At 32.5% G+C, this 57,671-nt stretch carries 64 protein-coding genes, 4 tRNA genes, 1 other RNA gene and 1 pseudogene (2 of these 70 running past the window's edge); 54 read left to right on the forward strand and 16 right to left on the reverse strand.

The window, feature by feature from the left end; all coding sequences use genetic code 11:
• The 9 genes from SM9_RS00765 to SM9_RS00805 form a co-directional block, all read left to right on the forward strand.
• Nucleotides 1-31, forward strand: the 3' portion of a protein-coding gene (locus SM9_RS00765) for an AIR synthase-related protein (protein ID WP_058738324.1). It extends 1,334 nt beyond the left edge of the window; the window shows 31 of its 1,365 coding nt (coding positions 1,335-1,365); its start codon lies beyond the left edge, outside the window; the stop codon is at nt 29-31.
• A 51-nt stretch (nt 32-82) separates the two neighbouring features.
• Nucleotides 83-520: a hypothetical protein gene (locus tag SM9_RS00770; RefSeq protein ID WP_058738325.1), complete on the forward strand. Its 438-nt coding sequence runs from the start codon at nt 83-85 to the stop codon at nt 518-520.
• A 603-nt stretch (nt 521-1,123) separates the two neighbouring features.
• Nucleotides 1,124-2,266 carry an RNA-guided endonuclease InsQ/TnpB family protein gene (locus SM9_RS00775; protein WP_058738326.1) on the forward strand — a complete coding sequence of 381 codons (1,143 nt, stop codon included), beginning with the start codon at nt 1,124-1,126 and terminating at the stop codon, nt 2,264-2,266.
• Between the two features lie 378 nt (nt 2,267-2,644).
• A tRNA-Arg gene (locus SM9_RS00780) sits at nt 2,645-2,718 on the forward strand.
• 19 nt (nt 2,719-2,737) lie between these two features.
• A complete protein-coding gene (gene truD / locus SM9_RS00785) occupies nt 2,738-3,994 on the forward strand; it encodes a tRNA pseudouridine(13) synthase TruD (RefSeq protein WP_058738327.1) in 1,257 nt (418 codons plus the stop codon).
• Nucleotides 3,995-4,045: 51 nt separating this feature from the next.
• Nucleotides 4,046-4,435, forward strand: coding sequence for a DUF126 domain-containing protein (locus tag SM9_RS00790; RefSeq protein WP_058738328.1), 390 nt, complete (start codon nt 4,046-4,048; stop codon nt 4,433-4,435).
• A gap of 8 nt (nt 4,436-4,443) precedes the next feature.
• Nucleotides 4,444-5,676, forward strand: a complete 1,233-nt coding sequence (locus tag SM9_RS00795) for a metal-dependent hydrolase family protein (RefSeq protein ID WP_058738329.1) — start codon at nt 4,444-4,446, stop codon at nt 5,674-5,676.
• Entirely contained in the window at nt 5,639-6,436 is a 798-nt protein-coding gene (locus SM9_RS00800) for a nitroreductase family protein (protein ID WP_058738330.1), read from the forward strand. Before SM9_RS00795 ends, SM9_RS00800 begins: the two co-directional genes overlap by 38 nt.
• Nucleotides 6,437-6,505: 69 nt before the next feature.
• Nucleotides 6,506-8,989 (forward strand): heavy metal translocating P-type ATPase, encoded by a 2,484-nt coding sequence (locus SM9_RS00805; RefSeq protein WP_058738331.1) that lies wholly within the window; start codon nt 6,506-6,508, stop codon nt 8,987-8,989.
• A 27-nt stretch (nt 8,990-9,016) separates the two neighbouring features.
• Here SM9_RS00805 and SM9_RS00810 read toward each other — a convergent pair whose 3' ends face one another.
• The 3 genes from SM9_RS00810 to purB all read right to left on the reverse strand — a co-directional run bounded on the left by SM9_RS00810 (nt 9,017) and on the right by purB (nt 12,289).
• Nucleotides 9,017-10,021, reverse strand: a complete 1,005-nt coding sequence (locus SM9_RS00810) for an oxidoreductase (RefSeq protein ID WP_058738332.1) — start codon at nt 10,019-10,021, stop codon at nt 9,017-9,019.
• A 70-nt stretch (nt 10,022-10,091) separates the two neighbouring features.
• Nucleotides 10,092-10,931, reverse strand: coding sequence for a hypothetical protein (locus SM9_RS00815; RefSeq protein ID WP_058738333.1), 840 nt, complete (start codon nt 10,929-10,931; stop codon nt 10,092-10,094).
• A gap of 8 nt (nt 10,932-10,939) precedes the next feature.
• On the reverse strand, nt 10,940-12,289 hold the full coding sequence (purB, locus tag SM9_RS00820; RefSeq protein ID WP_058738334.1) for an adenylosuccinate lyase: 1,350 nt from the start codon (nt 12,287-12,289) through the stop codon (nt 10,940-10,942).
• A gap of 195 nt (nt 12,290-12,484) precedes the next feature.
• Between purB and SM9_RS00825 the strand changes: the two genes are divergently transcribed.
• Genes SM9_RS00825 through SM9_RS00840 form a run of 4 tightly spaced genes read left to right on the forward strand, consistent with a single transcriptional unit; the run spans nt 12,485 to nt 14,632 of the window.
• Nucleotides 12,485-12,688 carry a helix-turn-helix transcriptional regulator gene (locus SM9_RS00825; protein ID WP_058738335.1) on the forward strand — a complete coding sequence of 68 codons (204 nt, stop codon included), beginning with the start codon at nt 12,485-12,487 and terminating at the stop codon, nt 12,686-12,688.
• The gene (locus SM9_RS00830; protein ID WP_058738336.1) at nt 12,689-13,390 is read left to right on the forward strand and encodes a DUF4013 domain-containing protein; all 702 of its coding nucleotides are present in this window, start codon (nt 12,689-12,691) and stop codon (nt 13,388-13,390) included.
• A gap of 54 nt (nt 13,391-13,444) precedes the next feature.
• Nucleotides 13,445-14,221, forward strand: a complete 777-nt coding sequence (locus SM9_RS00835) for a CPBP family intramembrane glutamic endopeptidase (protein WP_058738337.1) — start codon at nt 13,445-13,447, stop codon at nt 14,219-14,221.
• A 9-nt stretch (nt 14,222-14,230) separates the two neighbouring features.
• On the forward strand, nt 14,231-14,632 hold the full coding sequence (locus SM9_RS00840) for an MraY family glycosyltransferase (protein WP_058738338.1): 402 nt from the start codon (nt 14,231-14,233) through the stop codon (nt 14,630-14,632).
• Nucleotides 14,633-14,874: 242 nt separating this feature from the next.
• Here the strand turns inward: SM9_RS00840 and SM9_RS11810 are convergent, their stop codons facing one another.
• Together SM9_RS11810 and SM9_RS11815 are read right to left on the reverse strand one after the other, a co-directional pair.
• On the reverse strand, nt 14,875-15,051 hold the full coding sequence (locus tag SM9_RS11810; RefSeq protein ID WP_157064616.1) for a hypothetical protein: 177 nt from the start codon (nt 15,049-15,051) through the stop codon (nt 14,875-14,877).
• A 146-nt stretch (nt 15,052-15,197) separates the two neighbouring features.
• Entirely contained in the window at nt 15,198-16,088 is an 891-nt protein-coding gene (locus SM9_RS11815) for a hypothetical protein (RefSeq protein WP_058738339.1), read from the reverse strand.
• Between the two features lie 247 nt (nt 16,089-16,335).
• Between SM9_RS11815 and trpE the strand changes: the two genes are divergently transcribed.
• The 16 genes from trpE (at nt 16,336) to SM9_RS00925 (ending at nt 28,902) form a co-directional block, all read left to right on the forward strand.
• On the forward strand, nt 16,336-17,832 hold the full coding sequence (gene trpE / locus SM9_RS00850; protein ID WP_058738340.1) for an anthranilate synthase component I: 1,497 nt from the start codon (nt 16,336-16,338) through the stop codon (nt 17,830-17,832).
• Entirely contained in the window at nt 17,829-18,398 is a 570-nt protein-coding gene (locus tag SM9_RS00855) for an anthranilate synthase component II (protein ID WP_058738341.1), read from the forward strand. The genes trpE and SM9_RS00855 overlap by 4 nt, the downstream gene beginning before the upstream one ends.
• Complete coding sequence (trpD, locus tag SM9_RS00860) at nt 18,398-19,405, forward strand: anthranilate phosphoribosyltransferase (protein ID WP_058738342.1); 1,008 nt, start codon at nt 18,398-18,400, stop codon at nt 19,403-19,405. The genes SM9_RS00855 and trpD overlap by 1 nt, the downstream gene beginning before the upstream one ends.
• A 5-nt stretch (nt 19,406-19,410) precedes the next feature.
• Nucleotides 19,411-20,187, forward strand: coding sequence for an indole-3-glycerol phosphate synthase TrpC (trpC, locus tag SM9_RS00865; RefSeq protein WP_058738343.1), 777 nt, complete (start codon nt 19,411-19,413; stop codon nt 20,185-20,187).
• Nucleotides 20,180-20,782 carry a phosphoribosylanthranilate isomerase gene (locus tag SM9_RS12235; RefSeq protein ID WP_058738344.1) on the forward strand — a complete coding sequence of 201 codons (603 nt, stop codon included), beginning with the start codon at nt 20,180-20,182 and terminating at the stop codon, nt 20,780-20,782. Before trpC ends, SM9_RS12235 begins: the two co-directional genes overlap by 8 nt.
• Nucleotides 20,775-21,959 (forward strand): tryptophan synthase subunit beta, encoded by a 1,185-nt coding sequence (gene trpB / locus SM9_RS00875; RefSeq protein ID WP_058738345.1) that lies wholly within the window; start codon nt 20,775-20,777, stop codon nt 21,957-21,959. Before SM9_RS12235 ends, trpB begins: the two co-directional genes overlap by 8 nt.
• Nucleotides 21,952-22,725, forward strand: coding sequence for a tryptophan synthase subunit alpha (gene trpA / locus SM9_RS00880; RefSeq protein ID WP_058738346.1), 774 nt, complete (start codon nt 21,952-21,954; stop codon nt 22,723-22,725). The genes trpB and trpA overlap by 8 nt, the downstream gene beginning before the upstream one ends.
• Before the next feature lie 79 nt (nt 22,726-22,804).
• The gene (pcn, locus tag SM9_RS00885) at nt 22,805-23,539 is read left to right on the forward strand and encodes a proliferating cell nuclear antigen (pcna) (protein ID WP_058738347.1); all 735 of its coding nucleotides are present in this window, start codon (nt 22,805-22,807) and stop codon (nt 23,537-23,539) included.
• Nucleotides 23,540-23,593: 54 nt separating this feature from the next.
• Nucleotides 23,594-24,583 (forward strand): DNA replication complex subunit Gins51, encoded by a 990-nt coding sequence (locus tag SM9_RS00890; RefSeq protein WP_058738348.1) that lies wholly within the window; start codon nt 23,594-23,596, stop codon nt 24,581-24,583.
• A gap of 289 nt (nt 24,584-24,872) precedes the next feature.
• Nucleotides 24,873-25,151, forward strand: coding sequence for a 50S ribosomal protein L44e (locus tag SM9_RS00895; RefSeq protein WP_058738349.1), 279 nt, complete (start codon nt 24,873-24,875; stop codon nt 25,149-25,151).
• A 9-nt stretch (nt 25,152-25,160) separates the two neighbouring features.
• Nucleotides 25,161-25,340, forward strand: a complete 180-nt coding sequence (locus SM9_RS00900; protein ID WP_042691937.1) for a 30S ribosomal protein S27e — start codon at nt 25,161-25,163, stop codon at nt 25,338-25,340.
• A 66-nt stretch (nt 25,341-25,406) separates the two neighbouring features.
• Nucleotides 25,407-26,204: a translation initiation factor IF-2 subunit alpha gene (locus SM9_RS00905; RefSeq protein WP_058738350.1), complete on the forward strand. Its 798-nt coding sequence runs from the start codon at nt 25,407-25,409 to the stop codon at nt 26,202-26,204.
• 6 nt (nt 26,205-26,210) lie between these two features.
• Nucleotides 26,211-26,390, forward strand: coding sequence for an RNA-protein complex protein Nop10 (locus SM9_RS00910; protein ID WP_058738351.1), 180 nt, complete (start codon nt 26,211-26,213; stop codon nt 26,388-26,390).
• Entirely contained in the window at nt 26,377-27,147 is a 771-nt protein-coding gene (locus SM9_RS00915; RefSeq protein ID WP_058738352.1) for a proteasome assembly chaperone family protein, read from the forward strand. Before SM9_RS00910 ends, SM9_RS00915 begins: the two co-directional genes overlap by 14 nt.
• A 24-nt stretch (nt 27,148-27,171) precedes the next feature.
• Nucleotides 27,172-27,702, forward strand: a complete 531-nt coding sequence (locus SM9_RS00920) for a DUF2112 family protein (RefSeq protein WP_058738353.1) — start codon at nt 27,172-27,174, stop codon at nt 27,700-27,702.
• A 12-nt stretch (nt 27,703-27,714) separates the two neighbouring features.
• Nucleotides 27,715-28,902: a TIGR00375 family protein gene (locus SM9_RS00925; protein ID WP_058738354.1), complete on the forward strand. Its 1,188-nt coding sequence runs from the start codon at nt 27,715-27,717 to the stop codon at nt 28,900-28,902.
• Between the two features lie 2 nt (nt 28,903-28,904).
• Here SM9_RS00925 and SM9_RS00930 read toward each other — a convergent pair.
• The 3 genes from SM9_RS00930 to SM9_RS00940 form a co-directional block, all read right to left on the reverse strand.
• Nucleotides 28,905-28,978: transfer RNA gene (locus tag SM9_RS00930), tRNA-Arg, on the reverse strand.
• Between the two features lie 55 nt (nt 28,979-29,033).
• Nucleotides 29,034-29,107 (reverse strand) — tRNA-Arg (locus tag SM9_RS00935).
• A 91-nt stretch (nt 29,108-29,198) separates the two neighbouring features.
• Nucleotides 29,199-29,702 carry a hypothetical protein gene (locus SM9_RS00940; RefSeq protein ID WP_058738355.1) on the reverse strand — a complete coding sequence of 168 codons (504 nt, stop codon included), beginning with the start codon at nt 29,700-29,702 and terminating at the stop codon, nt 29,199-29,201.
• Nucleotides 29,703-29,857: 155 nt separating this feature from the next.
• Between SM9_RS00940 and frhD (SM9_RS00945) the strand changes: the two genes are divergently transcribed.
• From frhD (SM9_RS00945) to frhB, 5 genes are all read left to right on the forward strand, one after another.
• Nucleotides 29,858-30,421, forward strand: coding sequence for a coenzyme F420-reducing hydrogenase, FrhD protein (gene frhD, locus SM9_RS00945; RefSeq protein ID WP_058738356.1), 564 nt, complete (start codon nt 29,858-29,860; stop codon nt 30,419-30,421).
• Nucleotides 30,422-30,817: 396 nt separating this feature from the next.
• Nucleotides 30,818-32,032: a coenzyme F420 hydrogenase subunit alpha gene (frhA, locus tag SM9_RS00950; protein ID WP_058738357.1), complete on the forward strand. Its 1,215-nt coding sequence runs from the start codon at nt 30,818-30,820 to the stop codon at nt 32,030-32,032.
• 18 nt (nt 32,033-32,050) lie between these two features.
• Nucleotides 32,051-32,620 (forward strand): coenzyme F420-reducing hydrogenase, FrhD protein, encoded by a 570-nt coding sequence (gene frhD, locus SM9_RS00955; RefSeq protein WP_058738358.1) that lies wholly within the window; start codon nt 32,051-32,053, stop codon nt 32,618-32,620.
• Complete coding sequence (frhG, locus tag SM9_RS00960) at nt 32,620-33,471, forward strand: coenzyme F420 hydrogenase subunit gamma (RefSeq protein ID WP_058738359.1); 852 nt, start codon at nt 32,620-32,622, stop codon at nt 33,469-33,471. The genes frhD (SM9_RS00955) and frhG overlap by 1 nt, the downstream gene beginning before the upstream one ends.
• A gap of 11 nt (nt 33,472-33,482) precedes the next feature.
• Nucleotides 33,483-34,334, forward strand: coding sequence for a coenzyme F420 hydrogenase subunit beta (gene frhB, locus SM9_RS00965; protein ID WP_058738360.1), 852 nt, complete (start codon nt 33,483-33,485; stop codon nt 34,332-34,334).
• A 54-nt stretch (nt 34,335-34,388) separates the two neighbouring features.
• Here the strand turns inward: frhB and map are convergent, their stop codons facing one another.
• The gene (map, locus tag SM9_RS00970) at nt 34,389-35,306 is read right to left on the reverse strand and encodes a type II methionyl aminopeptidase (RefSeq protein ID WP_058738361.1); all 918 of its coding nucleotides are present in this window, start codon (nt 35,304-35,306) and stop codon (nt 34,389-34,391) included.
• Between the two features lie 78 nt (nt 35,307-35,384).
• Between map and SM9_RS00975 the strand changes: the two genes are divergently transcribed.
• From SM9_RS00975 to SM9_RS00990, 5 genes are all read left to right on the forward strand, one after another.
• Nucleotides 35,385-35,792, forward strand: coding sequence for a hypothetical protein (locus tag SM9_RS00975; protein ID WP_058738362.1), 408 nt, complete (start codon nt 35,385-35,387; stop codon nt 35,790-35,792).
• 8 nt (nt 35,793-35,800) lie between these two features.
• Nucleotides 35,801-36,310: a hypothetical protein gene (locus SM9_RS00980; RefSeq protein ID WP_058738363.1), complete on the forward strand. Its 510-nt coding sequence runs from the start codon at nt 35,801-35,803 to the stop codon at nt 36,308-36,310.
• Nucleotides 36,311-36,413: 103 nt separating this feature from the next.
• A tRNA-Met gene (locus SM9_RS00985) sits at nt 36,414-36,488 on the forward strand.
• A gap of 22 nt (nt 36,489-36,510) precedes the next feature.
• Nucleotides 36,511-36,789, forward strand: an RNA gene (gene rnpB, locus SM9_RS11500) — RNase P RNA component.
• Nucleotides 36,790-36,896: 107 nt separating this feature from the next.
• Nucleotides 36,897-37,103, forward strand: a complete 207-nt coding sequence (locus SM9_RS00990; protein WP_157064617.1) for a hypothetical protein — start codon at nt 36,897-36,899, stop codon at nt 37,101-37,103.
• Between the two features lie 581 nt (nt 37,104-37,684).
• Here SM9_RS00990 and SM9_RS00995 read toward each other — a convergent pair.
• Nucleotides 37,685-38,287, reverse strand: coding sequence for a hypothetical protein (locus SM9_RS00995; RefSeq protein ID WP_058738365.1), 603 nt, complete (start codon nt 38,285-38,287; stop codon nt 37,685-37,687).
• Nucleotides 38,288-38,572: 285 nt separating this feature from the next.
• Between SM9_RS00995 and SM9_RS01000 the strand changes: the two genes are divergently transcribed.
• The 8 genes from SM9_RS01000 (at nt 38,573) to SM9_RS01030 (ending at nt 43,700) form a co-directional block, all read left to right on the forward strand.
• On the forward strand, nt 38,573-38,878 hold the full coding sequence (locus SM9_RS01000) for a nucleotidyltransferase domain-containing protein (protein ID WP_058738366.1): 306 nt from the start codon (nt 38,573-38,575) through the stop codon (nt 38,876-38,878).
• The gene (locus SM9_RS01005; RefSeq protein WP_058738367.1) at nt 38,871-39,239 is read left to right on the forward strand and encodes a HEPN domain-containing protein; all 369 of its coding nucleotides are present in this window, start codon (nt 38,871-38,873) and stop codon (nt 39,237-39,239) included. Before SM9_RS01000 ends, SM9_RS01005 begins: the two co-directional genes overlap by 8 nt.
• 740 nt (nt 39,240-39,979) lie before the next feature.
• The gene (locus SM9_RS01015; RefSeq protein WP_058738369.1) at nt 39,980-41,293 is read left to right on the forward strand and encodes an IS4 family transposase; all 1,314 of its coding nucleotides are present in this window, start codon (nt 39,980-39,982) and stop codon (nt 41,291-41,293) included.
• Nucleotides 41,294-41,410: 117 nt separating this feature from the next.
• Nucleotides 41,411-41,737 (forward strand): hypothetical protein, encoded by a 327-nt coding sequence (locus tag SM9_RS01020; RefSeq protein ID WP_058738370.1) that lies wholly within the window; start codon nt 41,411-41,413, stop codon nt 41,735-41,737.
• Nucleotides 41,738-41,908: 171 nt separating this feature from the next.
• Nucleotides 41,909-42,037 carry a winged helix-turn-helix transcriptional regulator gene (locus tag SM9_RS12240; protein ID WP_232299192.1) on the forward strand — a complete coding sequence of 43 codons (129 nt, stop codon included), beginning with the start codon at nt 41,909-41,911 and terminating at the stop codon, nt 42,035-42,037.
• A gap of 36 nt (nt 42,038-42,073) precedes the next feature.
• A complete protein-coding gene (locus SM9_RS12440; RefSeq protein WP_269744790.1) occupies nt 42,074-42,202 on the forward strand; it encodes a hypothetical protein in 129 nt (42 codons plus the stop codon).
• Complete coding sequence (locus tag SM9_RS01025) at nt 42,203-43,201, forward strand: NADP-dependent oxidoreductase (RefSeq protein ID WP_058738371.1); 999 nt, start codon at nt 42,203-42,205, stop codon at nt 43,199-43,201.
• An 82-nt stretch (nt 43,202-43,283) separates the two neighbouring features.
• Nucleotides 43,284-43,700 (forward strand): C-GCAxxG-C-C family protein, encoded by a 417-nt coding sequence (locus SM9_RS01030; protein WP_058738372.1) that lies wholly within the window; start codon nt 43,284-43,286, stop codon nt 43,698-43,700.
• Nucleotides 43,701-43,802: 102 nt separating this feature from the next.
• On the opposite strand, the gene SM9_RS01035 is transcribed toward SM9_RS01030, so the two are convergent.
• The 4 genes from SM9_RS01035 to SM9_RS12125 form a co-directional block, all read right to left on the reverse strand.
• On the reverse strand, nt 43,803-44,393 hold the full coding sequence (locus SM9_RS01035) for a hypothetical protein (protein ID WP_058738373.1): 591 nt from the start codon (nt 44,391-44,393) through the stop codon (nt 43,803-43,805).
• Between the two features lies 1 nt (nt 44,394).
• Nucleotides 44,395-45,036, reverse strand: coding sequence for a flavodoxin (locus SM9_RS01040; protein WP_058738374.1), 642 nt, complete (start codon nt 45,034-45,036; stop codon nt 44,395-44,397).
• A 5-nt stretch (nt 45,037-45,041) separates the two neighbouring features.
• Complete coding sequence (locus SM9_RS01045) at nt 45,042-45,641, reverse strand: SDR family oxidoreductase (RefSeq protein ID WP_198144453.1); 600 nt, start codon at nt 45,639-45,641, stop codon at nt 45,042-45,044.
• A 90-nt stretch (nt 45,642-45,731) separates the two neighbouring features.
• Nucleotides 45,732-45,869 carry a hypothetical protein gene (locus SM9_RS12125; RefSeq protein WP_198144397.1) on the reverse strand — a complete coding sequence of 46 codons (138 nt, stop codon included), beginning with the start codon at nt 45,867-45,869 and terminating at the stop codon, nt 45,732-45,734.
• A gap of 112 nt (nt 45,870-45,981) precedes the next feature.
• Here SM9_RS12125 and SM9_RS01050 point away from each other — a divergent pair, with 112 nt between their 5' ends.
• From SM9_RS01050 to SM9_RS01080, 7 genes and pseudogenes are all read left to right on the forward strand, one after another.
• Nucleotides 45,982-46,491, forward strand: coding sequence for a YgjV family protein (locus SM9_RS01050; RefSeq protein ID WP_058738375.1), 510 nt, complete (start codon nt 45,982-45,984; stop codon nt 46,489-46,491).
• Between the two features lie 422 nt (nt 46,492-46,913).
• Nucleotides 46,914-47,327, forward strand: a pseudogene (locus tag SM9_RS01055) (DUF4143 domain-containing protein); the annotation flags it as partial.
• 351 nt (nt 47,328-47,678) lie between these two features.
• Nucleotides 47,679-49,124 carry an ATP-binding protein gene (locus SM9_RS01060; RefSeq protein ID WP_058738377.1) on the forward strand — a complete coding sequence of 482 codons (1,446 nt, stop codon included), beginning with the start codon at nt 47,679-47,681 and terminating at the stop codon, nt 49,122-49,124.
• Nucleotides 49,125-49,513: 389 nt separating this feature from the next.
• Complete coding sequence (locus SM9_RS01065; RefSeq protein WP_058738378.1) at nt 49,514-50,656, forward strand: RNA-guided endonuclease InsQ/TnpB family protein; 1,143 nt, start codon at nt 49,514-49,516, stop codon at nt 50,654-50,656.
• A 715-nt stretch (nt 50,657-51,371) separates the two neighbouring features.
• On the forward strand, nt 51,372-51,983 hold the full coding sequence (locus tag SM9_RS01070) for a reverse transcriptase N-terminal domain-containing protein (protein ID WP_058738379.1): 612 nt from the start codon (nt 51,372-51,374) through the stop codon (nt 51,981-51,983).
• Between the two features lie 618 nt (nt 51,984-52,601).
• Nucleotides 52,602-54,110, forward strand: coding sequence for a group II intron reverse transcriptase/maturase (gene ltrA, locus SM9_RS01075; protein ID WP_058738380.1), 1,509 nt, complete (start codon nt 52,602-52,604; stop codon nt 54,108-54,110).
• Nucleotides 54,070-55,122 (forward strand): reverse transcriptase domain-containing protein, encoded by a 1,053-nt coding sequence (locus tag SM9_RS01080; RefSeq protein ID WP_198144399.1) that lies wholly within the window; start codon nt 54,070-54,072, stop codon nt 55,120-55,122. The genes ltrA and SM9_RS01080 overlap by 41 nt, the downstream gene beginning before the upstream one ends.
• Nucleotides 55,123-55,220: 98 nt before the next feature.
• On the opposite strand, the gene dusB is transcribed toward SM9_RS01080, so the two are convergent.
• Together dusB and SM9_RS01090 are read right to left on the reverse strand one after the other, a co-directional pair.
• Entirely contained in the window at nt 55,221-56,195 is a 975-nt protein-coding gene (gene dusB / locus SM9_RS01085) for a tRNA dihydrouridine synthase DusB (protein WP_058738382.1), read from the reverse strand.
• Between the two features lie 122 nt (nt 56,196-56,317).
• Nucleotides 56,318-57,671: the 3' portion of a sodium-dependent transporter gene (locus SM9_RS01090; protein WP_058738383.1), read on the reverse strand. It continues 134 nt past the right edge of the window; 1,354 of the gene's 1,488 nt are visible here — the last part of the coding sequence; its start codon lies beyond the right edge, outside the window; its stop codon occupies nt 56,318-56,320.

Consider the following 57,671-nt stretch of genomic DNA (forward strand, 5'->3'; position numbering starts at 1 on the left):
CAAGGTTATAAACTATATAAATAAAAATTAATTTTTTCGCACTTCCATATTTTTTAAGTAATATGGGAGTTAACTATTTTTTATGAATGATGAAAGAGGTAGTTTGTATATTGCAGATGCTATAATCGCATTAAGTATTCTGTTTGTTGCAATGTTAATGTTAAATACATTAATTTCAATTCCTAATCCAACTTATTCTGATAATGCTCATGACTCTAAAAATGCTCAGGATATAATGGAAATTTTGAGTGGAAAAGTTGATTTTAATGATAAGACCTTTTTATCAGAAATCACCGCTATTTTAAAGGACAATAAAAATTCAAAAAAATCCGTATTGGAAGTGTCTGAAATTTGTGGCAATAAATTTGATGAATTGAAAATTAAGAATTATCGTTTTATAGAAACTAATCATCTGAAATCTAAAGTTTTAGCAAGTTCGGGTGATTTTTCAAAAGCAGAAAATCTTTCAGTTGCTACAAGAAACTATGGTGATTATTCATATACTCTTTATGTATGGTAATCGTTTAATTGTATGTAATAGACCAGTATTATACGTGTTTGTGGTGAATATACTAGCCTTTACATACCAAATATGCATCACCCTAGCAGAGAATTGGGTTTGTGGTGGTGATTCTCCACCAGTAATAATGCATATTTAAAATTATAATTATTCATTATTTAATAAGTTTTCTATTATTTATCCAATATAAAGTTAAATTTTTTTATCTAAATGATGCAAGAATACCACGACATCTTCAAGGTCGTGGATGAATTGCAAGTTGGGTTATACCTTTGTGAATTGTTATTTATTGGGTTTCATTTGCCATGATAATTGATTTTAATATTTTTTTGTATGGGTATTTATAATTCAGTGTACTTTCAGTTTTTTTTGGGGCATTTATTTTTGTATTTTTTTTGATATGTATCACTTTTACAATGGAAAATTTGTAGTTTCATTTGTATTTCACGGGTGTTTATTTAATGTTTCTTGTTGTTTTTTAAACGTAGTTGATTTTTGTGGGCGATATTACTTTTCAAATGCTCTCTGGGTATCTTTATATATTAATGGAGCATAAATTGTACTATTATGTGAAGATGGGTTAATAGTGTGGTGTTTTATGTTATGGTGGATGTTAAAAAGGGAATGAAGGTTAAGATTTATCCTACTCAGGAGCAGAAGGATTGTTTTCATAGGAATTTTGGTTGCTGTCGCAAGGCTCATAATGTCGTTCTTGACAAATACAATAAAATGCACAGTAACGTTTCCAACCTAAGACCCACATTTACGTTCTTAAATAAACTACTAAATGAAGCCAAGAGGGAATTTCCTTATTTGGAGGATGTAGAATCAACAAGTCTCCAACAGGAAATAAGAGACTTGCCCACATCATTCGATAATTTCTTTAAAAATCCATCACACTTCAATAAACCCCATTTTCACAAAAAGAAAACAGTTAAACTATCATTCAGACAAACAATAAGACAAGACATTAGAATCATCCAAAAAAATAAAATGATTCTGAGAAAATATGGCAAAGTAAAATTCCACACAAGCCAAGAATACTTCCAAATACTAAACGACAAAAATACAAAATTTAACAATGTAACAATCTCCTTTGATGGAATAGACTACTTTGCAACATTCAACATTGATTTCACTGAAGAAGAATGGGAACTAACAGGTAAAAATGTAGGTTGTGATATTAATTCATATGTAAACGGCTGGCTGGTCACAAGCGATGAGGAAAAGGAATACTTTGACATTGACCATGAAAACCAAATGGTCAAATTAATCAACCGGATAATGGCCAAATGCACAAATGGAAGCAAAAAATGGAAAAAACAGAAAATCAGACTATTAAAATGGTATCATCAACGATCCAATAAACTTGACGACTATATAGAGAAACTTTCAACAGAAATGGTCAAAAAATATGATGCCATAGTATTTGAGAAAAATTACTCAAAAATTAAAATATTGATTGGTGGCGAGCAAAACTTGGTGTTTCCACTCACAAAATTCATAACTAAACTACAAGACAAATTTGCTAGGCACAAACCTCAAGCAGAAGGCGTAGTATTTGTAGATGCAAAATATACCAGTAAAAAATGTCATTTTTGCGGAAACATCAACCATGAATTAGATGTGAAAACTCGAAAATGGAAATGTCCAAACTGCGGTAAAATACTAGACCGTGACATTAACGCCGCCATTAATATTTTGAACCGGTGGGACTACGGGGATAGCCTAGAAAACGCCAAATAAACAAGTGGCACAAAAAAACAAATCTAGGAATCCTCGACTTCTACAAAGTCGAGGTAGTTCAATTTGTTAGAAAGTAAACATAATTCTAATTTGGATGTTTTGAGAAAGCATGGATTTGGATAGTTAATCATGAATTAAATCCTTTCCAGGATTGGCTGGTTTGCATCCTAAACGGTTTTGAAATTTATTTTGATAATTATTTGAAATAATTTTCTAATAGTGTAATAATGTCCGGCTTATTGGGTCGGGTATGTTTTTCACAAAAGGATTACTTATCAAAATTTAAATAAAATAATTATTTTAATAATAATTGCATCATTTTAAAAAAATATTATATACTATGAAAAACTTATATTATAATGATACTTATTTTGTCCTGCCCCGGTGGTGTAGTTTGGATAACACATGGGACTGCGGATCCCATTCCCCGGGTTCAAATCCCGGCCGGGGCATTTATTTTTCTGTGATACTATGTTAAATGCTAATACTTATGTTACGAGTCAAGAAGGTATTGGTGGATCTATTAGAAACCAATATGAAGATTTTTATGTTGAAGAAATTCCTGAGTTAATTCCAACAGGTGAAGGCCCAAACGTATGGGTTTGGATTGAAAAAATTGGAAGAACAACTCTTGATGTTGTTTTAGATATCGCTCGTGATTTACATATTGACAGAAAAAGAATGGGTTTTGCAGGAATGAAGGATAAAAAGGCCCTTACTCGTCAATGGATTTGTATTGCAAACATGGATTCAGAAGAACAGTTCAGACAAGTTGAAAACCTGGATATTTACAAAACTGATTTTTTAAAGATTACTCGTGGACGTAAAAAACTTAGAATGGGTCAGCTTAAAGGAAATAAATTCAGAATTCTCATTCGTGATTTGGATGACATTGAAAAAAGTGCAGATATTGCAAATGATGTTTTAAAGGAATTGGAAGTTACTGGTGTTCCTAATTATTTCGGTTGGCAGCGTTTCGGCAGGCCAAGGACCAACACTCATCTTGTAGGTGAGGCATTAATTCATAATGATTTGGCTGAAGCGGTTAGAATATATGTTGGAAATCCTTCAGAAGATGAAAGCCTGGAAAATCAGAAGGCAAGACAGGCTTATGATGACGGTGATTTGGAAAAATCTTTGGAATTGATGGGTAAAGGAATGCGTTATGAAAAAATGATCGTCCGTCAGTTGATTAAAGATTCCAAAAAAGGAGAATTGGATGATAAGGCATATATGAATGCTATTCATGCACTTCCAAAACCATTACAAAGAATGTTTGTCCATGCTTATCAATCTTACTTGTTTAATGATGTTGTAAGCCGTCGTGTTGAAATGGGAATCAATAAATACATTGAAGGAGACATCATTATTGATAATGATGAAAATATTGTTCGTGATAAGACTTCTGATGAATATCAGGAAATGATTGATAATTTTGAAGTTAATCCGACAGTTCCATTGTTTGGTACAAAAGTTCCTTTTGCCGGTGGTGAAGTTGGTGAAATGGAAAAATCAGTTCTTGAAAGTTATGGTCTTGAAAAAAGTGATTTTGAAGTTCCGAAAATGCCTAGATTAGGAAGCCATGGTCTTAGACGTGCTCTTCGTTTTCAAGTTTGGGATGCATCTGCCAAGGCAACTGACGAAGGTGTCCTGGCTGAATTTTCAATCAATAAAGGTTCATATGCAACAGCAGTTTTACGTGAAGTAATGAAAAAGGATGTTGTTTAATTTTATTTTTTACTTATTTTTTAAATACTACTTTTAACATATTATTTCATAATGATAGAATGTAGAAATATTGCAAAAGGAAAAGGAAAAGGAGAATTGATTGTCAGTTCTGAACCAATTAGTTTTCTTGGTGGGGTAAACCCTGAAAATGGTGAAGTCATAGACCCTAATCATGAATTAAAAGGTCAAATAATTAAGGATAAGGTTTTATTCATTCCTGGAGGAAAAGGTTCTACAGTGGGTTCTTATGTAATCTTTCAAATGATGAAAAATAATACTGCTCCAAAGGCAATAATCTGTCTTAATGCAGAACCTATTATTGCTACTGGTGCAATAATGTCTGATATTCCAATGGTTGATTCACCTGCTGATACTAAAGAATTGGTTAATGGTACTTTCGTTGAAGTAGACGGGGATAATGGAACCATTGAGATTTTATAGTGATTTAAATGCAAACCCTAATTGAAAATGTAAATATTATTAATCCTGATGATGAGTTTAAAGACAATCAGAATATTTTAATTGAGGGAAAATATATCAAGGAAATTTCTTCATCTAAAATTAATACTCGAGAAAATGTTAAAATCATTGATGGTGAAAGTAAGTATGTTTTACCGGGATTCATTGATTGTCACACACATATTTTAGCTAAAGGCTTTCACAAAGAAGAAAATATGGCAAATCCTTTAGCGATTCATTTTTATAATGCTGTTCCTCATGGAAAACAGACAATTAACGCTGGAGTTACTACAATTAGGGATTGTGGATCTGCTGATTTTGGAGTAAAGCTTGCTCAACAAAGGGGATTATTCACTGCACCCAAACTGGAAATCTGTGTTACTCCTCTGGTCATGACTGGAGGCCATTTTGACTTGATGCTTCCTTCAGGATTTGATATGGAAATAATATATCCGGGATTTCCTAAGGGAAGATGTGATGGTCCAGCAGAAGTTTTAAAGAAAACTCGTGAGGTTAAAAGGGCAGGTGCAGACTTTATAAAAGTGATGTGCAGTGGTGGTGTTTTAACCACAAACACTTCACCTGAATTTTCACAATTTAATTTGGAAGAGTTAAAAACTATTGTTGGGGAAGCAAAAAATACTAATTCCAAAGTTTCTGCTCATTGCCATAGTTTGGAAGGAATCAATAAATGTATTGATGCAGGATTTTCTTCAATCGAGCATGGAACTTTCATTGATGCTTCAACATCTAAAAAAATGGCTGAAAATAATGTTACATTAGTTCCAACATTGTTAGTTCATCAATACCTGTATGAAAATGGTTTTCCTAAATGGGATAATTATGCTGATGAGAAATTGGCTAAATTAAAGGAAATAATTAAAGTTCACAAGGAAAACATTAAATTTGCTTATGATGAAGGAGTTAATATCGTAATGGGAACTGATAGTGGAGTTATTCCTCATGGCCATAATCTAAAAGAGTTAATTAATTTGGTTGATTTGGGAATGAAACCAAAAGAGGCTATTGCTTCAGCCACTACAAAGGCTGCAGAATTTTTAGGAAGAGATGACATTGGATCTATTTATGAAGGCAAATGTGCAGATATGATTTTTGTTGAAAGAAATCCGATAATTGATATTGAATTATTAACTGATCCAAATAATATCACGGGAGTTATTCAAGATGGTAAAGAAGTTAAAAATAGATGTGGAGTTATGTAGTGGATGCAAGCTATGTAAGTCTGTATGTATAAGAGATAATATTGAAATTGATGAAACAGCTTATGAATTGGAAAGCAACTGTTTTGACTGTGGGCATTGTATGGCAGTTTGTCCTGAAGGTGCTATTACTCTGGTCAAATATGAAAATCAAATGGATATGGTCGAAGAATATAACGCACGCCAAATTCCTGTTAGTTATGATGATTTACTTCAATTTTTAAAGCAAAGAAGATCTATTCGCTGGTTTAAAAATAAAAAAGTGGATAAAGATACTTTTGATAAATTATTTAAGGGAGCTTATTATTCTCCTTCAGCTCAAAACCAGCAGGATGTCGAATTTGTTGTTTTGGATGAAAAACTGGACGAGTTTATGGACTTGGTATATGATATAATCAAAGTTCAGGAAGATGAATTTTTCAGAATTAAGGAATTCGGTGATTATTTAAAGGATAAATCATCTAAAGAATTTCATCCATTACTTTGGGAAGGTACTCAGCTTATTTTAACATTTTCAACAGATAAAACTAGTGCAGTAATCGCAAATACTCGTTTGGAATTGTTGGCATACTCTTTGGGATTAGGTGGCTTTTATTCACTGTTTATTTTAAAAGCTGATGAAATCGACCATGATAAACTAATGGAATTTTTCCCAGATATAAATAAGGATAAGCATATGTACTCCTCTTTTATAATCGGATATCCTAAAAAAAGATTTAGGCGTACTGTGCCTCATGATGAAATTAACATAACTTTCATGTAAATTTTGTCATACCTAAACTTTATTAATTATTTTTTTATATATTATAATCAATATTGTGGTTGTGATATTATGGCAAAGCTAAAAGACATGGATGTTCCAATTGAAGGTATGCATTGTGCTTCCTGTGTTTTAAGTGTTAATAAAACATTTGAATGTGAAGAAGGTGTGGAAGCAGTTGATGCAGATTTGGCTTCAAATAAACTCCATATTACAGTCAATCCTAAAAAGATGACATATGATGAAATGGATTCAATAGTTAAAAATTTAGGCTTTGAATTGCATTGTGATGAAGTTACATTGAGAATCGATGGAATGCATTGTGCCTCTTGTACAATGAATGTAGAAAATTTTTTAATTCGTTTGGATGGTATCTTTGACGTTAAAGCTGATTTGACTTCTGGAACCGCTCGCATAAGATATGACAAGTCAAAAGTCACAATTGATGATATGGAAGCCGTCATCAATAATTTGGGTTTTGAACTTTTAGGAATTGACGGTCAAACAGAAATCGATGAGGAAGAGTTATATCAGCAGGATTTAAAAAGTAAAAGAAACCGTATTATTGTCGGTTTGTTCTTTTCAGCTATTCTGATGATTTTAATGTATAGTATGTGGGATCCATTAATGGGATTAACTCACCAGATACATGAGTCTACAGGAATAGATATCTCTTCAATGGGGCTCCTTTCATTGCTCATAAGTATTTTCCCATTTTTATATGTTTCACTTCCAATTTTAAAAGCAGGAATCAACGGATTAATGCATAAGAACTTGAATATGGATGTAATGTATTCTATGGGTATTATTGTCGCTTATGGATCAAGTATTTTAGGAACTTTTGGTATTGTTTTAGACCATACTTTCATGTTTTATGAATCTGCAGTAATGCTTCCTTCATTTTTAATGATTGGAAGATATTTGGAAGCAAAAGCTAAAAAGAAAACATCTGATTCAATTCGTGAATTGATTGGACTTCAGCCAACAGTTGCCACATTGGTTGAGCTTGATGAAAATAATGAAATATTATCACAAAAAGAAGTGCAGATTGCTGAAATCAATTTGGAAGATAAGCTTTTAGTAAAACCTGGTGATAAGATACCTGTTGATGGTAAGGTCATCGGAGGAGAGTCTTATGTTGATGAATCCATGATTAATGGTGAACCTATTCCAAAAGTTAAAAAAGACGGGGAAGAAGTTTTTGCAGGTACCATTAACCAGGATGGAGTTTTAATTATCAGTGCTTTAAAAATCGGTTCAGAAACTGTTCTCTCTAATATTATCCGTTTAGTTGAAAAGGCACAATCTTCAAGACCACCAGTCCAGAAATTCGCAAATACTATTGTCTCTTACTTCATACCAGTTATTTTAACAATTGCAATTATTGTGTTCTGCATATGGTACTTTGTTTTAGGAGCAACATTGCTCTTTTCATTGACTTGTCTGATATCCATTTTGGTTGTCGCTTGTCCTTGTGCTTTAGGTTTGGCTACTCCAACTGCAGTTACTGTGGGCGTTGGAAGGGCAGCTGAGTTTGGTATTCTGATTAAAAATGGAGATACTTTGGAAAATGCAGGCCAAATCGATGTTGCTGCATTTGATAAGACTGGTACAATCACTGAAGGTAAACCTGAGGTGGATGATGTAATCGCTTATGGCATTTCTGAAGAGGAACTGATAACTCTTGCAGCATCCGTTGAACAAAATTCCAACCATCCTATTGCAAAAGCTATTGTAAGAAAAGCTGAAGGTTTGGAATTGTTGAATACAGTTGATTTTGAAAATGTGACTGGTAAGGGTATTAAAGCAGTCATTGACGGCAGGACGGTTTTGGCCGGAAACAAATCTTTGATGGAAAGCAATGATGTTGAAATATCTGATGATATATTGGACACTTTCAATAATCTGGAAAATCAAAGCAAAACAATAATTCTTTTAGCAGTCGATGAGCATGTCCGTGGAATTTTAAGTCTTTCTGATAAAGTCAAACAAAATTCTAAAAGAACCATTGAAGAATTGCATAAGATGGGTGTCGAAACATACATGTTAACAGGTGACAATGAAAGTACAGCACTATCAGTTGCAGAGGAAGTTGGAATTGATAATGTAAAAGCAGGAATACTTCCTGAAAACAAGTTGGATATCGTTAAGGATATTCAATCAAATGGTTCTAAAAAGGTATTGTTCACGGGTGATGGTATCAATGATGCTCCTGCATTAACACAGGCCGATATTGGTGTTGCAATGGGTAACGGAACAGACATTGCAATGGAAAGTGGTGATGTTGTAGTGATGGAGGGCGATTTGGAAAATGTTGTTGCTGCAGTGCAATTCTCCAAAAAGGTCATGAGAAGAATAAAGGAAAATATATTCTGGGCATTCGCATACAATTCAATATTAATTCCTGTCGCTGCCGGAGTATTATATCCTAACTTTGGAATCATGTTCAAACCTGAACTGGCTGGTTTGGCAATGGCTTTAAGTTCTGTGACAGTTATTTCTCTTTCACTATTGCTTAAACGTTACGTGCCACCTATAAAAAAAGCAAAAAATTAATTGATTTAATTATCAATTAATCTTTTTTTAATCTTCGTATTGGAAACATCTGCTTTCCTTTTTAGAGTAACAGTTGTTGCAACCTTTACATCGGGATGTTCCTTCACCATTTTCTTTCCATTCGGCTAAAAAATCAGCCTCTGCAACAAAAGGTTTGGAAAGTGACATAAACTCAACATTTGAAGAGTTTAATATGTTGTTCATTGTTTTCATGTCTCTTAAATTGCCTGCAAGAATAACGGGTATGTCAATTTCTTCAGCCAATTTATTTGCATAGTCTAAAAATACATGCTTTTCGGCAGCATCATATTTCATTGAAATGGTTCTTCCTGTAATTTGGATGCTGTCCGCACCATTTTCCGCCAATAATTTGGCCATTTTCATACTTTCTTCTTGTGTTAAACCCCCGTTTCTCACATCTTCAATGTTTATTCTGCAGCTGACATGAAATCCAATGCTTTTTTTAATTAATTGGATTATTTCAAGAACAATTCTTAATCTGTTTAAAGTATTTCCACCGTATTTGTCTTCTCTTTGGTTGAAATATGGGTTGGTGAACCTTGATAAATAAAAATTGTTTCCCATATTTATTTGAATGCCGTCAAATCCAGCAAATGAAAACTTTTTGGCAACCATGATAACTTCCGCCTGAAGTTTTCTTATTCCTTCAATAGTAAGGTCATTAGGTTCCGCCTTTTGATTATCTCCATCATCAAAGTAAAAGAATGCTAATTGACCTAAAATAGGTACATCGTGGTTATGGCAGATATCGGTTATTTGTTTATAATCTTTAATAAATCCTCTGTAGTTGATATTTGTTGAATATTCATAGAAACGGTCTTTTGGATCAAATGCAAACATTTCAGATAAGATTAAACCAACACCGCTTTTTGCCATTTTTTCATATCTGTCAAAGACTTCTTCGGATAAAAATCCTCCATCTTCAGTTTGTCTTTCCCAGGCTCCTGTTCTAATAATTCTGCTGTTAAGATTAAATTCTCCAAATTTGCATTTATCAAAAATATCCTTCATATAACTCTCTCCTAATATAAGTTTGAAATTAAAAAAATAAAAAGTATTAAGTTAGTTTAAACTACCTTAATTATTCTAATTCAACTTTTAATTTTCCAAGTTTTGGTGCAAGGAAATTATAAGATAAAGCAATTAACATTGCTGCTATAAAAGCACAAACAAATCCAATTAACACATCAACTAATGCATTAAATATTGGAACACTGCTAATCACCAATATTGCTGCTATGATAATGTTTAAAATAAGACTAATTGCACCTATAGCTATTGCAAAGTTTAATGGAGTAATTGAATCAAGTTGTGTTAAATTATTTTTTTCACTGAGTTTTACAAGTATTTCCCGATTGCTACTTGCTAAAATGTTGTAGATGTAGACTCCAAGTAATGTAAATACTGATACTATGATTACAGATCCTAAAATTCCTACTGCAATTGTCATTGGATTGGAAATTAGCATCATTGTCTGATACATTACTGTTGCAATTCCTGTTTGTGCGGAATACATAAGCAGTGTCATGAATGAACTTAAAATTAATGGGAGTATTAAGGAAGTTGCCAAGTACATGACAAGTATCATTATTAAAGTTATAAATCCAACAAGCAATCCTGTTTCCTTAGCTGAAATGCTTTTAATTGAATCTTCTTCAATATCAAATTTAATGAATCCCAATCTTTTTGATAGTACATTATAAAGATATCCAGTTGAAAAGTTTACGAAAATGTTGCTTATCATGGTTCCAAAGACTATTGTTGGAAAGATATAAATCATTACTCCAAAACTGTTTGGAACAGAAACAGCAAATAATCCTACAATTATTATAGCTATTACTATGGATATTAATGTTGCAACGCCCGTTGATATTATTGTATAAGAAGACAAATCAATGGATTTTAATTCTTTTATTGCCATTTTATCACTTAAAACCAATTTTTAGAGTCTTCCAATAATTCATCAATGATTATTTCAATTGATCCTGTATATGTGTGCGGATCCATTATTTTTTCAACATCTGCTTCAGTCAGGTATTTTTGAACTTCTTCGTCTTCTAAAATGAGTTCTCCAAGTAATAATTTTTCTTTGTTAGCTTTAATGGCATTTTTTCTTACAATTCCGTATGCGGTTTGTTTACCCATTCCTGCTCTTGTAAGTTCGGCCATTAATCTTTCAGCCATGATTAATCCGTTAGTGAAGTTCAAGTTTCTTTCAATATTCTCGTCATAGAATACTAAATTGTTCATTAATTTGATTGTTAAGTTTAAGATGTAATCAGTTAAGATACAGCTTTCCGGAAACATTATTCTTTCACAGGATGAGTTGGTTAAGTCTCTTTCATGCCATAACGGGTTGTTGTCGAGAGCTGCATTGACAAATGATTTTACTATTCTTGCAACACCACATATTCTTTCAGCGGTAATCGGATTCATTTTATGTGGCATAGTACTGCTTCCGACCTGTTTTTCAGGATCAAAATATTCTCCAACTTCCATTATTTCAGTTCTTTGCAGGCTTCTGATTTCTAAAGCAATTTTATCTAAAGTTGAAGCGATGTTAGCTAATGTTGATATGAATTCAACATGATTGTCTCTTTGAACAACTTGGTTTGTAATTTTAGCAGCTGGCAAGTCCAAGATACGTGCAACAGTTTTATGGATTTTCCAACCGTCAGTTCCTAATGCTGCTGTTGTTCCTACTGCTCCATCCATCATTGCAACACATACATTAGCTCTTGCATGTTCCAATCTTTCATATTGTCTGTGAAGTTCATCGGCCCAGAGTGCGAATTTCATTCCGTATGTTGTTGGAAGTGCATGTTGACCATGAGTACGTCCGATACAGACTTTCATTTTATTTTCTTCAGCTAAATCAAGCATTATTTTAGTTAATTTTTCTACTTTTTCTTCTAAAACATCTATTGAGTCACGGATAAGCAATGAATTTGAGCTGTCTACGATATCATTTGAAGTTGCTCCAAAGTGAACATATTCTCCTGCTCCATTTTCACAAACTTCAGTAATTCCTTTGGATAATGCTGCAATGTCGTGATTAGTTTCAGCTTCAATTGCTTTAACTCTGTCTAATTTAACATATTTGGTGTTGGCTTTACTTGCAATTTCATCAGCAACTTCTTTTGGAATTATTCCTAATTCTCCTTCTGCCTGTGCAAGTGCGGATTCAATGTCCAACATTCTTTGTAACTTGTTTTCTTCTTCCCAGATTTTTTTCATTTCGGGAGTACCATACCTAAATTCAATTGGGTGTATAGCCATTTTTTATCATCTCATTTAATTTATAAATATTATATATATTTTTCATTGTATATTATTAAAGTTTGACATTGAATTTTTTTTAATCAACAATCTTTTTTAGTATTATCATCATTGTTATGGGTAATAACATTTATATATAAAATTAAAAATATATTTGAATAATAATAATTTTTTAATATATGTATGGGTGATTATTTGGAAACGAAAATAAGGGAATTTCGCCAAAAGAAAGGTTTAACTCAGCAAGAATTGGCTGATGCCGTGGGAGTCACTCGTCAAACTATAAATGCTTTAGAAAATGCTAGATACAACCCTTCTTTGTTATTGGCTTATAATATTACAAAAGTCTTGGACCAGGAAAGTATTGAGGATGTTTTTATCATTGATGGAGGTAATTAAATGATATTGGATATTTATAAAGATTCTTTCGAATTTTCTTCAAGAAAAGTCATGAATCTTATAATATTGGGAGTATTATCTTTATTTAATATTTTAATTATTCCATTGGTATTTTTCTATGGATATAACTATAGGGTTGTTAAGTTATCTACTCAAGGCATGATTAACGGTGATGATGTACCTCCAGATTTTGACGATTTTAAGAGGATGTTTATAGAGGGTTTAAAGTATATCGTTGTTGAATTTGTATATCTTATTATTCCTTTGATAATTTTGGTTGCTTCTGTGTTCTATAGAAGTGCTATTTTATTATTCATCGCATTGCTATTGATGGTAATTTTGCAGTTATTTGCTCTTTTAGCAATACCTCATATGGCGGCTAATGATGATTCATTGAAGTCTGCTTTCGCATTATCAGAAATAAATGGTATTATGGCATCTATAGGTTATGGAAGATATATCTTAACATATATTGGTATTGTATTGATTTATATTGTTATTTTAATGATTGTAACTATCGTACTTTCAATTATTTTTGGCTTATTGGGTATTGCAACCAGTTTCATTTCTTTGAATGGTGTCGGGGCTGTTAACTTAATTGGAACAATCATATTTAATTTTGTGCTCTTCTTTTTAGTCACACCCTATTTGACGATGTTTCGAAATCGTTGCATTGGATTGATATATAACTTGGGAAGTTAATTTTTTTAACTTCATCTTATTATTTTTTATATTAATATATTCATATCAGATATTATGTCTTCTTTAAGTGATGGTATTGGAAAAATATCTATTTTGGAAATATTGATTATATTGCTTGCATTAATTGGTGTAACAATTCTTTTTGATATTTTTGAATTTTCCATTGGTGAAGACTGGGTGTATGTTGTAATTATACTGTATTTTATCTATAGGTTGCGAATTTTCGGCAGCGGTTTTAAGAATGATTTGAGAAATATATTTTCTAAAATTTCTCCTAAGTCTCTTTTAATAATAGTTATTGTTAATGTTTTCTTTTCTTATGGAATGTTATACTTATCAAATTTTGCTTTAGCTTATATTCCGGGATTTAGAGATTTATTGTTCACTCCATTATTTTCAATCATGGCGTTTGGTTCTTTTGGATTTATTGGGGGTTTGATTTCAACAATTTTCATTTCTCCGATTTGTGAGGAATTGTTGTTTAGAGGAGTATTTTTAAATAGACTTAAGATTATTGTTCCAACATCATTTGCAATTATAATAACATCTATCCTTTTTGGTGCACTCCATAGTTATGGAAGCATTATTTCCGCATTTATATTTGGGATTTGCATGTGTATAATCTATTTAAAGACAAGAAATATATTAACATGCATTTTGGCACATTTTCTAAATAACCTATTGGCTGAATTTTTAGTTCATATTGATACGGGAAATTTAATCTTTACTAATGATATTTTTATAGTTGTATTTTCAGTTTTAGCTGTTTTATCGCTATATTTAATTATTGTTTCAATACGTCAGGAATGGAAGTATATTACTAAAGTTTAGGGGATTTTTATGAATATAAAAAGAATAGGAATAGTTTTAATTTTCATTGGTATTTTTTTATCAGTATATTTTGTTAATGATAGAACATATTTGGTTCCGGCACTAACAATTACAATTTTAGGGTTTTTCATTACGTTGGTAGGATTTTTAGATGATGTGAAAAAAAGAAAAGAAATTAACGATCAGTTGGATAATGATGTAGTTTCTATAATTCAGCCGTTGGTCACAAAATATTCTAATTTAAATAAGGAATATAAATCATCTTTGAGTGAAGAGGAATATGCTCAAAAGAGATTAGAAGTTAATAAAAATTTAGAAAAGGAACTTCGAGAAAAAATTCCTTATTTGGATTCACGTGAAATTAAAAAAATCGTAATTGAATTCAGTCGTGAACAGGATAAAATGAATTGATTTCATCGTTTTTTGGAAGTTTTTATAAATTGATTTTTGGATAGGTTAATAATTAACTTATTCTATTATAAATTATTCTTTTTTTCCTTTTGGAGCATTTGTCACATTTTTTAATTTATATAAGTTTAATTTCACTGTTTGTGTTAGATTATTGAAAATTATTTTTAGATAGCGTCTGTTGTTAATAGTTTGGATTTGTGTATTCATCATTTGTTGTTTTAATCTAAATTTTTATTTGTTTATTATTTTTTTATTTTTTCTAAGTCTGTTTTTAGTCTTTTTGATATTTCTTCGGGTGTCATTCCTGATTCGTAAAGTTTGTGTATTATTTCTTCTTTTTCTTCTTTTTTCCCTTCTTTTCTGCCTTTTTCTATTCCTTTTTGTTCTTTTCTTTTTCCATATTCGTAAATCGCACTCATTTTTTCACCTCTTGTATTGATGATGGTGTTTGTTGTTTGGATTTTTTTGTGATTGGGTAATTATTGTTTGGTTGTGGTGATGGAAATTTTGTTTGGTATCGTGTTTGTATTTATCATTTGTGTTAATCTAATTTTTTATTTGTTTATTATTTTTTTATTTTTTCTAAGTCTGTTTTTAGTCTTTTTGATATTTCTTCGGGTGTCATTCCTGATTCGTAAAGTTTGTGTATTATTTCTTCTTTTTCTTCTTTTTTCCCTTCTTTTATTCCTTCTTTTATTCCTTCTTTCATTCCTTCTTTTATTCCTTCTTTTCTGCCTTTTTCTATTCCTTTTTGTTCTTTTCTTTCACCATATTCGTAAATCGCACTCATTTTTTCACCTAAAACATCAATTAGTAAATTTCTTAATTCAGAATCTTTTACAAACTTATCGACTAATAACCATGTAATTCCAAAAGATAGTTTATTGCCTGGGGGATTGGTTTTATTTAATTCTATTAGTAAATCTACTACTCGTTTTATTTTTTCTGATATATTATTATTTTTCTTTTTGTCCATTAATGGTGCAAGAGATAAGTAAATATTATCTTTTGAAGTTATTTTCATGTTATTTTCTAATTTTTCTTCAACATATTTAATTATTTTCTCACCATCGTATTTTTCAAAACCCATAACATTATATCTGAATGTATTCAGTCTATTTACTCTATAACTGATTTGTTTGGAATTTTCTGCAGTACTAATTACTTCTATGTTTACTTCTTTGTCATTTTCCTTTTTTTGGTCTGTTATTGCTACATAAGTATGTGCTCTTCTTGAAAACTTATCGTTTACTTCTGTACTTTGAAATTCAATAATTAGATTTTCGTCATCTAATTCAATAATCAAATCTGGTTTGTATGTTGTTGGGTCTAATAATCTTAATTCTTTTGTCCAAATATTAGCACTTTCAGATTCTTTTTCAAGTATTTCTAGAAGTATTTGAATGTCTTCTTCGCTCACATTTTTGAATAACATATCTTCTTGAAATTCTGTCATTGTTATTCTCCAAGAATTTTATTACTTCTTATTTTATTTTAAGTATTTAAATTCTTTATTTTTTAAATTAATTCGTATTATTTTAAATAAAATGGTTTTTTGATGTCAATTTTTATATTTTGGGCTAATTTTTATTTGTCAGAACAATTTTTATCCCTTAGAACAATATTGTACAAAAAGATACTACAAGGTTTTAAATAGTACATTATTATAATAATTATATACAAAAAGAATTTTGGTGATAATAATGTTTTCCCCAAGTTTTGATGAAGTAAAAAAAATTGCTAAAAATGAAGAATATAAAAGAATTCCTATAGTTTATGAGTTATTTTCTGATGTCGCTACACCGATTGAGGTGTTGAGAATCTTAAAAAACATAAGCAAACATTGTTATATGTTGGAAAGTATTGAGGATTCTGAAAATTGGGGAAGATACAGTTTTTTGGGTTTTGATCCTTTATTGGAATTTACATGTCAAAATGGTGTTGTCCAAATCAAAGGGGATTCAAAATTCAAGGGATTAAATGATGATTTGGTTGAAATCAAAACGAATAATCCTAGTGATGTCATAAGGAACCTGATTAATCAGAATAAATCTCCTAAAATAAAAAATTTGCCTCCATTCACGGGGGGTTTTGTGGGATATTTTGCTTATGACTATATTAAATATGCAGAGCCGTCTCTAAAGTTGGATGCAGAAAATCAGGATCAGTTTAAAGATATTGACATCATGCTTTTTGATAAGGTCATTGCATTTGATAATTTTCGTCAAAAAATCATCATCATAGTTAATATGAAGACGGATGATTTAAAAAGCAATTACGAAAAGGCATGTGATGAGTTAAAAGAAATTGCTGAATTAATTAAAAATGGTAAAAAAGCAGAAATTGAACCTCTCAAGTTAAAATCTGATTTTAAAAATGTATTTTCTCGCGAAAAATTTTGTGAAATGATTATAAAAGCAAAACATTATATTAAGGAAGGAGATATCTTTCAGGTTGTATTATCCAATAGGATTGAAGCGGATATTGAGGGTAGCCTATTTGATACATATAGGGTTTTAAGAACTACAAACCCGTCCCCATACATGTTTTATTTTTCAAGTGATGATATTGAAATAGCTGGTGCATCCCCCGAAACTCTTGTAAAGGTCAATGATGATAAATTATATACTTTTCCTCTTGCAGGAACCAGACCTCGTGGCATGACGCCTCAAAAAGACTTGCAATTAGAAGAGGAACTTTTAAGTGATGAAAAGGAATTGGCTGAACATAATATGCTTGTTGATTTGGGGCGTAATGACATTGGAAGAATTGCAAAAATCGGTTCTGTATCTGTTGATAAGTATATGTCGGTAGAAAGGTTTTCTCATGTAATGCATATTGGTTCAACTGTAACTGGAACTTTAAAGGATGATTTGGATTGTCTGGTTGCTCTTGATTCAATTCTGCCCGCAGGAACATTATCTGGTGCTCCGAAAATCAGAGCTTGTGAAATTATCAATGAACTTGAAAATAACAAAAGAGGAATATATGGTGGAGCTATTGGATATGTTGATTTGAGTGGAAATTTGGACACATGTATTTCCATTAGAATAGCTTTTAAACGAAACAATAAGGTATTTATTCGTTCTGGCGCAGGTATTGTTGCTGATAGTGTCCCTGACAATGAATTTGATGAATGCATGAATAAGGCAGCGGCAGTAATAAATGCTTTAAAAATGGCTGATGGGGGATTAGAATGATTCTTTTGATAGATAATTATGACAGTTTTGCATACAATTTGTATCAATTAATAGGCGAGATAAATCCGGACATTGAAGTTTCAAGAAATGATAAGATTTCTTTAAAGGAGATTAAAAATCTCAATCCTGAAGCTATTGTTTTATCTCCGGGTCCGGGCAAACCTGAAAATGCAGGAATCTGCATTGATTTAGTTCGTGAATTTAAGGGAAAAATTCCAATTTTGGGAGTTTGTTTAGGTCATCAGTCAATTTGTGCTGCATTCGGAGGTGAAATTTCTTATGCCAGCAGGCTGATGCATGGAAAATCTTCTAAAATATCATTAAATGATGATTTGATTTTTAATGGTTTGGACAATGAAATTTATGTTGGCCGTTATCACTCTTTAAGTCTGGTCGAATCAAGTTTGCCCGATGAATTGGAAGTACTGTCAAAAGCCTGTGATGATGGTGAGATAATGGCTGTAAAGCATAAGAATTATAATATTTATGGACTTCAGTTCCATCCGGAATCCATTTTGACTCCGGACGGTTTAGCTATGATTAAAAATTTTTTGGAGGCGATTTAATGATTAGGGAAGCAATTTTAAAAGTATCACGAAAAGAAGACTTAACTTATGATGAAGCTTATACCACAATGGATGAAATTATGGGTGGTGAAGCAAGTGAAATTCAAATGAGCTCATATTTAACCGCAATGTCGATGAAAGGTGAAACAATTGATGAGATTACGGCATCTGCTGAAGCAATGAGGAATCATTGTGTAAGGCTATTGAATGATGTTGAAGCATTGGAAATTGTTGGCACTGGTGGTGACGGATCAAACACTTTCAATATTTCAACCACATCTTCAATTGTAATATCTGCTGCAGGTGTACCTGTATCAAAGCATGGAAACCGTTCTGCATCAAGCAAATGTGGTGCTGCAGATGTTTTGGAGGAATTGGGTGTTAACATTAACATTCCTCCTGAAAAAAGTGTGGAATGTTTAAAAAAGCATAATATCTGCTTTTTGTTTGCTCAAAATTATCATATTGCAATGAAATACGTCGCAGGTGTTAGAAAGGAGCTTGGAATAAGAACAATTTTTAATATTTTGGGGCCATTGACTAATCCTGCCGGTGCAACTATGCAGGTTTTAGGGGTTTATGATAAAGAATTAGTAGAACCTTTGGCAAAAGTATTAAATAACCTCGGTGTAAAATCAGCATTATCTGTTTATGGTGTCGACGGCATGGATGAAATATCAGCTAGTGATAAAACATGTGTCTGTGAAATTAAAGATGGTGAAACCAAATCATATGAAATCGATCCTATGGATTTTGGATTTGAAAAATGCAGGAAAGAGGATTTGGTTGGCGGTGACCCTAAGGAAAATGCTCAAATTACATTAGATATTCTTAAAGGTCAAAAAGGACCTAAAAGAAATGCTGTTGTTTTGAATTCTGCTGCAGGATTATATGTTGCAGGTGTTGTTGAATCAATAAAAGGTGGTGTGAAAATCGCCGAAGAAATTATTGATTCAGGTAAGGCATTAAAACAGCTTGAAAAATTTATTGAATTTACAAACAGTTGATTTTTATGTTGGATGAAATAGTCGAAAGAACAAAAGAACGTATTGAGCTTGAAAAATCTATTATTCCATTGGATGATTTGAAAAGAGAAGTTTCTTACTTGAAGATTGATGATGAGTTTCCTTTTAAAAAAACCCTTCAGTGTGATGATATATCTATCATTGCTGAAGTTAAAAGAGCTTCTCCTTCAAAAGGGCTAATCAGTGAGGATTTTGATTATCTGCAAATTGCTAGAGATTATGAGGATGCAGGCGCTTCAGCCATTTCTGTTTTAACTGAACCGTATTTTTTTAAGGGTGATGATGATTACTTAAAAGAAATTGCTCAAAATGTTAATATTCCAATTTTAAGAAAGGATTTTGTCATTGATGAGTATATGATTTATCAGGCCAAGTTTTTGGGAGCTTCTGCTGTTCTATTGATTGTGGCTATTTTGGATATAGTTGATTTGAAGAAATATTTGGATTTGGCTCATTCTTTAGGCCTGTCCGCTATTGTTGAAGTTCACGATTCAACAGAAATCATGAAAGCATTGAGTGTTGGTGCTGAAATTATCGGTGTCAATAACCGTGACTTGACAGATTTTAGTGTAGATATTGAAAACAGTATCAACTTACGTAGATGTGTTGGTGAAGATATTGTTTTTATTTCAGAAAGTGGTATCAAAACAAAAGAAGATGTTACCAGATTAAAAGAAAATAATGTTGATGCAGTTTTAATTGGTGAAACTTTAATGAAAAGTGATGATAAGAAGGCAATGATTTTGGAGTTGAAAAATGGCTAAAATCAAAATCTGTGGATTGAAAAGATTGGATGACATTGAAATCATAAATAAATACAAACCGGATTATGTGGGATTTGTTTTTGCAGATTCTAAAAGAAAGGTTTCGCATGATTTGGCTAGACAAATGAAAGAAAATTTGGATTCTTCAATTACTTCTGTCGGTGTATTCGTTGATGCGGATGCGGATGAAATAATCGGATTATATGATGGTGGAATAATAGACATTGCACAATTACATGGAAGTGAAAGTGAAGAATTTATAAAGTTATTAAAGCAAAAATCTAACTATCAACTGAAAATTATTAATGCAATTGAAATGTCTGGTGATAAAAATTTACTGGAGTATGATGAATCAATTGCGGATTATCTGTTGCTTGACAGTGGAAAAGGCAGTGGAAAAACCTTTGACTGGTGTTTAATAAGAAAAGATTTAAAAAAGGAATTCTTTTTAGCAGGGGGATTGAATGCAGATAACATTTCTCGAGCTATTGAAGAATTTGATCCATATGCTGTTGATTTAAGCAGCGGTGTAGAAACTAATGGTTATAAAGATGAATTAAAAATTAAGGAAGTCATGGAGGCAATAAATGACTAAAGGAAGATATGGGGAATATGGAGGTCAATATATATCAGAGACGTTAATGCATGAATTACTCCATTTGGAAGAACAATATAACTATTATATGAATAATCCTGATTTTATTGATGAATTGAATACATTATTAAAGGAATATGCTGGAAGACCATCTCTTTTGTATTATGCAAAAAGGATGACAGAAGATCTTGGCGGAGCAAAAATATATTTAAAAAGGGAGGATTTAAATCATACTGGAGCACACAAAATCAATAATGTTTTGGGTCAAGTTTTGCTTGCTAAGAAGATGGGCAAGACCAGAGTAATTGCAGAAACTGGTGCTGGCCAACATGGTGTGGCAACAGCAACTGCAGCAGCACTCTTGGATATGGAATGTGAAGTTTTCATGGGTGAAGTTGACACCAAAAGACAAGCTTTAAACGTTTATCGTATGGAACTGCTTGGTGCAAAGGTGCATTCTGTCAAATCTGGAACTAAAACCTTGAAGGATGCAGTTAACGATGCATTCCGGGATTGGATTGCTAATGTTGAAACAACAAATTATGTGATTGGTTCAACAATGGGGCCACATCCATTTCCTCAAATGGTTAGGGATTTTCAGGCAGTTATAAGTGAAGAGGCACGCAAGCAAATACTTGAAAAAGAAGGAAAACTGCCAACTGCAGTATTGGCCTGTGTTGGCGGAGGAAGTAATGCAATGGGTGCATTTTATAATTTCATTGATGATGAGAATGTTCAATTAATTGGATGTGAGGCTGGAGGAAAAGGTGTAGACACTCCATATAATGCGGCTGCATTGACTAACGGTAGAATAGGGATATTCCATGGGATGAAATCGTTATTTAACCAGGGTGAATATGGACAAATCGCTCCAGTATATTCGATATCTGCAGGTTTGGATTATCCTGGTGTTGGACCCGAACATGCATTTTTAAAAGATTCTGGAAGGGCTCAATATGTCCCGGTTAATGATGAAGAAGCAGTTGAGGCTTTTGAATACCTGTCTAGAATGGAAGGTATCATTCCAGCTATTGAAAGTTCACATGCGGTTGCTCATGCAATGAAAATTGCACCTGAAATGGGTAAAGATGATATTATAATTGTCTGTTTATCTGGGCGTGGAGATAAGGATGTTAAATCCATTGCTGATTACAGGGGAGTTGATTTAAATGAGTAGAATACCAAATGCATTTAAAAATGGAACAGCATTCATTGGATTTTTAACCGCAGGGGATCCTACAATTGAAAAAACTGTGGAATACATTTTAGCTATGGATGAGGCGGGTTGTGATTTGATTGAAATAGGTATTCCATTTTCTGATCCTATGGCTGAAGGTGTTGTAATTCAGGATGCTAACGTGCGTGCTCTAAAACACAATACAACAACTGATGACGTATTTGAAATTGTTAAAAAGGTTCGCCAGAAAACTGATGTTCCATTAGTATTTTTAACTTATATCAATCCTGTATTTTTCTATGGCTATGAAGAGTTCTTTAAGAAATGCAATGAATATGGTGTTGATGGAATAATTTCACCGGATTTACCCTATGAGGAGAAAGGTGAAATTGCAGATATTGCGGCTCAAAATGGTGTTGACGTAATTTCACTTATAGCACCAACTTCCAAAGAAAGAATTCAGATGATAGCTTCTGATGCAACAGGTTTTATTTATGTTGTATCCTCATTGGGAGTAACTGGAATGCGTTCTGAAATTAAGACAGATTTAAATGCCATAATTTCAGACATTAAGGATGTGTGTGATATACCTGTTGCTGTCGGGTTTGGTATCAACACTCCAGAACAAGCATCAAAAATTTCTAAAATCTCTGATGGTGTAATTGTTGGAAGTGCTATTGTTAAAATCATTGAGGAGCATGGTGAAAATGCTTCAGAAGCATTAAAGGAATATGTGTCTGATATGAAAAATGCATGTATCCAATAAGAAATATTTATAATACATAATCAACATAATATTTAATATTATTCAAAGATTTTTTTGATTAAAAATTAGAGGATTATTTATGTTTAAAGCTGAATTAAGTGATTCTAGTATTTTAAAAACCAGTTTTGATGCTATTTCATCTATTGTAGATGAGGTTCAAATCCAAACTGATAGTGAAGGTATGAGATTAGATGCCTTAGACCGTAGTCACATAACATTCGTTCATTTAGAACTCAAATCTAGTTTATTTGATGAATATATTTGTGATGTTCCTGAAAAAATCAATATTGATACTGATGAATTTATGAGAGTTCTTAAAAGGGCTAAATCTCAAGATAGAGTTTTAATGTCTGTAGATGAAGGTAATTTCATTATTACTTTTGAAGGAGATGCTACAAGAACATTTAAAATAAGATTAATTGATATCGAGTATGATAATCCTACTCCTCCTCAAATTAATCACCCAACATCATTCAAAGTTCGTTTCTCTATCTTAAAAGATTCAATCAACGATATTGAAATATTCTCAGATAAAATTGCTTTGGAAGTTGATGAAGATTACTTCATTGCATCTGCTGACGGTGAGTTCGGGGATGCCAGTATCAAGTATCTTCACGGCGAAAATATAAAAGAGCATGAAAAAGCATTATTCTCTTTAGATAAAATTAGGGAAATGCTTAAAGCAGACAAATTTTCAGAGGAAGCTGAAATTAGTTTAGGTACTGACATGCCGTTGAGTTTAACCTTGACTATGGTTACTGGTGATGGTAAACTTAGTTTCTTGCTTGCTCCAAGATTAGAAACAGATGAATAATTTCATTTGTTTTTTTCTTATTTTAATTTTTAAAACCATCCGAGATGATATTAAGTGGATTTATATCAATATTTGCGTAAAATTCAGAAAAAAGAACGTGATAATGGTACTTTAGCTCACGTTGAAGAATCTTTTTATGATGATATTCATAAATATATCAATGAATTGAAACAGTCCGCTATTGATGATCCATTTTCTGATGTATACAATACTTTAAATGAGGCTAGAAGGATAGCTACTGAAATTTGTGAAAGAAGGGAGCATAAAATTACTAATGCTGCTGTCTTGAATATGAACAGGTCTTATCATCTCTTTTCTGGTAAACAGGAGTTTGATTTAGTTGATTCAATACCTCTTAATTTGACCCCTGAAGAAGAAACATTCTATTTTTCAGTAATAGAAACTTTAAAAAATCACAGGCTTAATCTTTCAGGACAAGAGGTTCCTAAAGTTTCTAAAAAGGATGATGTTGAAGATATTCCTGAAGAAGAACCAATAAAATCTCCTTCCAATTCATTAAGTGATGTTGCCGATGCAGCTATTGATGATGTTAAAGTGGAAGATGATGTTTTACAGAAGGCTGATGAAACTTTAAATTCTCAAGATAAACCTTCATCTGATGCTGGTGATGTATCTGTTGATGAAAAACCAGTAACTTCTGGTGATGATGTCTTAGATAGACTTGATAAAATATCCAAGGCCAAAGTCATCACTGATGAAGTAAGAGAACCTATTGAAAAGCAAATCGCCAATTCTTCTGTTAGTAAAGTTCCTGAAATTAAAAAGGATGTTCCTAAAAAACAGGATAAATTTGATGATATAGAGATTTTAGATAATGATGATCAGTTCATTGATTTGGATGTTCCAAAAAGAACTAAGGAATCTGAAATAGTAACTATTCTGGTTTTGGATGATGTTGATTCCATTATGGGTATTGATGAGAAGGTTTATGGTCCGTTTAGGTCTCAAGATATTGTAACATTGCCTAAAATCAATGCAAATATTTTTGTCAAAAATAGAAAAGCCCGTTTTGTAAAAATCTGAAATTAAATTTCAAAAATTACCTTATTTTTCAAGCAATTATGCAGATATTGCATAACTTTAAATACTTTTATTAATATAATTATATCTCATATCTATTTGTAATATTAAAAAATTATTTATTATAATTTGGATTTTTGCTGTTTGTAGACATAAACAGTTACTATGCAGTTTCTATCTCTAACAATTTTTGATATAAATTGAGTTTAGATAAATTTACAACTAGATTTATAATGACTATTTAATTAAGCACTTCAAGTGCCGATTAAAATAAAAAAATAATGGTGGAAAAATGAAAATACCAAAAGAAAAAAGAACTTACTGTCCTCATTGTAAAAAACATACAATGCATGAACTCCACACTGCTAAAAAAAGAAAAGCTAGTGAGTTAACTTGGGGACAAAGACAATTCAGACGTGTCACTGCTGGTTACAGAGGTTATCCAAGGCCTTTACCTGCTGGAAACAAACCGGTTAAAAAATTAGACTTAAGAGCTAAATGTAAAGAATGTGGTAAATCTCACATTAAACAATCTTTCAGAACAGGAAAACCTGAATTTGTAGCAAAATAGGTGGTTAACATGGTTAGTAAAGGTAGAGGAAACTTTTTAAAAGTTAAATGTTTAGATTGTGACAATGAACAAATAATCTTTGACCGTGCAGCTTCTGATGTTAAATGTATTATTTGTGGTAAAACTCTTGTTAAATCTCGTGGTGCTAAGGCTAAAATCACAGCACACATTGAAAAAGTTTTAAACTAAATTTTTTTAGTTTTTTACTTATTTTAACTATTTTTTAATTTTTTACTTATTTTTGGGGTGATTTGCATGGTAAGAAAAAGTCAAGAATGGCCTGATGAAGGAGAACTTATTGTAGGTACTGTTTATAAAGTTCTTAATTATGGTGCATTCGCTAAATTAGAAGAATATCAAGGCAAAGAAGCTTTTATTCATATTTCTGAAGTCTCTGCTGGTTGGGTAAAAAATATTAGAGATCACGTTAGAGAAAATCAAAAGATTGTATGCCGTGTTCTAAGAGTAAACCCTAAAAAAGGACATGTGGATGCTTCTTTAAAAAGAATCCGTGAAGATCAAAGAACTAAAAAGATTCAACATTGGAAAATTGAACAAAAAGCAGAAAAATTCTTGGAATTATCTGCTAAATCCTTAGATAAGACATTGGATGAAGCTTATGATGAAGTTGGTTATGAGATTATGGACATCTTTGGTGATGTTTATGGTGCTTTTGAAACCGCCGCTGATGAAGGAGCTGAATCTTTAACTGAAGAAGGAATACCTCAAGATTGGGCTGATGCTATTACTAAAGTAGCTCAAAAGAACATTACTCCTCCGGAAGTTCATATTAACGGTTATGTGGATATTGAAACCTTTGTTCCTAATGGAGTAGAAATCATTATTGATGCTCTTAAAGCTGCTGAAGACAACGGTGATGCTGAAGAAGAAATCAAAGTCCAATGTGTTGGTGCTCCAAGATACAGAATCACTGTAAAATCAACAGATTATATCCTTGCTGAAAAAGCGCTAAAAGCTGCTGCTGAAAGATGTATTGCTGTTGTTGAAGAATCTGAAGGAAACGGTTCATTTTTAAGAGAGTTAGATGATTAGATTCTTATGAGTATGAAAATGCGTAAATGTCCCGAATGTGGAATTTATACTTTAGAGGATAAATGCCCTAAATGTAGTGGGGAGCTTAAAGTTATTTATCCTCCAAAATTTTCTATTGAAGATAAATATGGTAAGTACCGTCGTATATTAAAAAAAGAATTAAGGGATAAAAATGAAAGCCACTGAAATTACTATTTTAGAAGAAGTAGAATTGGAAAATCCTATTTTTATTGAAGCATTACCTGGTGTTGGTCATGTAGGTAAATTGGTTGCAGATCATATGATTGATGAACTTGATGCAACAAAATTTGCTGAAATATATTCCCCAACTTTTCCCCCTCAGGTTTTGGTTGGTGAAGACGGCATGATTGAAAACATGATTAATGAATTATATTATATCCGTGATTTAGGTGAAGAAAATCAGGATATTATTATAATTGGTGGAAATACTCAATCATTATCTCCGGATGGTCAATATATTGTTTGCAGCGAAATTTTAGAATTTTTAGAACCTTTTAATATATCTAGAATTTTCACTTTAGGCGGTGTGCCTACAGGTCAGCCTATTGAAAATCCAAGAGTATTGGGAGCAGCTAGCGACGAAGCTCACATTGAACTTTTAAAAGAAGTGGGTGTTGAAATGAGATCCAATGATGGTGGAATTGTCGGTGCTTCAGGTTTATTCTTAGGTTTAGGAATGCGCAAAGGAATATATGGGGCTTGTCTGATGGGTGAAACTCCAGGTTACTTTATCGATGCGGAGTCTGCTGAAGGCGTTTTATTGAAATTAGCAGAATTACTTAATTTTGAAATTAATACCGAAAAACTTGATGAAAGGGCTGAACAAACAAGAGAAATGTTAGCTAAAGCTCAACAAATGGAACAGGATTTAATTAATCGTGCTAATGCCGGAAACGCTGATGACTTAAGATATATTGGATAATAATCCAATTTTTTTATTTTTTTCATGAATATTATTGTTATTCCGGATGGTGCAATGATTGTTGTGCCTTTAATTGAAAAGAATGGACATAACTATTTGTCTCCAACTAATTTTTCTAAATATGATAATGAACTTAATCTCAATCCTAATTTTAGAGTTAAAATGTCCTGTGAAACGCCTTCCGGCGTTCGCGGTCGTATTTCCCTTTTAGCTCCATTGCTGGAAAAAACTGATGCTGCGATTATTCTTGGCGAAAGGCCTCAAAAATACGCACCGATGTATGGAGTTTTAAATGAACTGATTTTGTTTTGCGGCAACGGATGCAATAACGCACATTCTTTATCTGCACGCATTGTAAGTGAAATGGATATTCCTGTTTTGAAATTGGCTTATCCAACTACCCGTGATAATATTATTGATTTAATCAATCGAGTTAATTTATTCTTAAAAGATTTTGACTCATCTATCAGTGATGATATTAACACTGATTTAAAAAAACCGACATCAAAAATTTCCTTTTCTGATTTTAAAAAAATTTTAAATAATTCAATTTAAATATTTTTATTCATGTTGATAAATGCAGATTTTCATGTTCACAGTTGTTTTTCAATGGCATCATCTAAAGACATGCTGATTGAAAATATAGCACCAAAAGCTAGACTTAAGGGTTTAGGTCTTATAGGTACTGGGGATGGTCTTCATCCTAAATGGCTGGATATTATAGAGGAAAGCACTCATTATTCTGGTGATGGAATTTATTCTACACAAAATATGGATTTTATCATAACCACTGAAATTGAAGGAAAAAATAAAATTCATCATTTAATTATTATTCCCGACATTGACACTGCAAGGGAACTTTCTGACAAATTACCTTCAAAAAATAAGAATATTGATGGAAGGCCTAAAACAAATTTAAACGGTGCTGAAATTTTAGAGCTGGTTCGTGAATATGATTGTTTAATTGGTCCTGCTCATGCATTTACTCCATGGACTGGCATGTATAAGTCTTTTGATAGTATTTATGACTGCTATGAAAAGAAAGCCGATTTTGTCGAGTTGGGCCTGTCTGCTGATACGGACATGGCCGATACGGTCGGTGAACTGAAAGACTTTACATTTTTAAGCAATTCTGATGCTCATTCTCCATGGCCTCATAGATTGGGTCGTGAGTTTAATCAAATTGAACTAAAGGATATTTCATTTTCATCAATTAAACATGCAATTAAACATTCTGATGTTAACGCAAATTATGGTCTTGTACCAAATCTGGGAAAATATCATATGACTGCATGTACAAAATGCTTTAAATTGATAGATCCTGAAGTTGCAAAGGAAAATAAAATGAAATGTAGCTGCGGTGGAAGAATTAAAAAAGGTGTGGATTATAGAATTTCTGAAATTTCTGATTTTAAAAGTCCGCACCATCCGGATTCCAGGCCACCATATGTTCATTTAATGCCATTGGCTGAGTTAATTTCAACAGTTTATGACAAGGGCGTTACAACAAAAACCGTGCAGAGCATTTGGCAGAAATTGATAGATAATTTTGGAAATGAAATTAATGTATTGATTGAAAGTGAAATTTCCGATATTGAAAAGATTGACTCAAAGGTTTCAAATGCTATTGGTGCCTTTAGAAATCATACAATCGACATAATTCCTGGGGGCGGTGGAAAATATGGTGAAATTAACATTGAATCTGCAGTAAAAGAAGAAAAAAAGCCAAAATTCGTTACTTTAGATAATTTTTAAAACGGACTTGGAGGGATTTGAACCCTCGATCTTAAGATTAGGAGTCTTACGCCCTTCCAGACTAGGCTACAAGCCCAAAAAATATTAATTTTAATTAAAATCAGTATAAAAATAAGTCTTTTTTATGAAAGCGGACCCGCCGGGATTTGAACCCGGGACCTTCGGATTAGAAGTCCGACGCCCTATCCAGCTAGGCTACGGGCCCTCATAAACATCATTTTATTGTTTTGTTTTTCTTATTATATATAGTTAATTGTCATTTTTAAAATAAAAAAGAAAAGTGTAAATTAATAAATTTACCCTCTACTTACAAATCCGTTTCTATCGTTTATTACAAATCCGTCTACAGCACTGTTATCTGTGGAATTGTAAATAGTGACATACCAGTATCCGCCGGAATAAGATGGTGTTCCTGCATAGCATCCGGATTCGCCGATGTGACTGTTTGCAATAGACCTAATTTGTGAAGATGAATAATTTGGTCCACTTGATGATCCGCCACCGGAACCACTACCGGAACCGCTTCCTGATCCACCGGAACTTGAACCGGAACCGCTTCCTGAACCTGCACCGTTTCCACCTGAACTGCTTCCGCCGGAACCGCTACCATCTGAAGAGGTACTTGTTCCGTTTTGGGTTGTGTTGTTACCGATACCATTTCCACCATTTCCAGAACCAGAATTCATACTAGCCAAATCTGAAAATACAGCATCTTGATTATTTATAATACCATATGCTGCAACTGCTGCTGCAATACATAATACAACGATAATAGATATTATTAAATTTGATTTATCCATGGTTGCACCTCCTATGAATTTTTTAGTATTTTAATTCATACAATTAATTAAAAGATTTGTCAATTAAAATACTTAAATGTTATTTAATACAAAAATTTTAATATTAATGTTATAAATAATTTACTATATTAATTAAAAAATAAGGAGGATTTATCATGCCATATCATGCAAAAACAATTGTTGTTGGATGCGGCAATTTGCTTTTTAAGGATGATGGGTTTGGACCTATTGTTGTAAACCTGTTGGAAAAATATTTTGAAAATCAGACTGAAGATGATTTTGATCCTATGGTAATTTCATATATAGAAAATGACTTCTCAAAAGATGTGCTTAAAGAGGTTGAAGACATTGTCTGTGACGTTGATTTGTCCGGTGAGGTAAAATTCATTGATGCGGGCAATGGTGCAACTCACTTTATTTTTTCTCTTCCCGATGAGTATTGGGAAAAAGTTATTGTGGTTGATGTTGTTGACTATGATGCAGAGCCTGGAAGTGTAAGGACATTCTCTCCTTTTGAAATGCCTAGGGACAAATATGAAAATGTTCACACTTATGCTGTTGAAGAGCCACTTCATGAACTGTCTGAAAAATGTGAAGTTGTCATAGTTGGATGCAAACCTGGCGAGATTACAACACCTACTGTTGACATGGGTTTGACTGAAGAAGTTGAAAAATCTGTCCCTGATGCTATTCGTTTAATTTTAAATGAAATTAAATGAACATTTTATTTTTTTAATTTATTACTTTTAAATCGGATTTCAACTATTTTTTATTACTATTTTTTATTTTTTATTACTGATTATTATTTTTTTAAATTTTGACCTATTTTTAATCATTATTAATTTTGTTTCATATTGTAAATTTTCTATTTATTTTTCAATTTTAAGAGATTAAAATATAAATTTTTGATAACCTAAACTTAATACTACTTTTTTTAAAATTATTAATAATTTATCATTATTTTTAACGGATTTTCTCGACGGAAACGGCTCTGATTTTTTATTATTTATAGTTTACTATTTAATCCATAAAGTATTACTTATTAATGTTCATGTTTAAATATATATATCGTTAATTAAAATAACAAATTTTTAATTACAAAGAAGGTGACATATTTGAAAGATAGAGTAGTTATATCTCCAACAACTCGTCAAGAAGGCCATGCCGAATTGGTCATGGAAGTTGATGATGAAGGGATAGTTACAAAAGGTATGTATTTAAGTATCACTCCGGTAAGGGGTTTAGAAAAGATGGTTCTTAACAAAGCACCTGAAACCGCTCCTGTTTTATGTCAAAGAATCTGTGGTGTTTGTCCGATTCCACACACTTTGGCTTCAGCTGAAGCGATTGATATGGCATTAGGAATTGAAATTCCTAAAGCAGCTAAATTGTTAAGAAAAGCTACTTTAGCAGCACACAACATAAACAGTGCAGCAATTCACCACTTCCTAGTTGCTCCTGATATTACTGATGACAGTAATTTCGCACAAGCAGTGGACAGTGTTTCTGAAATCAGAAAAAATGTACAGTATGTTGTTGACATGATTGCTGGTGAAGGTATTCACCCATCTGATATCAGAGTAGGTGGAATGGCTAGAAACATTACTCCATTCACTAAAGATAGATTGATTGAAAGAATGACCGCTCTCAGACCAAAACTTGAAGCTCACGTTGAATTCATTAAAAACCTTGTTTTAGAAGCAGGTTTACCTAAAGACTTAGGTGTTGTTAACCAACCTTTAATGGCTGTTGACCCACTTTACGGTTCCAATGATTTCGATATGGACAAATTCTCTGAAGTTTTACCTGAAGCATGGTATGATGATCCTGAAATTGGAACTAAAGCATGTTCAGTTATTCCTTTATGGGAAGGTACTAACGTAGAAACTGGTCCTAGAGCAAGAATGGAAAAATACCAAGGATTTAAAGGCAAAGGTGTAATTGCTCAACACGTTGCACGTGCAGACGAAATGTTGAAAAACTACGATGCATGTCTTGAAGCATTAGATGCAATTGATCCTGCAGCTTCTGCTAGAGCAGATTACGACCCAAGAGGTACTGGTGAACTTGGATTCGGTATTATCGAAGGTCCTAGAGGAACCAACGCTCACATGGCAAAAGTAGTAGACGGCAAAACTGCATTCTACTCAGCTATTGTACCAACTACTTGGAATATTCCTACTATGGGTCCTGCTACAGAAGGATTCCACCATGAGTTTGGTCCACATGTTATCAGAGCTTACGACCCATGTTTATCATGTGCTACTCACGTAATGGTAGTTGACGATGAAGACAAATCCATTCTTAAAAATGAAATGGTGAGAATCTAAGTTTGGAGGAAATTTTAAATGCCTTATGATTCGGATATAATTGTTGTTGGATGCGGGAATATATTGTTTAAAGATGATGGATTCGGTCCTATTCTAATAAATCTATTGCAAAAATATTCCAATGACACTAATGACTATTATGATCCTGTTGTTACATCTTATGTTGAAGAAGATTTTAACAAGAACATTCTAAATCAGATACAGGAAAAGTTTGAAGGCATTACATTGCCTGACAGCATTCAATTTGTTGATGGTGGTACTGCAGCTCCTTCCAATTTTTTCCCATTGTATGAACAATATGACTGGAAAAAACTAATTGTATTGGATGTAGTGGAGTTTAATGCAGAACCGGGCACAGTTGAAGTATTTGATCCTAATGTAATGCAGATAGGAAAATATGATAATCCTCATGGAATGACCGTTGAAGAGCCTCTTCAAAAGATTTCCGAAAAGTGTGAGGTTGTTGTCGTTGGTTGCAAACCTGCTGAAATACCAACTCCGGATGTAGATATGGGTTTAACAGAACCTGTTGAAAAGGCAGTTCCTGAAGCTATAGATATTATTTTAAATGAAATTGGGGTAAAATAATGTTTGATAAATTGAAAAAAGCTTTTGGCGGTTCAGATGAACCAGAAAAACCAAAAGTAGAAAAAAAAGTTGAAGCTGCTCCTGTTAAAGAAGAAGTTAAAGCAGAAGCTCCTGCAGAAACTAAAGCTGCTTCAAACAAACCACGTATTGGTTACATACACTTAAGTGGTTGTACTGGAGATGCAATGTCTTTAACTGAAAACTATGACATTTTATCTACTGTTTTAACTGATATGGTTGATATTGTATACGGACAAACTTTAGTGGACAAATGGGTACACGGTACTTTCGCTGAAGAAATGCCTGAAATGGATTTATGTTTAATCGAAGGATCTGTTTGTTTACAAGATGAACACAGTGTTCAAGAACTTTTAATGGCAAGAGAAAAATCCGGTTTAATCGCTGCATTTGGATCTTGTGCTGTAACTGGTTGTTTTACTACCTACGCACGTGGTGGTCAACAAGCACAACCTAAACACGAATCATTCTTGCCTGTTAGTTCATTAGTTAAAGTTGATTTAGCACTTCCTGGTTGTCCTGTAGCTCCTGAAATGATTGCAAAAACTGTTGTTGCTTTATGTGAAGGTGACTTAGATTACTTAAAACCAGCAATGGATTGGGCTGCATGTGATAAAGGATGTGGTTGTGATGTATTAACTAACGTAATCCGTCAAGGATTATGTTCTGGATGTGGAACTTGTGGTCTCGCTTGTCCAACAAGGGCAATGGGATACTCTGAAGGTAGACCAAGCTGTGATAAAGACAGATGTATCAAATGTGGAACTTGTTACATGATGTGTCCAAGGTCATGGTTACCTGAAGGAAGAATTAAAAAGGAAACAGGACTTTAGGAGGAATGAAAATGCCATTAGGTACTTATAAAGAAGCATTATCTGCAAGATCTACTGAACAAAAGATCTTAGATGTATCACAAGACGGAGGAATTGTTTCTGCATTACTCTGTTATGCACTCGATGAAGGTATTATTGAAGGTGCTGTAGTTGCTGGAACTCCTGATGAAAATTGGAGACCTGTTCCTACTGTTGTAACTTCATCTGATGAAGTAATCGCAGCTGCCGGAACTAAATATTCCATGTCCCCAACTTTATCCGCTTTAAAAGAAGCAACCCGTCAATACGGTCTTGAAAAAGTTGGTGTAGTTGCAACTCCATGTCAAGTACAAGGTTTAAGAAAAGCTAAAGCTTATCCATTCACTAGATTCGTCACTGAAAAAGTAAACTTAATCATCGGTATCTACTGTATGGAAAACTTCCCTATGGCTTCTCTTGATACTTTTGCAACTGCTAAATTAGGATTTGACTCCTTAACTGAAGCAAGCAAAATGGATATCGGAAAAGGTAAATTCTGGTTAACCAAAGATGGCGAAGACAAAGGTTTAGCTATTAAAGAAACCCACGGATACGAACAAGCTGGATGTAACGTATGTCAAGATTACGTTGCTGAATGGGCAGATGTATCTACCGGTTCTGTAGGTTCTCCAGATGGTTGGTCTACTGTTTTAACCAGAACTGATGATGGTGACAGTATCTTTAAAGCAGCTGTTGATGCTGGTTTAATTGAAACCAAACCAATGGATGATGTAAAACCAGGTCTTCCTTTACTTGAAAAATTAGCTAAAGGTAAAAAAGATAAAAATACCAAAGAACGTGAAAGAAGAGCTAAAATGGGAGTACGTATCCCTACAATTTACTAACTTCTTTCCTTTTTTCTTTTTTTTAAAAAATAGTAATGAAGAGAATTAACTCTTCTATAATGTTGTAACAGTACAGCCTTCTTTTTCTACAATCAATGTGTGTTCCTTTTGTGAAACAAAGCAGCCCTGTTTTTCCTTAAGTGGTGCATATGGATAAATTGCCATTGCGTCTGAAAGCTGTTTCAATGCAATTCCGCCACGTCTTTCGCCGAACTTGTCTGTAATCCATCTGCCTGAAAACGGAACGTATTGGTTGTTGTTTTGGATATAGGTTAATACTTTTTGTGTGGATTTCATCCTGAATGGCTTGTTTGCCATATATGAGTAAATGTAATGTCCTGGAGCATCATTAACATGACCTATGCCTGTTGTTGCAAATGGTTCGATAGCTACTGCCTGACCTTCGTCCAATTTGAATGTATCGTTATTGTCATAATTCGGCACGGAAATACCTGCATGTAAATTATATTGCTCTAGACTATGTCCCATTAGGTTAAAAATAGGATTAAAATCAAAATCGCTTATTGCTTCGTGAACTGCAGCTCCAATCTTATTCAGTTCTACTCCCGCTCGGACTGTTGCGATTGCTGCTTCAAGACCTGCTGCTGAAGCTTCAATAAGTTCCTGGTTTTCATTAATCTGGTCTTGTGTAAATCTTTCATCAATATTTCCTTCAGCCATTACAGTTACTGCAGAGTCTGCTATGCATCCATTGACCATAGCACCTAAATCCAGTTTAACCAAATCTCCTGCATGAATAACGGTTTTATCATTTGCTGGGGAAGTATAGTGTGCTGCTACTTCATTAATTGATACATTACATGGGAATGCTATTTCTGCGTCTTGCTTTAATATTTCGCTTTCAACATATTCAACTAAATCTAAAACCAAGCATCCTTCTTTAATCATTTTTGATGCATCAGTTCTTATTTTTGAAACAATTTTTCCAGCTTTTATATAAGAATCAATCATATTATCACTTTAATAATAAATATTATATTTAATAATGTTTATATATTTATAATATCTAAATTTAATTGGAGGCTAATTATGGATATTCCAACAATTCCTGATCAAATGTTTTTATTAATAATATTGATTATTGTTTCGGTAGTTGTTATTATCGTTGTTGCTCAATGGAGAAGAGTTGCTCAAGCTAAAACATCTGTAGCTATGCTTGAAAAAGAAATTCAACTCAAGAAAATGTCCATGGTTGAAAAAGACATTGAATCAAAAAGATTAATGGATAATCCTATTCCTTTACCAAAGGAGCAACAAGATTCCCTTAAGGAAATCAGGCAATCAACTACTGATGTAAGAAATGAAATTGGATTTTTACACAGTCAGATAAATGAAAGATTAGCAAGATTGGAAGCACAAACTGAACAGAAAAAGTTAGAAAAAATGCTTAAGGAAATCGAAGCTAAAGAGAAAAAACTCAATAAGCAAAATAAATAGGTGTTATTATGGAAGCTATTGAAGCAGTTGCAATCATTATTTTAATTGTTGCTATTTTGATTTTGGTATATTATTACCTGTTAAACACTCCAAAAACTATGAATAAAGTTAAAGCTTATATTCCTACTAATGCTGATGCCCATATGAGTGAGGTAATATCTAAAAATACAGATTACAATGGTTTGCAAAAAGAAAATCAAAAAGAATCTGAATCTATGACTAAAAGAATCAAAGTTAAATTGAGTGATATTGACATGTCTGGAATTAATACTGATGCTTTTTCTAAAAAGCTTGATGCATTCTTGGATGAAAAAAGTGATGAATTAATCAAAGATTGGTCACTTGCAACAACAGAGGATTTGGGTGATCTTGAAGCAAGGTTTAAAGAAACTTCTCAATCTGTTGATGCTCTTGATAAAGATTATCAGGAATTTAAAAAATCTTCTAAAGAATTTCAGGAAGCTACTGAAGAAAAGCTTAAGGATATCGATAAAAGAATTGAAGCTTTAGAAAAATAATTTTTGAGATTTAATCAAAATCTCTTAAATTTACTTTTTTCATCGAAAGTTTTATATATCATCTTTAACATAATATTAATATCGATTTATTTTTGTTTTGTATAGCAGGGTGGGGTAGTCTGGTGATCCCGCAGGGCTCATAACCCTGAGATCCCTAGTTCAAATCTAGGCCCTGCTACTTTTAATTAATAATTTTCATGGCAAGTTAAAGACAGCTGCTGGTTATTTTAACTAAGGAAACTCCGCCCATCACACAGATTATGGCATCGAAAGATGTATGCTGAGAAGTATGGCAATGGAGCAGAAACGACACGGCTTTTAATGGTTGACGATGATATTTAATTGAGGACATTAGAAGAATCGGTGAAACGGCCATCCCATAAGGTGCAAGAACAAAGTTGCCGATGATCACTGTTGTAGGCAAGGTAGTTCGCTAAGATGAATGCTGTAAAACAGAAGGTGGGTTACTCTTAACAGGCCATGAATAATTATGTGGGTTACCAAACTTTTATATGTTGGTAATCTACATATTTTCAATTATGACAACCAGAACCAAATTTACAGATACTGATGCTAAGTTAAGCAGATGATGGTGAGGCGAAATCTTTCAGATAGTGCTAAGAAAACTTATAATACTGTTTTTAAGGAAATTTTTGAGTTATTTAATGTAACTCCATCTGAATTAATCCGTATTGCTAAAAGGGAGCAAAAACCATATTTGGATAAAGAAACTGGTGTATATGAACTTCTTGATTTAGAGGATACGACTATTACCGATTACCAAGATTTATAAAAAATCTACTTCTATTTTTTTAATACATCCAGATTACATTTTATACAGCACATGCAATATTTTTCACTGACTTTCCATATATAACTCTAAATCTTTATTTTTTATTGTGTAATTAATTAATTGCATAATTATGTTATTACTTAAATCATGAAAGTAACTGTTATATTTTAATAAGTGATTGGTGCAGTAGCTAAGCCCAGATCGTCGAGGCGTTTATGTTGGGTAATAACTAAAATGTTAATGAAAGTTTTTGTTATTTAATTAAATGGCTAAATCTAGGGTTCTAAAGTTTTTGATGCATAAGTCTAGATGGTGAAGATAGCGGGGTTCGGCGAATGGGTAGTTCTAGTGCTGTATTTGAGTTTTCATAGAGTTTGACCTATACTCACCAATGTATGTGATAAAGAAATAAATTAATTAATTAATAAAAAATTTATTTATTTTCTGCGATTATATGTCGAACTCTAGGTATTGTAAAATGAGGATTTTTAGGCTTTTGTTTTATGAAAAAAAGATGGAAATGTATCTAGAGTTTTAACTTAAAAGTCTAGAACTCTAGATTCTATTCTTTTTGCATATTGTTATGTGTCATTGTTCATTTTTTCTAACCAATTATTATATTGTGGTTTTTTATATAACTGGGGATATGTATTAACAGATTTTTCAATTTGTGCGACATATTGCGGTTTGGTTGTCCATTTATTATCTAATTCAAATGTGGCTCTTATTTGCGAAGCTAAATAATGCGGATTTATTTGTTCACTATCATTAATTTTAGTAATAGCTAACCCTTCTATTTTTGCTACATATTGAATTAAGTTGTTTAATTCAACTGTAGGTATGGGCTCTTCCATAGTAGTATCTTCTTTTGAATAGCTAACTAATTGATTTAAAATGTATGGAATTGGATTGATGTGTTTTCCTAATAGCTTTCTTGTTTCATCTTCATCAATTCGAGCTTTAAAATCACCATTACCTTGTATCATTTCTTTATATGCATTAATACCATTATAAATTAACCATTCCATTTCTTCGGGTTCTTCAAGAATTTCATTTTCTAGGTTGGGATTTTGTTTGTCTGTTCCTCTGAATTGATTAAGAAATTCAAACAGCACTATCCTTTGAACAAATGCGTCTTCTATTCCTTCTTTAAATTTTGGAATGTTGTTACAAACTAAAATCATATCAGGTACTTCATCTTTTGGAATGATGTATTTGTCTTTTCCTTTGGGTTCTACAACTATGTCATCATATCCAGTTATTGACTTCAGAATACCACTATCTTTGCTCTAACTAGGTTATATTGTAGCGATTTATATATAAAAACTTATATATGTACTTAATCAATTAATTATATATGTAATTGCTCTTTTGGGTAGTTATGTTTGATATTGTGGCATATTATTGTTTTACAAAATGTTTATTAGGTTTGACTTTGATATTAATTAGTATAGGTTTAGGTGATTATCATGAATGATAGGATTGAAATAGCTAAAAAATTCGCAAAAACTATTAAATCTGATGATATCAAATTAATCATGTTATTTGGTTCTGTTGCTCGTGGTGAAGATACTGAAGAGTCAGATATAGATATTCTGATTGTATCTCCTAATGCTGATGATTTAAGATATAAAATTAATAGAATAGCTGTTGATATTATTCTTGAAAAAGATGAAGTGATTTCTCCACATTTAATGACGGAAGAACATTTTAATAAAACAAAAAATAATCCATTTTTAACTAATGTGCTTAATGAAGGTGTTGTAATTGGATAATGTTAGAGAAGCATTTAATGTAGGTAAGGAGCAATTAATTTCAAGTAAAATGTTGTTTGAAGGTGAACAGTATAGGGATTCAGTGACTTTGTCTTATTATGCAATGTATTCTTCTGCTTTGGCATTGTTATTAAAAAAGGGTATATCTCCAAAAACTCATGAAGGAACTTTGAGGCAACTAGCTAAAGAGTATGTTAAAAAAGGTTTGTTAAGTAAGGAAGCTTATGATTATCTCTATGATGGTAGAACACTTAGAAATAAATCTAGTTATGATTATTCTCTTGTTTTTTCTGAAAAATTAGCTGAAGAGCTTATTTTACAAGCTGAAAAATTTATTGATGAAGTTGAGCAGTTATTATGATATTTTCTAATTTATTTTGTTGGAATTTGTGGTAGTTTTGTCTTATTTTTATAAGGTAACCCACATGATTTTATATAGCTTACTCTTAACAGGCCATGAGTTATTAATTATGATTTTTTTAGATTTATTATTTTAAATTATATCAGTTATAAAATCCCTCCTATTTGTTTTTGTGTTTATATTATATTTTCTAGTTATCTTTTTCGATAATTTTACAATGCCGTCAACCTAATTTTTTCTAATTTGTCTTATTTTAGTTATTATTAATATATTATTAATTTATTGTCTTTATATGGTGTTTATTTTTCTTTATTTTTAAAATAAGTTTGTTTTTAACTAGTATACTTCATTTAAATGAATATTTATGCTTCATTATTATTTAAACTTTATTATTAAAATCCGATTTAATCAAAGGTCCTTTTATTTTGCTCGTACTATCATGTAATCATGTTGATTTTCAATCGAGTGATATTCATGAATTTGTTAATTTATAGTATAGTAATTTGATTTTAAAAACAGTATTGAAGCAGTATGGATAGTTTTATTAAGGATTGAGGGTATATTATATATTATGCGAGAAAATAACAAACCCTCAATACTATATTGGGGTAACAAATTAATTAATCTTTCTATTTTTTGCGAAAAAATAGAATTTTTGAAAGTTGCTGTAAAATGTTTAAAAAATGAAATAAACAGTATTTTTAATGTTTTTTCATCCCAGTATGGTGTTGTGATGCTTCATGTTTTCTTATTTTAAATCAGCAATTGATAATATTGTAAAACCAGCATCATTCTTTGTAATTGATGAAAAAAGATTTACAAGAGATAGTAAATTTTCATTCAAAGATTATGTGACTTTCTTTTGCGTAAACAAAGGCACTTCCAATCAAGCAGATCTTGAAGATTTCATCGAAGATGATTTCACCAACAATCTCGAAACAATAACAAGACAAGCACTATCCAAACAAAGAGTATTCATAAATCCACTAGTATTTAAAGAAATAAGTAAAGAATATTTACGTTTAATTGGTTATAATAGAAATAATCACTTTTTTAAGGAATACAAAGGTTTTCGTTTGTATGGTGGTGACGGATCTGATTTTGAAATTCCTGATTTTGAAGAAGTGCGAAGAGATTTTGGAATCAAAGACACACCAAAATACAGAAAACCTGCAATGGCCAAATTTTCATCAATAATGGACTTATTAAACGGATTTATACTCGATGGAATCATAGGAAACTACAAACAAGCAGAATTACCACTCATGCACCAAAATCTTGACAACATTCAAGACTTAATAATCCCAGAAAAATCAATTTTCATATTTGACAGAGGATACAATGCCATGGAACTATACACACACATAATGTCCATAAATAGTTATTTTATAGTCAGATTAAAGGATAAAAGCTACATAGACGAACGATACACAATTAAAGAAAACGACTCCGAAATCAAAATCAAACTAACCAAAGACAGAATAAAAAAATTCCACAACCCCTCATTAAAAGAAGAATATGAAAAAGAAGAACATCTAAATCTAAGAATACTAACCATTGAACTAGATAATGGAAAAACAGAAACATTATTAACAAACATTTTCAATAAAGAGTTCCAAATCAAAGATTTTAAAGAACTCTATAATTTACGCTGGGGAATCGAAACCAACTACAATACAATGAAAAACAGACTAAACATCGAAAATTACAGCGGCAAAAAAAGAATAACAATAAAACAAGACATATATTCAAAATTCCTAAAATATAACGTCTTTCAACATTACGAAAACTACTTCAACCTACTAATAAACAGAACGCAACGACAAAAAGGAAAACTTGGACTCTTCAAGGTAAATCAAGCACACTTAATTCGAAAATTAAAAAAATATTTGCCTATAATGATTTTAAACCCAACACCAGAAATAATACGAACTTACACAAAAAATCTGATAATTTCCTGCACGAAATCCCCAAACAAATCCACGAAAAAACAGACAACAAAAAGAAACCCTAAAAAACAGAGAAAATTCAATCTGAACTACAGACCAACATAAAAGGAAAAAAATATGAAATTAAAAATTAGGTTGACGGCATTGGATAATTTTATATGAAATCATTATAAATTTTATATTATATTCAAGACTTTTTATAATCGAATCGCTGGTGAGATTATGGCTAATGGAATATCCTATGATGATGTGATGGAATATGATCATCTTTTTACAATGGCTCCTGCTTTCATTTTAAAAATGATGGCCAGTACAAATTCAAATCTTGTTTCAAAGTTCAAATCTACAGTACAATATTATATGGATGGACTGACAGGTGAGCAAAAAAATAAGTTGGATATCATTTTAGGCAGTGACATTGATGATTTACAGCGAGTAATGGATGAATCATATAGAAAAACTGGAAAGGAACAATATAAAATTTTGGCTGATTCCAATAATGCTGAATTCATTGAAAAAAATCTCTCTGAGCTTCGGCAAATGATTTAACTCTTTCATGGTTAGTGAATGCTAACTGGTTATTATAAATAAAAATAACTATAAAAATATTGTTTAATTATTTTAATTTGGTGTTTTCATGACAAATGATTTAGTACATGTCCTATTGAAAATACTGTGAAGTTACTTAATCGTAAATGGACTATTGTCCTGATACGGGACATGTTTTTGGGTAAGAAGCATTTTTTTGAATTTAAGGAAAATAAGCCCAATCTCTCCAATAATGTGTTGTCTGATACTTTGAAATCCATGGAGAAAAACGGACTCATTGTAAAAAAAGTTTCAAATTAGTCTAGTGAATACTATTTGACTGATCGGGGGTTGAAATTGAATAAGGTTTTATATGAATTGGCAGCATTCGGATTGGATGAGCTGGAATGTGGTGAGGACGCCGATTTGGAAATAATTAATATGTTTAAGGATTATTATGCAAATCTGTTGAAGGTAAGTGATTGAATGAAAGCAGCTATTTTAGATAAATATGATAAAAACGGGACGGATGTTGAAATTAGGGAGGTTCCTGTACCTGAAATTGGCAGTGATGATGTTTTGGTTAAAATTGCCTATGCTGGAGTTAATCCTTTGGATAACATGATTATTCGCGGAGAAGTAAAACTCATCACTCCATATAAATTGCCTTTGGTTATGGGAAACGAATTTTCAGGTATTGTCGAGGCGGTTGGAAGCGGTGTGTCCAACTTTAAAAAGGGCGACCGCGTATATGCAAGAATGCCTCTTGATAAGATTGGTGCTTTTGCAGAGTTCACTGCAATAAATAAGGATGCTCTTGCACATATTCCTGATTATATGGACTTTGAAAAGGCTGCCTGTGTTCCGTTAACTGCTCTTACTGCAATGCAGGCTTTTGAATTGTTGGATGTTAAATCAGGTGAATCAATATTCATTTCTGGCGGAACCGGCAGTTTGGGCGCTATGGCAATCCCTATAGCAAAAAGTTTGGGGTTGAAAGTTATAACCAGCGGAAGTGCTAGAAACAGGGATAGGGTTGTTGAATTGGGTGTTGATGAGTTCTTTGACTATAAGACTCAGGACTATTCTCAAATCCTGTCTGATGTAGATTATGTATTGGATACTTTGGGTGAAAAGGAACTTGAAAAGGAGTTTAAAATATTGAAAAACAATGGTTCATTGGTATCACTTAAAGGACTTCCAAACAAGGAATTTGCTGAAAGGATGGGTTTTTCATTTGTTAAAAAAACATTGTTCGGCTTTGCAGGAATGAAATTTGACAAAATGGCAGGCAAAAAGAACCAGAATTATTACTTTTTGTTTGTTGAACCAAACGGCCCTCAACTTGAAAAAGTTTCTCAAATATTTGAGCAGAACAATATTGAAGCATCTGTTGATGAAGTATATGAGTTATCTGATGTTAATGATGCTCTTAGAAAAGTAGGTACGGGTGGTTCCAAAGGAAAAACATTGATTAAAATTTAATCAATCTTTCTTTTTTTTATTTTACTTTTAATTAATCTTTTTTGACCAAACAGTTATATTTATCAAAATTTAATCTATTATTATGTCTAGGGTGGATGAAGCTGTTGGGTTGTTTGAAGATGGGCATTTGTGTTCACAGGCTGTGTTCAGTGTCTTCTGTGAGGAATTCGGACTTTCTAGGGATGATGCCTTTAAAATAGGGGCTTGTTTTGGAAGTGGTATGCGTCAGGGAGAAGTCTGCGGAGCCTGCACTGGTGCTTTAATGGCTATTGGATTAAAATATGGTGAAAACAAAAAGGACTGCACTGAACTTTCAAACGAATTTTTTAAGGAATTTTCAAATGAGAACGGTTCATATATCTGCAATGATCTTTTAGGATGTGACATAAGAACTCCTGAAGGTGTACAGCATGCAATTGATAATAATCTCTTTAAGGAATTATGTCCTAAGATGGTTGCATCAGCAGTAAAGATAACGGAAAAAATAATAGATAGATAACTAACATCAAATTGATAATATTAATGTTTAAATCAATAGTGTTAGTTAATTTATTATAAATTATTAATCATTATTTCATTTTAAATGATATGTTAATCCAGACTAATTTTTTTGCTTAAGCTTATCTAGATTAAGCAGTGCAATTATCATCAAAATTATTCCAATATAGTATATTGAATTGATTAGGATATTTCCTGTAGCTATTGAAAAGCCATATCTTCCTGTGATATGATTCCAGAAATCGACCTGTATCAGTGAGTAGATTCCAAATATTATGAATATTGGAAACAGTATTTTTTTATAGGGGATTTTGGCCAATAATTGATTAATATTGAATGACAGGTGCAATCCAAGAAGTATCACTGAAAGATATGCAAAGATTTTGTGAAGATATATTGCAGTTAAACTCCCAATACCTAAAGTTTGGCTAGACAGTATTCCAAGGATGCATGTTAATAGGAATGCAACTAAAAACCCCATGTTTATGGTTAGTTTAAAGCTTCTTTTAATGTTGTACTTTCCTTTTTTCAATATTTTGAAATATTTCCTGTTTAAGTATATGTGGGGGATAATTAGAATTATCAGGCTAATTCCAATTATCTCATGTACTGTGGAGTTCAGATATAATCTTGAATATTCAATTATCATCAATATGAATAGCAAGACGTCTACAATAATCTTTTTTGAGTTCATTTTAATATCCTAAGCCTTTTAACCAGTCTATTGTTTTTTGTTTTCCATCATCGCTTCTGGCTGTTTTGCCGTCAAGTGCGAGTCCGTCTGTTGTAACGTTGGCCTTTGGCAAGTCTTTTTGTACTGTTGAATAAGTTCCTGCATCTCCTGAGCCCTCATGAGTGTTGAATGGAATAACCTTTTTTCCATTGAAGTCATATGACTCAAAGAAAGTGTGCATTATCATAGGCAAGTTTCCCCACCATATGGGATATCCTACAAATATTGTGTCGTATTGATCGAAATTTGTTATTTTGTTTTGAATTTCCGGCCTTGCATTTTCATTTTTTTCTTTTGTTGTCTGATCTAAACATTCCTGATACTTGTCTGGATATTTGTTTACTGGTATTATCTCAAATGAATCTGCTTTCAGATAATCTTTGATGTATGATGCTACCATTGCTGTGTTTCCGACTTCAACATTTCCTACATTATAATTTTCACCGGTTCTTGAGAAATACACTACTAAAATTTTGCTGTCTGTATTGTTTTTATTTAAAATGTCATTTGCCTGTGTTTCTGCATCTGAAACTGCAGTCACTTCACTTATTCCTAATCCGACTACGATTAGGGATAATATTAATAACAGTATTATTTTTTTCATTTTAATCACTCAGGCCTTAATTTTCCGTAGAAGTATGATGCAGTGGCTCCGCCGTCTATCAATATGTCGGAACCTGAGAAAAATGCACCTTCATCGCTCATGAGCAGTTTTGCTATGCTTGCAACCTCATCAGCAGTTCCGGGTCTTCCTGATGGACAGTTTGCAAACATGTTTTTGTAGAAGTCTCCTCGAGGACCATTGAATTCATCCAAAGCAAGGGGTGTTACAATGATTCCTGGAGATATGGAGTTTATTCTAGCACCTTTTTCTCCCCATCGGCATGCCTCATACATTACCCTTTTGACATTGCATCGCTTTGCCAATTGGTATGCATGAAGTGTGTCTTTGATGTTTTCCGGTTGCAGAATTTCCAAATCAAGCAGTTCTTCAGTTGGTGTCATTGCAAGCTGTTCATCTATTTCAGCACCCAGCTGTTCCATTCTATGTCCCGATTGTGATGATATCGTAACTCCGCATCCGCCTTTTTTAATTACTTTTCCAACTTCCTCTAAAAGCACTGCAGTTCCATACAAATCCACTTTCAGGATAGCTTCTATGGGTGCCTGTGAGGGTGATACTCCGGCAGCATTGATGAAATATGCGATTTATCCATGTTCCTGTGCATTTTTTATGAGGTTTTTGATTGAATCTCTTGATGAGATGTCACATTCATAGGCTTCACTATCAAATCCTGATTATTTCATTATTTTGGATATGCTCTGCGCATTATTGATATTTTTATCACCAATTATGATTTTTTTGCCGTGTCCGATTCTTCTGGCGATTGCCATTCCAATCTGTCCGGCTCCGGTTAATAAGACTACATCATTCATAAATAGAATTATATTTTTAAAATATATAAATGTTGTTTTTTGCAACAATTAACTATGCATTCTATAATCAATTTTAAAATTATTTATATTAATTAATATCAATGTAATATTGATGAGTTTAGCATGGAATATTCTGATTGGTAATGGAATATCATTTATTGCAGGAATCTTTTTAATAATCAGCTATTGTGTCAATGATGTTAAAAAGGCTTACAAGTATCAGTTTTTTAATGCATTCATACTTTCAATATCTTCTGTTTTCTTTTTTTCCTGGACTGGAGTCGTTACCATGCTGATTGCAGCTTCAAGAAATCTTTTTGTTTATTACGACAGGTTAACTAAAAATTGGACGATTTTTTTTCTTTTGATTACTGTTGTTTTGGGTATTCATGTTAATAATTTAGGTTTTGTAGGTTTATTGCCTGTTTTTGCAATAATGGAAATTACTTTATGCAATTATTACTTAAAAGACATTAAATCCCTTAAGATTGGCTTTATTGTAAATAGTGCTATCTATATACTATATTTCTTGACTATTTTCGATATCTCTTCTGTTGCTATGGAGTCAATAACTGCACTGATAGGTTTAGTTTCACTTATTCAACTTGTAAGAAATAAATAATCTTTTGTTTTATTTAATATTTTATATTTGAGTTTATTTATTTGAATTTATAATCTTTATTTTATTATTTTAAATTTAAAACTATTTTTTCCAGTTATATTTATATTCGTGCTTTTTAAATCAAATAAATTAATGTTTCCAGGTTAATTATATTGTTCTCCAGTTAACTTTTTAATTCACTTGTTAACTATTTAGTTTCCCATTTAACTAATTGGTTTCTTTGTTTACTTTTTAATTCTCTTGTTAACTTTTTAGTTTTCTTGTTAACTAGTTAGTTTTCCTATAAACTAAATTTAAAGCCTTAATTTCTCGTTTTTTTCATAAAGTTTATATACTAAAAATTTAGGATATTATTACTGTAAAAATTAAATGGAGGCATAACTATAAAACTCAAAAACTTATTTATACTTTTGATATTTTTATTTATAGATCCATCAATTGCAGTTTCAGGACTCAATGTAACTCCTGAAATGTTGATATATGATTTAGAAACTTTTGGATTCATTTTTGAAACATTATGCATTAGAGATTTAAAAGTATATTCAGCACCACTTGGTGGAAAAGTGTTGTATTATAATGACGGTACTCTGGAAGTTGATTGTGTTTTGCAAATTGCTGATGGGCGTTATGGATTAATTGAGTTTAAATTAGGGGATAAAAGGATTGATGAGGGTGCACAATCTTTATTGAAAATAGATAAGTTGATTAAACAAAAAATTGCTGATGGAGATACACATATTCCAGAACCTAGCTTTTTAGCTGTTGTAACCGGTGATTCAATAGCAAAGATTCGAAAAGATGGAGTAATGGTAATTCCAATTGGCACATTGAGATAATTCTTTTATGGTATTTCTTGTTGACAATACTTTCAAAAATGGCTATAATTTATCTTAATAGTGAAAGAATACCCTGACCGTGTGACAAGCTAGAATCAGTAATTTGTCATATAATTGAATATATGTTCTATGAACTGATAATTTATTTTTTTGAAGTGTGATATTAAAAGTGAGATGTGTCAGTTATGTGGTCATATTTGATATGCTGGGCAATTATTATTTGACTATTTTATTATCTATTTGTTTTCATTTTATGAACACTTATTTATATAAATGTGTTTTTATTTTATGAACAATTATTTATATAATAACGTTTATAAATTATAAATGATTCTGTGCAGGTGATAAATGATGGAAGATGTAATTTATAATTATATAATAAAACAGCTGTCTGAAGTGCCAATGATTCTAAACAGGAAATTATCATATAAAAACATCAAGTTTAATAGTAAAAACGAATTTGATAAGCTCAGATTGATGATTGATAGTTTTTTAGATGGGGAATCTGAAGAGAGATACTTTGTACTTCCAGGAATTCGAGGGGTTGGAAAAACAACAATACTATACCAATGCTATGAATACTTGTTAAAGGAAAAAAACTTCAATTCAAGTGATCTGTTATATATTTCATGCGAAACAACAAATTTTGCAGGTCAAACAGATATCAAAAAAATAATAGAAATATATTTGGATAAAATTCACAATACAACTCCTGCACTTTTAGACAAAACGGTTTTCATTTTCATTGATGAAGCACACTTTGATGAGAACTGGGCAATGAATGGTAAAATTCTCTATGATGAGTCTCCATATATTTTCCTGATATTGACAGGTTCATCATCACTTCACCTGAATTACAATTCTGATGCAGCCAGAAGGCTCAATATACTGCCGGTAATGCCATTAAACTATTCACAGCACTTGAGCTTAAAATACAACTACCAAACGGATTTTGGAAATGATCTGATTGAGTTGATATTCACAGGAAACATTGAATCTGCACAGGAAAAGGAGCTTAAAATCCAAAAGGATTTAATAGGATTGAAAGATTATCCATTAAATGATTGGAACATTTACTTAAAATATGGTGGTTTTCCTGCAACATTCAACATCAAATTCGAGGATGTAATTGTATCAAAATTATGGACAATAATATCAAAAGTGATAACTGTCGATATGGCAAATGTATTCAATTTAAATAGGAACAATCAAAACTTGACTTATAAAACACTTGTATATCTTGCATCACAAAAACCGGGAGAAATATCACATGACAAACTGTCAAACTACTTGGATTGTGGCAAAACAACCATAAATAATATTATCAATATATTGGAAAAGACACAACTGATATTTCACAGTGAAGCTTATGGAGGGGCTTCTAAAAAAGTCAAAAAGCCATGGAAATATAACTTCGCAACGCCGAGTATCAGAAACTGCATAAATATAAAATTTGGAAACAATGCAGGATCAAAAAGTGAATATGATGGGATACTATTGGAAAATCAAATAGCATCCAATCTATTTAATCTAAATAACAGTAATGTCTCATTTGATTTCAATGTCTATTATGATTCACAAAAGGGAGGTGTTGATTTTATCGTTAAAAAATTATTCGGCAGTGCAATACCAATAGAATCGGGAATAGGGAGCAAAACAAAAAGGCAAGTAAAAAAAGCAATGAACAAATATGATGCAGATTATGGGATTGTAGTTTCAAATAAAACAGATTTCATAGAAAAGGAAGATGATGTGATATTCATACCTCCAAAAACATTTTCTTTTTTATCTAAATGATGCAAGAATACCACGACATCTTCAAGGTCGTGGATGAATTGCAAGTTGGGTTATACCTTTGTGAATTGTTATTTATTGGGTTTCATTTGCCATGATAATTGATTTTAATATTTTTTTGTATGGGTATTTATAATTCAGTGTACTTTCAGTTTTTTTTGGAGCATTTATTTTTGTATTTTTTTTGATATGTATCACTTTTACAATGGAAAATTTGTAGTTTCATTTGTATTTCACGGGTGTTTATTTAATGTTTCTTGTTGTTTTTTAAACGTAGTTGATTTTTGTGGGCGATATTACTTTTCAAATGCTCTCTGGGTATCTTTATATATTAATGGAGCATAAATTGTACTATTATGTGAAGATGGGTTAATAGTGTGGTGTTTTATGTTATGGTGGATGTTAAAAAGGGAATGAAGGTTAAGATTTATCCTACTCAGGAGCAGAAGGATTGTTTTCATAGGAATTTTGGTTGCTGTCGCAAGGCCCATAATGTCGTTCTTGACAAATACAATAAAATGCACAGTAACGATTCCAACCTAAGACCCACATTTACATTCTTAAATAAACTACTAAATGAAGCCAAGAGGGAATTTCCTTATTTGGAGGATGTAGAATCAACAAGTCTCCAACAGGAAATAAGAGACTTGGCCACATCATTCGATAATTTCTTTAAAAATCCATCACACTTCAATAAACCCCATTTTCACAAAAAGAAAACAGTTAAACTATCATTCAGACAAACAATAAGACAAGACATTAGAATCATCCAAAAAAATAAAATGATTCTGAGAAAATATGGCAAAGTAAAATTCCACACAAGCCAAGAATACTTCCAAATACAAAACGACAAAAATACAAAATTCAACAATGTAACAATCTCCTTTGATGGAATAGACTACTTTGCAACATTCAACATTGATTTCACTGAAGAAGAATGGGAACTAACAGGTAAAAATGTAGGTTGTGATATTAATTCAAATGTAAACGGCTGGCTGGTCACAAGCGATGAGGAAAAGGAATACTTTGACATTGACCATGAAAACCAAATGGTCAAATTAATCAACCGGATAATGGCCAAATGCACAAATGGAAGCAAAAAATGGAAAAAACAGAAAATCAGACTATTAAAATGGTATCATCAACGATCCAATAAACTTGACGACTATATAGAGAAACTTTCAACAGAAATGGTCAAAAAATATGATGCCATAGTATTTGAGAAAAATTACTCAAAAATTAAAATATTGATTGGTGGCGAGCAAAACATGGTGTTTCCACTCACAAAATTCATAACTAAACTACAAGACAAATTTGCTAGGCACAAACCTCAAGCAGAAGGCGTAGTATTTGTAGATGCAAAATATACCAGTAAAAAATGTCATTTTTGCGGAAACATCAACCATGAATTAGATGTGAAAACTCGAAAATGGAAATGTCCAAACTGCGGTAAAATACTAGACCGTGACATTAACGCCGCCATTAATATTTTGAACCGGTGGGACTACGGGGATAGCCTAGAAAACGCCAAATAAACAAGTGGCACAAAAAAACAAATCTAGGAATCCTCGATTTCTACAAAGTCGAGGTAGTTCAAGTGCGACAAGATAGAGTCTCCAATTCCCTTATAAAGTCAGTAAACTGAATATTAATTTAGATAAATTAATATAAATGTTTAATCCTTGTTGTGTAGGATTTCCCCCATTGAAATCTCAAATCTGGCAACGGATTTAGAGAGTTGCATGATATTATGCCTAATTTAATGAGAGTATTCCGATTTAAAAGGCTAGGGGAAGAATAAGAATGGTCAACGTTATGTGAACAATTGTAAGCATCGTCACCTCGGAAGCAGGTGGGATACATTGCAGAATATTTTCTGCTACTGCTATGCAATTAGGAAATAAGTAGTTTGAACGTACTTATATTTCACAACCCATAGAATTGCCGGTGTAAAGATTGGACCTTCCCTTATTCGTATCTGACGGGAGATTAACTTGGTAAGCCATTTGAAGTCCAAAAAAAAAATTTTTTGGTAAGCCGATTGTGAAAGAAGCCGAATTCTTCAGGTGGTAGAGGATTTTGAAGAAAGCGAATGCCGTTATAGTCGAAAGACAGCAGTAAACTGGGAATATAATAACTGTGAACGGATACCGTTCTTTATGAACGGCATGGAAACATGGCTGAATTTCAAAGAGTAGACAACGTGTAAATAAAACTAGGATTCTTGTTTATTGAAAGGATGGTGATCAGATGAGTTATACTCAAAACTATGATGTTTTAGAGTCCACAGCATCATACACTACAATTTGGCGAGAAACCAATTGGAAGAAAGTCAACAGGTATGTAAATAAACTAAGACATAGGATATTTCGTGCTGAAAGTGAAGGAAATAGTAGAAAGGTTAGAGATTTACAAAGACTGCTAATTCGCAGTAAGGCGGCTTTGAAATTAGCAATACGTAGAGTTACTCAAACCAATAAAGGTAAGAGGACTCCGGGTGTTGATGGTTTTACAGCCATGAATGATGCCAAACGAGGAAAATTATTTGTTAAACTGAATAATAGAGATATTAAGAAACATAAGCCAAAACCTGTCAAACGTATTTATATTCCAAAAAAGAACGGTAAAAAACGTTCTTTAGGAATACCAACTATAATCGATAGAGTATATCAGGAGTTGCTTCGTCTTGCGTTAGAACCACAATGGGAGGCTCGTTTTGAACCCACCAGTTACGGTTTTAGACCCGCAAGAAGGACTCATGACGCGCTAGAGAGGATATTTTTCAATACCAAATCTGGCAAGTGGAGTCAAGTTTTCGAAGGCGATTTTGTGCGACAAGAAGTATCTCTTTCTTCATTTTAAGCAGTGAAAATTCATTAAAATGGATTTTCAATCCCTGTTGTGTTGGGATTTCCCCCCTTGAAACTCTTAATTGAGTAATTGATTAGGAGGTTGCATGATTGTATGTCTAATCAGAATTTAGTATTCGAATTCTGAAGGCTAGGGGAAGGATAAGAACGATTAATCTTTATGGTGAACGGATGTAAGCGTCGTAACTTCGAACAATAGGTGGAATACGATGTTTTCCTATTAGTTAGGATGACTACTATTGTCTTGCAGACTGGAAATAAATATTGAAATCATATTTATATTGCACAACCCATATGTCTGTCGGTGTATAGTCCGAATCGTCCCTTATTCGTATCTGATTGGAGATAAACTTGGTAAACCCCACGAGGTCCCGATTAAGGTCGGGTAAACGGATTGTGAATGATGTTTAATTCCTTAGGGGGTAGAGGATTTCAAAGAAAGCAAATGCCGTTATTAACCGAAAGGTAGCAGGAAGAAATGAAGATATGTAACTGTGAACGGATATCACTCCATTGTGGGTGGCAGGGATAACCTGGCTGACTTTTGAATGGTATGCAACGTGTATATAATGCGTATTTGTATAAAACTATTAAAGGATGGTGACTAATAATGAGATTAACTCCAAATGATAACATTTGTGAGCCCGCGAAACCAGATGCAACCGATTGGGAAAGTATTAAATGGTACAAAGTCAATCGGCATGTAGATAGTTTACAAAAACGAATATATCGTGCTAGTAAAGATAATGATAAGAAAAAAGTCCGTGATTTACAAAGACAATTGATGAGAAGTAATTCTGCTTTGTTAAAAGCAATTAATAGAGTTACTAAAGAAAATAAAGGAAAATCAACTCCTGGCATTGATGGTTTTAAAGCTACAAGTGACCGTGCTCGTGGTAAACTATTTGACATGCTCAAAAAGGAGAAAATGAAATTACATAAACCTAAACCTGCGTATCGAAAATACATTCCTAAAAAGAACGGTAAATTAAGGTCTTTGGGTATTCCCACTATTAAAGACCGTATTTATCAGGAGATAATTCGTATGGCATTAGAACCCGAATGGGAAGCGAAATTTGAACCTACAAGTTATGGATTTCGTCCCAAAAGAAGTACACACGATGCTGCGAGAAGAATACACTATAACATCAAATGGAATAAATGGTGTTGGGTGTACGAAGGAGATTTTCGCTCTTGCTTCGATACACTAAACCATGATTTCATACTTAAACAAATCAAAGGCTTTCCTCATTATAATCTTGTTAAAAGATTTTTGGAAGCTGGATATGTTGATAATGGTGTATTTCATAATACTCTTGAAGGAACTCCTCAAGGAGGATTACTCTCTCCACTACTTGCAAATATTGCATTACATGGTATGGGGGAAATATTAGGTATATCATACGCTAGATATGAAAATAAAAGAGGAATAACATATGCTTCTAGGGGCAAATACCGTATGGTGAGGTATGCTGATGATTTTTTGATTTTTGCACAATCTAAAGAAGATATACTGAAAGTCGAAAGCATCTTACAACCTTATCTTGACGAAAGAGGTTTGGTTTTAGCTGAGGATAAAACATTCATTAAACATATTTCCGAAGGATTCGATTTCTTAGGTTTCAATTTTAGACAATATAAAACCAAAGACGGTTTATTGTGCTTAAATAAACCTTCTAAGGATAGTATAAATAAGTTTAAAATGAAAATTGATGATATATGTAAATCCTGTTATGGAAATAATGTGGGAGTTTTAATAAGGCGACTGAATCCAGTCATTCGAGGTACTGCTAATTATTGGAGACATGTTGTTTCAAAGAAAGTATTCGGTGCTATGGATGATTATATTTGGAATAAAATATATAAGTTCTTGCGAAGATTACATGGAAACAAAGGTAAAAAGTGGATTAAACAAAGATATTTTCCTTATTTCAATAACGGTAGATATACTGGCAATTGGATTTTGACTGATCCATTGACTGGTGATTATCTAATTAAAATGAAATGGACTCCTATTAGGCGACATATTATGATAAAACATGATTATAGTCCTTATGATAAAGATAAAATTGATTATTTTGATATGCGCGATAAAAGATATTCTTATTTTACTGGATAAATGCATACTTGAGCCCATTGTATCGAAAGGTACACGATGGGTTCTTAGGAGAGGCAAGGAGAGTAATCTCCTTGTTTTATCCGACAAGGCTTGCTTCGATACGATAAGTCATGAGTTTATACTCAAGAAACTTGATGGATTTCCTTATGTTGACGTGATAGAGAAAATTCTTAAGGCAGGATATAATGACGAAGGAAATTTCTTTCCCACAGAGCAAGGGACTCCTCAAGGAGGCTTATTATCTCCACTATTGGCCAATATTGCATTAACTGGACTTGAAGACTATCTTAACATCTCATATAAGAAATCGTTTCGCAAAGATGGATATGAAATTATTACAACTCATGGAAATTATCGTTCTGTGAGATACGCTGATGATTTTCTTATCTTTGCCCAAACCAAGGAAGAAATCGAAGAAGTTTACAATATCTTAGAACCATATTTAGAAGAAAGAGGGTTAATCCTAGCAGAGGATAAAACCGACACTACTACAATATACGAAGGATTCGATTTCCTTGGATTTAATATTAGAAGTGAAGATGGGAATAAATGTATTATTAAACCATCCAAAGACAGTCTAAAAGAGGCGAGAGCCATTATCAATGAGGTCTTCGGTCATATGAAAGGGCATAATGTAGGTGAATTAATATCCGTGTTAAATCCCGTTATTGATGGGATTGCAGAATATTGGAAACCATTATGTTCTACGGATGCATTTCATGCCATAGACCATCATATATGGACTAGGACATGGATTTTCTTAAATCATCTCCACTCTGGTAAGAGTAAAGAGTGGATAGTTTCCAAATATTTTCCAAAACCGGAAAAGAATGCTAAACATAATGACCGATGGATTTTAACAGACCCAAAATCTGGAGAACAATTACACAAAATGCGTCAGGTCAATATTGAAAGGCACACGATGGTTAAAGGTAATTATTCCCCACTAGATAGAAGTAAATTTGAATATTTTAAGAAAAGATTCAATTCTAATAAGAATTACTTCAGATAAATGTCTATTTGAGCCGTATGTCTTGAAAGGGACACGTACGGTTCTTGGGAGAGTGCGGGAGAGCAATCTCCCAATCTTATCCGACAGAAATTACTGCCTTAATATTTCAGCCCTTTCACGTAATTTTCAAGCAGTTCAAAGAGTTCTTCTTTTGTGCTTGTTTGAAATATCTTCTTTTTGATTTCCTGGCTTCCATGGAGATTTTTCATATAATATGCGGCATTTGTCCTAAGTTTGTGCATCAGGACCTTATCTTCGTAATCTTCAATAATCATCTGTGAATGCCTTTTAAACATGTCCAGCTTTTCTTTTGATGATACTCTTTGAGGTTCTATTCCTTCATCGATATAATCTATGCACTGTTTTACAATCCATGGATTTCCCAAAATGCCTCTTCCTATCATTACTGCATCACAGCCTGTAAAATCAAGCATGGCCTTTGCATCGTAGCATGTTCTGATATCTCCGTTTCCAATGACTGGAATTGACAATTCCTCTTTTATGTCTTTTATTATTGACCAGTCTGCTGGAATGTCATATCTCTGATGTCTTGTACGTGGATGAACGGTTATGGCGGATGCCCCTGCATCTTCAATGATTTTTGCAATTTCAAGTGCGTTGTTTTCATCCCATCCGCTTCTTATTTTTGCTGTAACTGGGATGGGGACTGTATCTACAACGCTTTTTATTATGTCTTCCACTTTATCAGGACTTTTAAGCAGTGCGCTTCCAGCTCCTGATTTTACTGCCACTTTCGTAACCGGACATCCCATATTGATGTCGATGATTTCAGGAGACATGTTTTTGTAAATGTATTCGGCGGCGATTTTGAATGATTCGGAATCTGATCCGAATATCTGCTGGGCAATAGGCCTTTCGTAATCGGTCATATGAAGCATTTCGCGGGTCTTTCTGTTTAAATGCATCACTGCTCTTGTTGAAACCATTTCAGTTTCTATCAGTCCGCAGCCCATTGACTTGACGATTCTTCTATATGCTGAATCACAGATTCCTGCCATCGGGGCTAAAACAATCTGATTTTCTATTTCCACATTGCCTATTTTCCATTTCATATACGTAGTCTCATCTAAAAATAATTGTTTATGATATATATTTGATTAAAATTATTTAATGGTTAATGAAAATAGCCATTATTTCAAAATCTTTGTTTTAATAATGGCTATCTTTTAGTATTTTAGTGTTGGACTTCTTTGTAGAAATCTTCATTTTTCGCAGGCAGCTTTGTAAATATTATTGGAAGTGCAATCAATACAATAAGTAATATTGCTTTTATGGTAATGCTTACAGGATCTTCATCTGCAAGTGATGAGAGGATTCCTTGAATCCAAAGGAATAAAATACATATTGGTAATATGAATTTAATAACAGTTTTCCAAGTTTTTCCTACTTTTATTTTTGAATTTTCATTTAAAGTAGCTATCAATTTATCAAAATCGTATATCCATCCGAATATTATACATTCAAGAAGCACTGCAAATAATAATGCAAAGTTATTTAAGAATGCATCAAATACTCCAAGAATTAAGCTTCCAGCCCCTGTTGCAAATATTGATGAGACACATACTCCAACAATACATACAATAGTTGCTGATTTTTTACGTGAAAAATTGAATTTTTCTGAAATTGAATAACATACTCCCTCTAAAAGTGCAATGATTGAAGTAATTCCTGCAAAGAATATGCACAGGAAGAATAGAGGTCCTATGATGTTTGCACTCGGTCCCATCACATTGAATACCTGCGGGAATACAACAAATGCCAGGCCTGTTCCTTCAGTTACCAATTCATTGAATGGTATTCCGCTAGTCATTGCCATGAATCCTAAAATGGAAAAGATTCCTATTGAGTTAAAAACTTCAAATCCTGAGTTTGAAAATGCTACGACTATTGCATTGTCTGTTAATTTGGATCCTTCAGGCAGGTAACTTGCATATGTAAGTGCAATTGCCATACCTAGACTTAAGGAAAATACGATTTGACCGAATGCGGCAAGCCAAACATTCGGATTTAATAATGCATTCCAATCAGGAGTGAATATTTGGGTATATCCTATTGATGCACCAGGCAATGTTAAGGAAAATATTACAATAATCACTACGATTATACAAAGTAGCGGAAGTAAAACCTTGCTTACTTTTCCTATTCCGTCGTTTAAGTTAGTTCTCAATATTGCCCATGTAACAAACCAAATGGCCACGATTGATGCTAATACTGCAGGCACTATAGTTGTTATTCCATCTATTGAATCTGTTGCCTGCAATACGGACTGTGAAAAGAATAAATCAGGATTTGATCCCCATGCTTTTGTAAAGCTTAAGACAACATATATCAAATCCCATCCGACTACACAGATGTAATACGTTGTAATTAAAAACACGATTGTCAAAACAAACCATGCTACAGGCTCAAGTTTATTATACACTGAGTATAATATCTTTGATAGTGATGTCTTGAATTTATATCCAACTGCATATTCTACTAAAACAAATGAGATTCCTAAAAGGAATAATGATACGATGTAGGGTATC

This window comes from Methanobrevibacter millerae (assembly GCF_001477655.1).
In the GTDB taxonomy this organism is placed as follows: Archaea; Methanobacteriota; Methanobacteria; order Methanobacteriales; family Methanobacteriaceae; genus Methanocatella; species Methanocatella millerae_A.

Excerpts from the sequence above, each read along its gene's own strand:
- trpC (WP_058738343.1), top strand. The coding sequence starts at position 19,411 with ATGTTGGATGAAATAGTCGAAAGAACAAAAGAACGTATTGAGCTTGAA.
- SM9_RS00900 (WP_042691937.1), top strand. The coding sequence starts at position 25,161 with ATGGTTAGTAAAGGTAGAGGAAACTTTTTAAAAGTTAAATGTTTAGAT.
- SM9_RS00800 (WP_058738330.1), top strand. The coding sequence starts at position 5,639 with ATGGTAAAGAAGTTAAAAATAGATGTGGAGTTATGTAGTGGATGCAAG.
- SM9_RS01025 (WP_058738371.1), top strand. The coding sequence starts at position 42,203 with ATGAAAGCAGCTATTTTAGATAAATATGATAAAAACGGGACGGATGTT.
- trpB (WP_058738345.1), top strand. The coding sequence starts at position 20,775 with ATGACTAAAGGAAGATATGGGGAATATGGAGGTCAATATATATCAGAG.
- SM9_RS12240 (WP_232299192.1), top strand. The coding sequence starts at position 41,909 with ATGTTTTTGGGTAAGAAGCATTTTTTTGAATTTAAGGAAAATAAGCCC.
- trpA (WP_058738346.1), top strand. The coding sequence starts at position 21,952 with ATGAGTAGAATACCAAATGCATTTAAAAATGGAACAGCATTCATTGGA.
- frhB (WP_058738360.1), top strand. The coding sequence starts at position 33,483 with ATGCCATTAGGTACTTATAAAGAAGCATTATCTGCAAGATCTACTGAA.
- SM9_RS12235 (WP_058738344.1), top strand. The coding sequence starts at position 20,180 with ATGGCTAAAATCAAAATCTGTGGATTGAAAAGATTGGATGACATTGAA.
- SM9_RS00835 (WP_058738337.1), top strand. The coding sequence starts at position 13,445 with ATGTCTTCTTTAAGTGATGGTATTGGAAAAATATCTATTTTGGAAATA.
- SM9_RS12125 (WP_198144397.1), bottom strand. The coding sequence starts at position 45,869 with ATGAATGATGTAGTCTTATTAACCGGAGCCGGACAGATTGGAATGGCA.
- SM9_RS00840 (WP_058738338.1), top strand. The coding sequence starts at position 14,231 with ATGAATATAAAAAGAATAGGAATAGTTTTAATTTTCATTGGTATTTTT.
- SM9_RS00830 (WP_058738336.1), top strand. The coding sequence starts at position 12,689 with ATGATATTGGATATTTATAAAGATTCTTTCGAATTTTCTTCAAGAAAA.
- SM9_RS00790 (WP_058738328.1), top strand. The coding sequence starts at position 4,046 with ATGATAGAATGTAGAAATATTGCAAAAGGAAAAGGAAAAGGAGAATTG.
- SM9_RS00990 (WP_157064617.1), top strand. The coding sequence starts at position 36,897 with ATGATGGTGAGGCGAAATCTTTCAGATAGTGCTAAGAAAACTTATAAT.
- SM9_RS00915 (WP_058738352.1), top strand. The coding sequence starts at position 26,377 with ATGAAAGCCACTGAAATTACTATTTTAGAAGAAGTAGAATTGGAAAAT.
- map (WP_058738361.1), bottom strand. The coding sequence starts at position 35,306 with ATGATTGATTCTTATATAAAAGCTGGAAAAATTGTTTCAAAAATAAGA.
- SM9_RS00815 (WP_058738333.1), bottom strand. The coding sequence starts at position 10,931 with ATGGCAATAAAAGAATTAAAATCCATTGATTTGTCTTCTTATACAATA.
- SM9_RS00905 (WP_058738350.1), top strand. The coding sequence starts at position 25,407 with ATGGTAAGAAAAAGTCAAGAATGGCCTGATGAAGGAGAACTTATTGTA.
- SM9_RS11810 (WP_157064616.1), bottom strand. The coding sequence starts at position 15,051 with ATGAGTGCGATTTACGAATATGGAAAAAGAAAAGAACAAAAAGGAATA.
- truD (WP_058738327.1), top strand. The coding sequence starts at position 2,738 with ATGTTAAATGCTAATACTTATGTTACGAGTCAAGAAGGTATTGGTGGA.
- SM9_RS00895 (WP_058738349.1), top strand. The coding sequence starts at position 24,873 with ATGAAAATACCAAAAGAAAAAAGAACTTACTGTCCTCATTGTAAAAAA.
- trpD (WP_058738342.1), top strand. The coding sequence starts at position 18,398 with ATGATTAGGGAAGCAATTTTAAAAGTATCACGAAAAGAAGACTTAACT.
- SM9_RS01040 (WP_058738374.1), bottom strand. The coding sequence starts at position 45,036 with ATGAAAAAAATAATACTGTTATTAATATTATCCCTAATCGTAGTCGGA.
- frhG (WP_058738359.1), top strand. The coding sequence starts at position 32,620 with ATGTTTGATAAATTGAAAAAAGCTTTTGGCGGTTCAGATGAACCAGAA.
- SM9_RS00910 (WP_058738351.1), top strand. The coding sequence starts at position 26,211 with ATGAGTATGAAAATGCGTAAATGTCCCGAATGTGGAATTTATACTTTA.
- trpE (WP_058738340.1), top strand. The coding sequence starts at position 16,336 with ATGTTTTCCCCAAGTTTTGATGAAGTAAAAAAAATTGCTAAAAATGAA.
- SM9_RS00980 (WP_058738363.1), top strand. The coding sequence starts at position 35,801 with ATGGAAGCTATTGAAGCAGTTGCAATCATTATTTTAATTGTTGCTATT.
- pcn (WP_058738347.1), top strand. The coding sequence starts at position 22,805 with ATGTTTAAAGCTGAATTAAGTGATTCTAGTATTTTAAAAACCAGTTTT.
- SM9_RS00925 (WP_058738354.1), top strand. The coding sequence starts at position 27,715 with ATGTTGATAAATGCAGATTTTCATGTTCACAGTTGTTTTTCAATGGCA.
- SM9_RS11815 (WP_058738339.1), bottom strand. The coding sequence starts at position 16,088 with ATGACAGAATTTCAAGAAGATATGTTATTCAAAAATGTGAGCGAAGAA.
- SM9_RS00795 (WP_058738329.1), top strand. The coding sequence starts at position 4,444 with ATGCAAACCCTAATTGAAAATGTAAATATTATTAATCCTGATGATGAG.
- frhD (WP_058738356.1), top strand. The coding sequence starts at position 29,858 with ATGCCATATCATGCAAAAACAATTGTTGTTGGATGCGGCAATTTGCTT.
- SM9_RS00855 (WP_058738341.1), top strand. The coding sequence starts at position 17,829 with ATGATTCTTTTGATAGATAATTATGACAGTTTTGCATACAATTTGTAT.
- SM9_RS01060 (WP_058738377.1), top strand. The coding sequence starts at position 47,679 with ATGGAAGATGTAATTTATAATTATATAATAAAACAGCTGTCTGAAGTG.
- dusB (WP_058738382.1), bottom strand. The coding sequence starts at position 56,195 with ATGAAATGGAAAATAGGCAATGTGGAAATAGAAAATCAGATTGTTTTA.
- SM9_RS00775 (WP_058738326.1), top strand. The coding sequence starts at position 1,124 with ATGGTGGATGTTAAAAAGGGAATGAAGGTTAAGATTTATCCTACTCAG.
- SM9_RS01050 (WP_058738375.1), top strand. The coding sequence starts at position 45,982 with ATGAGTTTAGCATGGAATATTCTGATTGGTAATGGAATATCATTTATT.
- SM9_RS01015 (WP_058738369.1), top strand. The coding sequence starts at position 39,980 with ATGTTTTCTTATTTTAAATCAGCAATTGATAATATTGTAAAACCAGCA.
- SM9_RS01065 (WP_058738378.1), top strand. The coding sequence starts at position 49,514 with ATGGTGGATGTTAAAAAGGGAATGAAGGTTAAGATTTATCCTACTCAG.
- SM9_RS00920 (WP_058738353.1), top strand. The coding sequence starts at position 27,172 with ATGAATATTATTGTTATTCCGGATGGTGCAATGATTGTTGTGCCTTTA.
- SM9_RS01020 (WP_058738370.1), top strand. The coding sequence starts at position 41,411 with ATGGCTAATGGAATATCCTATGATGATGTGATGGAATATGATCATCTT.
- SM9_RS00805 (WP_058738331.1), top strand. The coding sequence starts at position 6,506 with ATGGCAAAGCTAAAAGACATGGATGTTCCAATTGAAGGTATGCATTGT.
- purB (WP_058738334.1), bottom strand. The coding sequence starts at position 12,289 with ATGGCTATACACCCAATTGAATTTAGGTATGGTACTCCCGAAATGAAA.
- SM9_RS01030 (WP_058738372.1), top strand. The coding sequence starts at position 43,284 with ATGTCTAGGGTGGATGAAGCTGTTGGGTTGTTTGAAGATGGGCATTTG.
- frhD (WP_058738358.1), top strand. The coding sequence starts at position 32,051 with ATGCCTTATGATTCGGATATAATTGTTGTTGGATGCGGGAATATATTG.
- SM9_RS01000 (WP_058738366.1), top strand. The coding sequence starts at position 38,573 with ATGAATGATAGGATTGAAATAGCTAAAAAATTCGCAAAAACTATTAAA.
- SM9_RS01035 (WP_058738373.1), bottom strand. The coding sequence starts at position 44,393 with ATGAACTCAAAAAAGATTATTGTAGACGTCTTGCTATTCATATTGATG.
- SM9_RS00770 (WP_058738325.1), top strand. The coding sequence starts at position 83 with ATGAATGATGAAAGAGGTAGTTTGTATATTGCAGATGCTATAATCGCA.
- SM9_RS00975 (WP_058738362.1), top strand. The coding sequence starts at position 35,385 with ATGGATATTCCAACAATTCCTGATCAAATGTTTTTATTAATAATATTG.
- SM9_RS00810 (WP_058738332.1), bottom strand. The coding sequence starts at position 10,021 with ATGAAGGATATTTTTGATAAATGCAAATTTGGAGAATTTAATCTTAAC.
- ltrA (WP_058738380.1), top strand. The coding sequence starts at position 52,602 with ATGAGATTAACTCCAAATGATAACATTTGTGAGCCCGCGAAACCAGAT.
- SM9_RS00940 (WP_058738355.1), bottom strand. The coding sequence starts at position 29,702 with ATGGATAAATCAAATTTAATAATATCTATTATCGTTGTATTATGTATT.
- SM9_RS00995 (WP_058738365.1), bottom strand. The coding sequence starts at position 38,287 with ATGATTTTAGTTTGTAACAACATTCCAAAATTTAAAGAAGGAATAGAA.
- SM9_RS01070 (WP_058738379.1), top strand. The coding sequence starts at position 51,372 with ATGAGTTATACTCAAAACTATGATGTTTTAGAGTCCACAGCATCATAC.